Genomic DNA, 57671 nt, shown 5'->3' on the forward strand with positions numbered 1-57671 from the left:
ATATCAATAAATCACCAATAGCCCCTATAGTATGTCCATAGATTAGCCCAAGCTAAGACACGCTTTAAGCGCTTAAATTTATCAAGGAGACATCATGTCTAACGCATTTACTGATTTAATGAAAAAACGTAGAACAATTTATCATTTAGGTAATCAACTTCCAATTAGCGAAGACAGAGTCACGGCGATTATCAAAGAAGCGGTTAAAGAGAGTCCAACTGCATTTAACTCACAAACATCTCGTGTGGTTGTTCTGTTTGGTGAACAACATCAAAAACTGTGGGATATCGTTAAAAATACCCTGAAAAAATTAGTACCCGCAGAAGCATTCAGTGCAACTGAAGCAAAAATTAATAGCTTCGCCGCAGGTGCTGGTTCGATTTTGTATTTCGAAGATACTGATATCGTAAAAGGTCTGCAAGAGCAGTTCCCACTGTATGCTGAGAACTTCCCTGTATGGTCAGAGCAAGCAAGTGGTATGGCACAACTTTCTGTTTGGACAGCATTAGCAGCAGAGAACGTAGGTGCTTCATTACAACACTACAACCCAATTATTGATGACGAAGTCCATGCAACTTGGGATCTGCCAAAAACATGGAAATTAAGAGCTCAAATGGTCTTTGGTTCAATTGAACAAGAGGCTGGTGAGAAGAATTATATGGAAGATGATTCACGCTTTAAAATCTTCAAATAAGTGTTAGAACAGACATCTGACAAAAGACCCTAAATAATGCCCTCTTTTTTTACTTTCATTCCTTGCCCACAGCCACTGTGGGCTTTTTTTTATTATATGCCCACAAAGCAAGAATGGCAGCCTTATACCATCACTCTAAAAATTCCATAAAAAAAGAGCAAAGTGCGCAATGAATACAAAGGTAGGGATGGACCCTTTGTGTTCAACACTTTGCTCTCTTTATTTATTTACGCACCCCTTACCAAAGTAAAAGGTGCGATTTTCACAAGGCGTATGAAAATACGTTATTTACGTGTGATGTTATTCGCTTTTGGTTGAGCAATTGGAGACTGCTCAGCAAAGTATTTCACGACTGCATCAACATCTGGCACGCTGTAAACTGGATCTTTACCTTCTTTCAGTACAGAGAAGTTACTACCACCTGTTGCTAAGTATTCGTTAGCCACAACACGGTAAGATGCTTTCATATCCACTGGTTTACCGTCAATTTTCATTGATTCAACAATAACACGGTTACCATTAGATGCTTTGCTATCCCATGTGTACTGGAAGTTACCTGAAATCGCTAACACTTGTGGACGTGAACGATCCCACTGTTGTTCTAACAGGCGTTTGATTTGCTCACCCGTTAATGTTTGAGTTAACAGTACGTTAGAGAATGGCTGTACAGTGTAGATTGCGTTATAAGAAACATCACCACCGGTCATATCAGCACGAATACCACCGCTATTCATAAACGCGATTTGTGCGCCACCCATATCTTTTGGTTTAGCTGTATATAAATGTGCATCAGCAATCACTTGACCCAGTGCAGATTCACCCGCATCGTTAGTTTGCTTAGTTAAATTGCCTTCTAACTTACCGATAATGCGGTTAGCTAATGGGGTAGCAATTTTTTCGTAAGCTTCTAACAGTTTAGTGACTGCTGGATCTTTTTCGTATTTACGGTTATCAACCCAAATGTTACGAGCTTCGATATCAACAACATCTTTCGTTGTTTTATCTAATTTCAGGTCGATACGCGTTAACATTGCACCATTAGACTGTGCCGATGTCACTGATTTACCGTTGATAGTACAGTTGTAAGCTTGGTGAGTATGACCAGTAACAACGAAGTCGATAGCTGGATCTAATTGCTCAACAACACCCAGAACTTTACCTGTAATACCATTACATGCGTTGATATTAACTGGACCACCATCACGACGCTGTGCAGCACCTTCGTGGATCAGAACACCAATTGCTTGAACGCCTTTTGCTTTTAACTGAGGCACTAATGCGTTAATTGTTTTTGCTTCATTGTGGAAGCTTAAACCTTCGGTTCCTTTAGGTGTTACGATAGCCGCAGTACCTTCTAAAGTTAAACCGATGAATGCAACAGGAATACCGTTGAATTCTTTAATAACGTATTCTGGGAATAATGTTTTGCCAGTTTCGTTAACAATAACGTTAGCTGCTAAGTATTGGAAATCTGCGCCTTTAAACTCAGTTGGGCCTTGGCACCCCGTTACTGGGTGGCAACCACCGTTTTGTTTACGCAGTAATTCGCCCATGCCTTTATCAAATTCATGGTTACCCACAGAAGTTGCTTCTAAGCCTGCTAATGATAATGCTTCAATTGAAGGCTCATCATGGAACATTGAAGATAACAGTGGGCTTGCACCAACCATATCACCCGCCGCAACAACGATGTTGTTCGGGTTATCTTTCTTCATTTCTTTAATTAACGTAGCCATATGCTCAATGCCACCAGGTTTGTTTGGACCTGGCGCTTTTAGCGCACCGTGGAAGTCGTTCATTGCGATAACACGCACATCAACAACATTAGCTTCGTCGTAGTTCTTTGCACAACCTGCTAATAAGACTGAGCTTACAGCAAGTGCAACGAGTTTATATTTATGGTTCATTTAAAATTTATCCCTAAGATCAAAATTCACGTTTCGGACAATCAATTACTTCGAAATCTTTGCTATAACAGATATAGAATTCATCTCGATTAATTTGAATTTCTTTATCCTTCAGTGATGGATTGTGTTCTTTTAAGAACTTAATCAATGCACTATTTGAAGGACGGCCTTCTGGTAATACTAACGCTTCATACAACTCTTTTTGTTTACCAAAGAATGCATCTGGTGTATCAAACGCACAAACACCATGTTTTTCCCATTCGCCTTGTAACAGATCGATACCCGGAGAATCACACAGATAAGGTTTGATAGCAGAGTATTCTAAAGGTGGTAAATCGCCTTTACATAAACGAGGATGCTTGCGTATGTCTTTCCAATCACGGCAGTCTTCCCATGATTTACCATCACAGGTTTCAGCCCACAGCCCATGAACAATCCAACCAAATTTATTATCTGAGAAGCATTGGATTTCAAATTTATCGTACTCACGTTTTGCACGATCTTTTTCATTATCGTTATTTAAACGTTTAATATTATTACTTTTATAATCACAAAAAGCCGGTGAGTAGTTAATCGCTAACTTAAAGTAATCTGTTGATGCTGTGCTGTTTTGACCATAGCGATCATTAGAAGCAATGTAGTCGTAAGGTGCCGTTGGAGCATCAGGTAAAATACAAGATACGCCTTCAACTAATTTAGCTTGAGGTTTTAATGGTTCTGTAATTTCAGGTGCTTGCGTTGCACATCCTGCTAACACTAACGCAAAAGCAGCAGGCAATAGCTTCATAAAGCGCATAAAATCCCCTTAAAGAGTCATAACACCACTCTTTTGGTTCAAAAAGGTAAGAAAAAACCTGCCCTGAACGGGCAGGTTTAATTACTTATTTCTTCTCAGTTAAATCGATTTTGTAAATTGCAAAACCAATTTCATCATTTTCCACGAAGGTCATTGGATATTGAGCGAAATCTTTAATAAATGCAGCAGCTTTTTCACTTGGTGAAGTTTCAAAACGGACATCTAACGCTTTATCAGTCTTAATAGGTAAGAATGACCAGTTGTTAGCGGCTTTAGTCGCAACTTCACCTTTTTCTTTAGTTTGTTTAGCAATGTAAGAAGCTAAGATTGCACGGTTTTCATCTGGAGATGCAAACGCAATATTCGCTTCACCTGTACCAGCGAACTTACCGCCGTATCCACGGTAGTTATTTGTTGCGATCAGGAATGTTGCTTTAGGATCGATTGGTTTGCCTTCGTAAGTCACTTCTTTGATACGATTCGCATCTTTATTAACGACTTGGCAATCAACGTCATATTTAGCTGGTTGAGTTAAGTCAACTTTATAGTTCACACCACTAATGGTGTCGAAGTTATAAGTACGGAAACCATCCCAGTTGATCAGTTCTTGTGGTTTAGTTGAGTTAGGATCAACTTGGTTCCACATACCCGCTGAACATTCTAACCATTCAACAACATCCGCACCGGTCGCTTTAACAACCACTAATGTGTTTGGATACAGATATAAGTCTGCAGCGTTACGGAATGTTAAGTCACCTTTTTCAACTTCTACGAAGTCTGCTGGTGCATTTTTACGACCACCCGCTTTAAATGGTGCTGCTGCACCTAATACTGGTAAACCGTCTAAGTTCGGATCACCTTGAATAAAGTGTTTGGTGTAATCAACTTGTGCATCATTAACGATTTGTACAGTTGGATCGCTTTGTACTAATGCTAAGAAGCTGTACATGTTGGCAGAAGCTTTACCAATGTGTTTACCCACAAAGTCACGGGTACCTTGGTGTGCTTTTTCAATGATTTGAGCTAATTCAGCATCACGTTCAACTAATGCTTTTTTGTTTGCTTTATCAAAGATAGGACGCGCTTCACCTGTTGCTTCAGTCATCACCCATTTACCGCTGTCGTTATTGATAACCATATCAACAACACCTAAGTGATCACCCCATTGGCCAGGCATAACAGCAGGAACACCGTTTACAGTACCTTTCGCTGTATCTACGCCTTTAATACCTTCAAATTCTTTGCTTGGGAATACGCCATGAGCGTGACCAAACATGATTGCATTGATGCCTTCAACTTCACTTAAATAATAAACAGAGTTTTCAGCCATTGCTTTGTACGGCTCTGACGCAAAACCAGAGTGAGGAATAGCCACAATCAGGTCAGCACCCTCTTTTTTCATTTGAGGGACGAATTTTTTCGCTGTTTCTGTAATATCATTTACAACGACCTTACCATCCAGATTGGCTTTATCCCAGATTAAGATCTGTGGTGGTACGAAGCCGATATAACCAATCTTGATAGTGTGTTCTTTACCATCACGATCTTTTACTGGTGTATCAACAATGATATAAGGTGTGAAATAGTTTTTGCCTGTTTTCGCATCCATCACGTTGGCGTTGATGTAAGGGAATTTAGCACCAGCAATGGCTTTTTTCAGGTAATCTAAACCATAGTTAAATTCATGGTTACCAAAGTTACCGACTGTGTAGCCCATGGTGTTCATCAGCTGGTGAGCTGGATGAGATTCGCCTTTTTCTAAGCCTTTAGCTGCTTGGTAATCAGCCAGTGGGCTACCTTGGATCAAGTCGCCGTTATCAACTAAAATCGCATTGGTTGCTTCAGCTTTTGCTGCTTTAATTAAATTAGCAGTACGGACATAACCAAACTGTTCTGTTGGTTTGTCTTTGAAGTAGTCAAAGTCGATTAAGTTACTGTGAACATCAGACGTCTCCATAATACGAAGATCGACTGTCGCAGCATTCACGTTGAATGCGACAAACATTGCTAATGTTGAAATTTTCAACACATTCTTAACCATTACACACCCCTTATATATTGGTTAACAGGAGAGCAAAATGGCTCTCCTTTCGTTACTTCTGTCAAACAGTCTCTTTGAAAGGACTAGAAGTACAGACGCATACCTGTTTCGAAGATATATTGTTTTTTATCTTCATACTTCACGTTATCGCTACGAGCATCATCGTATGCCATTTCAGCGAATAAACGTAAGTTGTTATATTTAGATACTGCAAAACGTTTATCTACACCCACAGTATAGGTTTCTTTTTTGTAGTTGAACGTGTTTGCATCACCATCACGCAGGTAGTAACCCGCATACATACCACTTTCGATACGATCCCAGTGCCATTTCACACCAACACCGTATAAGTCAGCTTTCCAGTCGCCTTTAACTGAGTTCCAACCACGTGGGCTGTTATATTGATTTTCATAAAGCGCTAAGCCTGGGTTTTTACCACGAGATTGACCGTAGTCTAAACCAATAGAAAATTCACGACCTGGGAAGAAGTATTCCGCACCAAAAGCTAAAATACTGTTTTCTGGTGTTTTGTCCTTATTTGGACCTGAATTGTTTGCCTCACCTTTAGCTGCAGAATAACCCGCATCAAATTCTAAGCCGAAGGTTGATTTATAGAAACCAACTAATGAATAAGCTCGTGTAATATCACCTGCAACACGGCGACCATCATCACCAGTTTTACCTGTCACTGTACCCGCTAATTTGAAACCTTCGTAACGATTAGTTTCAATGAAGATAGTTTGAGGTAAACGGGTCATGAAGTTGTTTTTACCAACACCGTTAGTATTTACATATTTACCATTAACGCTCGTTTCACCACCAGAATAACCCACTGAACGACCTAATACATCGCTGAAGTAGAATACACCAGTGTTACCATAGCCGTAGCTTGATTTTTTCACCCAGTCGATCGGAATATAAGTACGACCAAACTGAATTTGACCATAATCACGATGAGAGAAACCGACATAACCTACACGGTTGTACATTTCAAAGTTTGATTTAGGGTTGTCACTGTTAGTTTTTTGAGTGTCTGAACCCCACTCTAATTTACCAAATACTTTGATATCGTTAGTCAGTTCGTGTGAACCAAAGAAACCAATACGGCTACCATCATCCGTCATTTTCATTTCATGATTTTGGCTAGTCACTTGTGTTTTTAAACGGAACTGACCGTTTACATCAAAACGTGTACCTTTATCGTTATACACGTTTACTGCGTTTGCAGATCCAGAAAGAACCAACAAACCAACCAGTGCTGCTAGAGGCTTCAAGCTTTTCATGATTAAAATACCCATCTATTTTCTATAGTTTTATGATTTCCTTTAAGGTCAAAAATAATACCGCCGTATATAGTTGACCTGAGATTCAGACAAAAGATCTCTGCCACGAATTTCGAAAAAGAAAATCGCTCTCACAATTGATAATTTTTATAGCTACTAATTATGACTCTACAAAATTTTCTTAAAGGTTTTAATTTCCTTGACACAGACGTAATCACCAATAAGACACAAAAATAATATCCTCATTATATTTAAATAAGGGCATTGCTTTTATTTCTGTTAGGAAAAGAAATAGGTCGTTGAGTTTTCGTTGGCATGTTACTCAAAAAAAAGCCCTTCTTTCGTGATGTAGCCCACAATTACACCAACATGCAATTTCACGGTTACATACCTAAGTGATAGGTATCACAATTAAAGGTAAAGATACGTGTTTTTTGAACTAAATCAACTTTTTTAAAATAACATTTTTTGATTTTTCTTTTAGATTTCATTTTGTTACAAGACTATTTTTTTTGCTAATAAAAAATTTATCCCCCTATTTAATATATTTAAAAGGAAGTATTAATTTTAACCACTAAATAAATAACACTAAAGATTTAAATATTGTTATCCCTAATTAATAATTTTTTATCTTTATATTTATTTCTTATTTAAATAAAAGCAAAATCACATTTAAATACAATTTAACTGGTGGTAACGAGTAACACTCACTCAAAAAAAGAATAATTAACTACAAATATTAAAAAGAGAAGCACAAGAATACCATTCAATCACAATATCTAATCAATACGTACAAGTAACAAAGAAACACAAGAAAACATTACAAATTCTAAACTATAACCATGGTTAATATAAAAAGCCCAATTGTGCTATTTTGACAATATTTAAAAAACAAATATTCAATTTTGTGATGTAGATCACCTAGATGTTTGTGAAAAATCACTCTTTATATTTTCCTGTTTTTGTGACAATTATCACATGAGTTCGTCAGGAAGATTTTTGTTTTGTAAATTAATGCAGGGATAAATCTGAAAATGATTTCATATTGTAAACAAAAAATGGCTAAAAAATAAAATTATGTGATTATTGTCACATAAGAGCTTGTACTAAAAATCTCGTTATTTCAGTATTAATATTCTTCGTTAATTCAATATAAATAAGAATAAAACTCATTATCATAGAGTAGATTTACTAATTATTCGTTTCAGCTTTTTTTTCTTTTTTATTAAATAACATTATGGATATTTTCTTTTAAGGGATATTACCTTTTAGATACCCTAAACATTCAGTATCATAATGCGGTAAATAATGATTAAGGGGAATGTCAGATGCTGTGGTTTAAAAATATTTTGGTCTATCGCTTAAATAAAGAGATAGCACTGTCAATGGATGAGTTAGAACAACAGCTTGCTTCATTGGCATTCACACCTTGCAGTAGCCAAGATATGACCAGAACAGGTTGGGTTTCGCCTATGGGCGATCGTGGTGAAGCACTTATTCATGTTGCTGGTAAGCAAGTGATGATATGTGCACGAAAAGAAGACAAAATCTTACCTGCAACAGTGATTAAAAACGCCTTACAAGACAAAGTTGAAAAACTTGAAGGTGAACAAGGGCGCAAACTGAAAAAAACAGAAAAAGCGACCCTAAAAGATGAAGTAGTTCACACATTACTTCCTCGTGCTTTTAGCAAATTCTCACAAACTTTTATTTGGTTAGATTTAGAAAAACAATTAGTCATTGTTGATTCAGGTAGTGCAAAACGAGCTGAAGATAACTTAGCTTTGTTACGCAAAACCTTAGGTTCATTACCTGTTGTTCCTCTGAACTTTAATGAATCTGTTGAATTAAAAATGACTGAGTGGGTACGCTCTGGAGAACTTCCAGCCGGTTTTACCTTAATGGATGAAGCAGAGCTAAAAGCCGTACTAGAAGAAGGCGGTGTTATTCGTTGTAAGAAACAAGAATTAGTCTCTGATGAAATTGCGACACATATTGAAGCAGGCAAATTTGTCACCAAACTTTCTGTAGATTGGGAAGATCGCCTTCAATTTATGCTATGTGATGATGGCTCTATCAAACGCATTAAATTCAGTGAGACTTTACGTGAGCAAAATGATGATATCGATAAAGCCGATTTTGCCCAACGTTTTGATGCCGACTTTGTTTTAATGACCGGTGAATTAAGCGCCCTAATTGAACGCGTCACCGAAGTCCTCGGCGGCGAAGCAGAGTAACCTACGAATAAAACGCAACAAGCAGATCAGCCATCCCGCTGATCTGCCCGCAATACTCTTCTACTCATTCATTGACTCTTTTACTCTTTTACTCTTTTACTCTTTTACTCTTTTACTCTTTTACTCTTTATATCCTATTGAATACTCTAAATAATTCAAGATGTAGCTAGGCGACAAATGAACGAGTCGCTAGGAGCATACAATAGTATGTGACTAGTGCGAGTGAATGCCGTCAACAACGCTACAACTTGAAGTATGACGAGTATTGTTTGTGACTAGTGCGAATGAACACAGTCAACAACGCTACAACTTGAAGTATGACGAGTATTTATTACCAAGGCAATGCGCCCTTCTCCCCATTCGCATGCTCACCGTAATACAATGACGGCAAGAAACGAGAAAGATAAGTAAACTCGTTATAACAGTGCTGCAATAACCCAAAAGCTATCTCATCCGATAATTCCACTGCTGGATTTTCTAATGAGTGACCTAAATAAAAACGGCTTCTTAATACACATCCCCAATCCGTATCTCGCGTTAAATGCACCATTTTACCGTCGGTAGGATCACTATTTTCATCAATTTTCACATCAGAGCCAAAACCAATAGTGGCACATACAGCACCTGATAATGCCCCTGTTTTATAGGCTTCTTCTAATAATGTGTTATCAAAAAAATCTTTCGCATCATGGAATTTAAGTTGTGCTCCAACAGGTGGAATATCCCCCAAGGATTCAACTGCCTTAATTGATGCACCGATATAACTCTTTCCTTTTATCCATTTATCATCCCAACCATTGTGAGCAACATGATCATGAGGATGCCACCAGCGAATATGTTGTGATGTTTCAAAAAAGGTAAACCACCACTCTAGCATCTTACCTTTACAACCATGCAAATCGGTACGTACTACGACTGTTAAATGCCCTACTTCATCCCTTTCAATTCCCATTTCTAAGCGTAATGGTGCGGGTGATAAAAGCTCGTTAATGTCATTTAAAGCCCAAGGTAAATATAATGTTTGTTTTTTCATTTTTTCAACTCCGATAAATTAGGAAACAGGATTAGTTTCCTAATTGTTTTATCCCTATAGAGTGATAAAATCAACTAAAAAAGAGGCTAAAAAATGACAGATAGCAAAATTAATCAAAAACGAGGACGCCCTGCCCGCCCTCAAGAAGAGATCCGCCAAGAAATATATGAAGCGACCATAAGTTTGCTTTTGGAGCAGGGTTACAACGCAACAACCATTGATGCAATTGCAAAACAAGCAAGCATTGCCAAAAAAACGATTTATCGTTTTACCAAAGATAAAGAAGATTTAGTGGAACAAATTGTGTTGTCATGGACAGACAGTTTCGTCGCTATTTTTCATGATAAGGCCACTGATTTTGATGAATTTATCCTGTTGTTATCACAACATTTAAACAGCATTGTTCAAACGGTACTTAATCATAAAGCCGTCGGTTTATATAAGTTATTACAAGAGGATTTTCCTAGCCGTGAAGTGCTTATGGAAAAATATCAACGCAGTGGGATATTAAGAGGACGCAGTTTACTCACGCAGTGGTTACAGCAACAAGAAAAAAACGGAATAATCAGATCTTACGACTACGCTACATTAAGTGATCTTTTATTAGCCATGGTGATCGCAGAGCCTTTACGACAAATTGCATTAGGGATCGTTCCACCGACACCAAAATCAAATTTTGATCTACGGATTCAGCAAGCGATACAACTCATTACACCAGTGTTAAAACCTTAGAAATAAAAACAGCAAGCCACCTTTTATTGATGCACTTGCTGCTTCTATTGCTAGTCTTTCAACAAAATAATCTGAAATTATTTTTGAATTAAATAACGGATCGTCGGACCATCTTGTTGAATATCTAATACGGTATATCCGTAATTTTTAGCATCAAGCGGAATATTGTTGATTGATTGAGGGCAATCACTCACCACTTCTAATATTTCGCCTTTTTTCAGTGATGGCATGGCTTCAAGTGTTGCCACCGCAGGATAAGGACAAGGTTCACCGACCATATCTAGACGATAATCAGGAATAATAGTGTCTTTCTGGCTCATGCGATTTCCTTATTAATCTGCGTTGAAATAGATTGTGCTTGTTGGGCTTTTTTACGGAAAAAATGTTTTTCCCACCAAAGTAATAACACAAATGACACACCAAGCATTAGATACGTCACACCTAATCCCCCCACAGGGCCAAAGGTATCAAGTAAATTAATCTTGTCATAATCCGTTGCGATCACTGAGGCAAAATCATCCCAGTAGTAAGCTAATAATGTAGAACCGATAACGTTACCCAATCCAACCCACCAAAAGTGAATTTGACCTTCCACTGCACGATACATCCAGCCAGTTTCACATCCACCAGCAAGTACAATACCGAAACCAAAGAGTAAGCCACCAATGACAGCATTCGGCCCTGCCCACATAATTTTAGGCGCAGCACCTAATTGGACATAGCTGAAGATCCCAATCGCGCTCACTGCCATACCAATAATAATCGCTTTTGCCATATGGGTTCTGCCCGTTATCCATAAATCACGGAAAGCAGAAGTAAAACAGATTTGCGCTCGTTCGATTAAAATACCAAAACCAATACCGCCTAACATAGCAAAGCCTAGTTTTGGTGAATCAAAAAGAATAATTAAAGACCACGCAATCATGGCAAAAAAGATAACCATTCCCAATCTAAAGCGACGTTTTGCACGTTGTTTATCTTGAGTAATCGGTGAAGCTTGACTGACCTTTTGTAGTTTTACGGGAATACGAAACAGTGGCATCAATGAAAGCTTGGCACCAAAATAAGAACCGATTGCCGTTGCAACCGCAAAAAACCAAGCATGTAAAGAGAACTGAGGAATACCCGTAAAGAAAGCCGCAAGGTTACATCCCATTGCTAGACGAGCACCAAAACCAGCAATGATCCCGCCAAGCACAGCTTGAAGAATACGAATTTTATGTTGAGGATGGCGAAGTTTGACGTTGTTGGCCCAAAGAGCAGCCATAATACAACCTCCAAACATCCCGATAATCATCACACCATCAATACGCGTTAATGGCGTACCTTCAAGGCCGATAATTTTAAAATAACCCCATTCTTCAGGATGAGCACCAAACCATTGCATTACGTGGCCGCCCCAACGAGTAAATTCCCCCGTGACAGCCCAAAAAGTGCCGGTTAAACCAAAGTAGTAAGTTGATAAGATACCTGCCGCAATAACAGCTGGAAGAGGCTTCCAAAAACGGATCAGGTATTGAGATTTAAATTCTGACCAAGACATGTTTTTTCCTAGAGCTTACCTCTACGAGAGACCCTCTCCACGCAGTAGGACTGGCCGAACATGTTACTCCAATAATTTTTTTATCAAAGAGTCAGTATTCAGATAAATGAAGGAAATTTGCGTTATAACAAAGTTTTTGTAACAGATAGATAACTTATCCCACTTATAAATTCAGCCATAATTTTTATTTATAAGTGGGGGAAGAAGTGCTTAGCAAATACGAGGCAAAGGCTCGTTATAAGGTAAATCAAGAATGCGACTCGTACCGAAAATCCCAGTTAAACGAATATAGTTATCCGTTGTCACTTCACCGATAGTACAAGCGTCTTTACCTAAAGTATGTTGATGTAACGCTTCAAGTACTTGAGCTTCAGCTTCTGGTGATACTACTAAAACAATTTTACCTTCGTTAGCAAAATTAAGCGCTTCTAGGCCTAATAATTCACACACACCACGAACGGCTTGTTTCATTGGCAATTTGCTTTCATGTACATTCATGCCACAACCACTGGCTTGGGCAAATTCATGCAAAATAGCCGTTACTCCACCTCGAGTTGCATCACGTAATGCCCGAATACCTTCAATTTGGCGTAAAGGTGCAATCATTGGTTCAAGCACAGCGCAGTCACTTTGTAGATCCGCTTCTAATCCTAAATTTTCACGAAGATTAAGGATTGTTGCACCATGATCACCAATTGTACCACTCACTAAGATCTTATCGCCGGCTTTGATATTACTTGCGGCCCAATTAATTTGTGTTGGAATAACGCCAATGCCCGCAGTATTGATAAAGATCTTATCTGCGGCACCACGAGGAACCACTTTGGTATCCCCTGTGACAATTTGTATTCCTGCTTGTGAAGCAGCTTTTGCCATCGCTAATACAAGCACTTCAAGGGTTTCAAATGGCAACCCTTCTTCAAGAATAAAACCACATGATAGATAACGAGGTACAGCACCACCGACGGAGAGATCGTTAGCTGTACCGCAAACAGATAATTTACCGATATTTCCACCAGGAAAAATTATCGGATCAATCACATAGCTGTCGGTACTAAAAGCAAGACGATCGCCAAGAGCCGTTAACTCATTTAACGCGATCCGCGCTTGATCTTCTTTTTCATTTAATAACGGATTATCGAACGCTTTTAAAAACAGGCCTTCGATCAGTTGTTGCATACCTTGCCCACCATTACCTTGGGCTAAGGTGATTTCATCAGGTTGTTTCATATATTACCTTCACGGCGATACTGATAATAAGCCGCACATGCCCCTTCTGATGACACCATCAAAGCACCTAATGCGGTTTCTGGTGTACAGCTTTTGCCAAATAGAGGGCAATCCGAAGGTTTGCATCGTCCTGTTAATACATCACCGCAGCGAGATTGTGGATTATCTGCCACTTTTTGTGGTGCGGGTGTAAAACGTAACTCCGCATCAAACTCAGAATAAGCTGGTGTTAATTGAATACCTGACATTGGGATCTCACCCAACCCACGCCATTCACTAGTTTCTTTTAACATAAATACATCTTTCAGCGCTTTTTGAGCCAGCTTATTACCTTCATTTGGTACAATGCGACTATATTGGTTTTCAATACTTAAAACATAATCTGCATTTTCTGCTTTTGCTTTAAGTTGTTTAATGACCATCAGTATAGCTTGCAATAAGTCTAATGGTTCAAATCCTGTCACCACAAAAGGCTTTTCAAATTCATCACATAGCGGTTGATATGGTGTACATCCAATCACCATACTCACATGTCCCGGTGCAATAAAGCCATCAATGCGAACATCGTCTTGCTCTAGTAAACAACGCAAGGTAGGTACGATAGTAATGTGCTGACAAAATAGAGAAAAGTTTTTAAGTCCACGCAATTTTGCTTGTTGTAGCGTCATTGCAGTACTTGGCATAGTTGTTTCAAAACCTAAACCAAAGAAAACAACTTGCTTATCTGGGTTATCTTGTGCAATTTTCAGTGAATCAAGCGGTGAGTAAACAATACGAATATCGCTGCCTCGACGACGCGCATCCAGCATTGAACCATTACGACCCGGCACACGCATTGCATCACCAAACGTGCAAAAAATCACGTCAGGACGTGCTGCAATTTCTAAACATGCATCAATTCGTCCCATCGGTAATACACAAACGGGACAACCCGGCCCGTGAACAAATTCAATTTCTTCTGGTAATAAGCGATCTAAACCAAATTTAAAAATGGCATGAGTATGCCCACCGCACACTTCCATTATTTGTAATGGACGTTTAATAGGGTGAGGCCATTGTGAAATAGTTTCACGAATTTGGGCTAGTAAGGCTTTCGCAAGTTCGGGATCACGAAATTCATCAACGTACTGCATCATCAGCCTCTTCGAGGGTCACACCATAGACATGCTGTAATGCATCAAGAGTATCTTGTGCTTCTTGCTCATCAAGAATACTCATGGCAAATCCCACATGAATAAGTACCCATTTGCCTAATAATTCACTAGGTTCGCCTTCACATACCATTGAAATATTAACAGCACGTTTGACGCCACTGACTTCGGCATAAGCGAGTTGGTGGACGTCTTCGCCCACCTCAACAATCTTAGCTGGAACACCTAAGCACATAAACGACTCTCCAACCAAGCTAACCACTCTTCCATGCCTTCGCCTGTTGTTGCTGATAACGCGATAATTTCAATATTTGGATTAACACGGCGAGCTGATTCAATGCAAGCTTGAACGTCGATATTCAGATGTGGAACTAAATCAATTTTGTTGATAATCATTAAATCAGCCGCAGCAAACATATGCGGATATTTCAGAGGCTTATCTTCACCCTCAGTGACAGAGAGAATAGCCACTTTATGCTTTTCACCCAGATCAAAACTGGCTGGGCACACTAAGTTACCCACATTTTCAATAAAGAGAACGCTGTTATCTTGTAAGCCTAATTGGTGTGTCGCATCATGCACCATTTGTGCATCAAGATGACAACCTTTGCCTGTATTCACTTGGATCGCAGGTACACCTGTTTCACGGATACGATCAGCATCATTGGTGGTTTGTTGATCGCCTTCGATCACGGCACAAGGGACGCGTTGCGCTAACTGTTTTAACGTTTGTGTTAACAGTGTGGTTTTACCTGAACCGGGGCTTGAAACTAAATTCAATGCCAACACATTTTGTTGTTCAAAATGTTCACGGTTATGAACAGCAATTCGGTTATTTTTATCTAACACATCCATTTCAATTTTCAGCATACGCTTTTGGCTAATACCGGGAGCATGTGTTCCTGCTTCACCTTGGCCATAATGCATATTCTGATTTTCAATCACTGGGCTAAATTGCTCTTCGTGCTCATGTTCATGATCGTGGTCATGCGCATGATCGTGATCGTGGCTGTGAGAATGGTGATGAGAATGTTCATGGCTATGATCATGAGCATGGTCGTGATCATGACTGTGAGAATGGTCATGACTATGAGAATGATCGTGTTCATGATGATCGTCATGTCCATGATGATGCTCATGGAAAACAGGAGTTTCATTTAGCTGTGTATCGTTATGAAAATGAAGATGAACATCACCACTGTTATGATAATAGTGGTGATGAACGATGATAGGCTGACCATTGGTTTCGTAGTTATGCTTATGCTTTTGTTCAGACTTATCAATATATTTATGAACAGTATTCGCTGGAGTAGCCTTGTGTTCATGATGGTGATCATGCCCATGATGGTCGTGATCATGATGATGACCGTGGTCGTGATGATCATGGTCGTGAGAGTGATGATGGTGGTGCTCATGTGAATGAGGCTCTACGCCTTCAATTCTGACATTGCCTTCGCCACAACCGCAAGTGCTACACATATTCTGACTCCTGTACTATTCAATAAGAAGAATGTGACTCTGTGTCGCGTAAAATTTCTACACTATGATCTTAACTGACCACGGAAGAGAGAACGACGACTTAAATCAACTTCTGCTACGGATTGTGTCTGAACAGGAAGAGAAAGTGCCATTTTTACACTATTTTCAACCAACTCAACAGCATGTTCACCTGTTAGGTGTCTATCAAGTGGTGACATTAATGAACAAGCAAGATATTGCATACCACCCGCAAGCTCACCCACAACAAACTTAATCTGTCCACAAGGTAATTCTAACCCGATACGATCACCCACTTTTCGATGTGGCCATTCTTGTGAAGGTCCCGGAAAGACGACAAGCTCTAACATCCAAGGAGTAAGAACAGCTCCAATCCACTGATTTTCAAATAAAGTAAAACCCCCTGCTTTTACAGGAATACCTTCGCGATAAAAAGGAAGCCCTCTCATCTCTTTTTCAGCAATTTCACTAAAACGTGTTTCAAGTTGCTCAACAGGTGGCTCGTCATATCCTAGGATATCCCAGCTTAATTCACTCATGCTGTTACCTCTTTAGGTGTGACAGGAATACCGTATTCACGCAAAATATTAACCACATGCTCTAATGCAATTTCCATTGATTTTTCACCAATGTCAGACAATGACATGCTTGGCTCTAATGATGCAGGTTCAATACCCACTAAAATAAGCTTACGAGGAAATTCATCCGTCATACGTAAAGCCATTAATACATCAGATAAACCTAATTGATGAGGAGAAATTTTCTGCGTAAAAAGTGCCGGAACATCATCATCATGTAAGATAAAAATACTACCCGGTTCATGATTACTTCTTACCGCATCGGCAACAATCAGGAGGTCTCTTGCTGCAATATCTTGCAAAATTTCCATACCTGATGTGCCACCATCAATAACATCGACGTTCTCTGGTAAAGAGAAGCGCTCTTCGAGCGCCTCTACTATACGAACACCAATGCCTTCATCGCTTAGTAATAAATTACCAATCCCTAAGACGAGAGTTCGCATTATAATACCTTCACCTTACTTAGCTCTTTACCTGTTAAATCAACCATATGCACAGCACATGCCATACATGGGTCAAAGGAGTGGATCGTTCTTACCACTTCTAACGGTTTTTTCGGATCAGCAACAGGTGTACCCACTAGTGATAACTCATAAGGGCCTGGTTCATCATTAAAGTTACGAGGACCCGCATTCCATGTTGATGGAACTACTGCCTGATAGTTAGTGATTTTTCCGTCTTTAAACACAATCCAGTGAGATAACATACCACGAGAGGCTTCTTCGAAACCGACACCACGATACTCTTTACCTGGTTCAAACTCTGGTTTAATAAAGGCAGCTGTATCACCACGGCCGATATTATCAACCAGTGATTGCCATAAAGAAGCCAGTGATTCTTGTAACACACACGCATGGACGGTACGCCCAATAATGCGTCCCCAAGTCGATTCTAGTTGCTCTGTTACCAGTGTTTCATTGGTTAATTGAGTATAGATCTTGTTGATGTCGTTGTAGTTTCTAACCGTTCCTTCGTGCTTACCTGCTAAACCACACACTAACCATGCTAACGTACCGACTTCTACAGGCTTGCCATAGAATGTTGGTGATTTAACCCATGAGTATTTGTTGTTCTCATCCCAACCTGTGTATTTAGGACGAGTTAAACCTTCCCATGGTTTTAATGGTTCATCATCTTCATACCATGCGTGTTTACCACTTTCTTCGATACCGTCTTTCAGGTTCTGATCTTTCCAGTCTTTAATTGGGCGATAAGTAGAGAAATCAATCCCTTCCATATAACCACCAGACAGTAAGAACTCCGTGTTATTACCATTAATTGGTAATTCAGGTACAGACAGATAGTAGTTTGCACCTTTACCGATTTTTAACCATTCAGGGTAATAAGCGGCGAAAATAGCAGTATCCACTTTATAAACTTGGTTAACGAAATCACCCAGCTTATCGATAAAGCTTTTCACGTACATTAAACGTTCTAGATTGAGAACATTTGGTGCATCAAGGTTAATCGGGTTAGCCACACCACCCACGGCCAAGTTTTGGATATGAGGTGTTTTACCGCCCAAAATAGCCACAATACGGTTTGCATCACGTTGGCACTCAAGTGCTTGCAGGTAGTGAGCAACCGCAATTAGGTTAACTTCTGGTGGCAATTTCATGGCTGAATGACCCCAGTAGCCATTAGCAAAAATACCTAACTGGCCGCTGTCCACTAAACCTTGGATTTTTTTCTGTACTTTTCTGAATTCTTCAGCAGAGTTCAGATGCCATTCAGAAACCCCTTTTAACATCGCTGATGCTTTTTCAGGATCAGCTTGTAATGCAGATGTGATATCAACCCAGTCCATCGCAGAAAGCTGATAGAAGTGAACGATATGGTCATGGATGATATGTGAACCTAAAATCAAGTTACGGATATACTGCGCATTCACAGGAATATCCATACCTAAAGCATCTTCTACAGCACGTACTGAGGCAATTGCGTGAACTGTCGTACAAACACCACAAATACGTTGCACGATAATCCATGCATCACGAGGATCGCTTCCTTTTAGGATCTCCTCCATTCCGCGCCACATGGTACCGGAAGACCAAGCCTTAACAACTTTTCCGTTATCAATTTCACAATCGACGCGTAAATGCCCTTCAATACGGGTAATAGGATCAATAGTAATGCGTTGGCTCATGATTTAACCTCAGCCTTTTTTAATTGTATATTTGAGTCTGTTTGTGCAGGTAAAACCGGCAGTAAACGGATAATAAGAATGTAAGCTGTTACTTCAAATGCAACGAAACCAATAGAAATCAGCAATTCACTTGCTGTTGGGAAATAGTGGTAACCATTGCCTGGATTGTAAGCAACTAAAGAGTAGTTCATACGCCACATTGCTGCGCCGATTAAGATAAAGACAGCACAGACAAACAGCATTCTTGGACTACGGCGGTTATTATTTAAATGCATCAAAATAAGAGGAAGTAATAACAATGCACTTTCAGCAATAAATAACCATGAGAACATATCCCCATTTCCGATATAACTCAGTTTACCGTTCCAAATAACTTCACCCCAGCGACAGACCAAGAACGCAATCAGTAATACTTCGATTACGCGTGTTAACTTGGTAAATAACGGTGTTTCATCATCATTCATGGTACGGCTTGCTTTTAGCAAAGAGCCTTCAAAAATAACGATAGTGAAACCAAGGAGGAAAGCCGTTAACAGAGAAAACAGCGGTAACATCTCATAAGATTGCCACAGTGGATGTACTTTCCAACCCGCTGAAATCATTAATGATCCCATTGAAGATTGGTGCATGGTTGGCAGTAAAGCACCAAGACCAATAATAAAGAACATCGCTTTGTTAAGACGTTTCAACGACACTTTCCAGCCTAAACGCTCTAATAACGCAGGTAAGAATTCTAATGCCATCACCATAATATAGATGGTCATACAGGTCGCTGTTTCAAACAACACTGAGTTAACGTTAAAGTATTGCGGCATAAAAAAGTGAGGCATGTTCCAATAACGACCGATATCAATAGCAATGGATAAACCACCTAATGAATAGCCGAACAAGCTCGCTAATAATGCAGGACGCACTAATGGGTGAAACTCGCCTTTATTAAAGACATAAACAGCCCATGCAAGTGCCCAACCGCCACATGCAAAGCCAGTTCCTATCAATAAGTCAAAAGCAATCCAAATACCCCAAGGATATCCCCCATTCAGGTCAGAGACATCACCCAGACCTAATACCAAACGCTTACCAATAAGAATAAAACCGAGCACAGCAAGCGGTAAAAACACTCTTACAGCGAGAGTAAATAACTTACCGCCAAGTGGACGAGGATCATGACTCGACATCGTTATCCTCCTTGTGGTGTTCTTGCTCTTGTTTTTTACTATTACGGTTAACCAAATAGGTGATCCCTGCTAGGGCCGCTATTGGTAATACCATGCCTTTATAAAGCGTGTGTTGAATATGTTCAGAACGCGCACCTGTAGATAATGGTGCTACTTCTGGCATACCTAAATTGTCAAAAGGTACCGCTGAAAGTACCATAACTTGCGTACCGCCACCTTCAAACTCGCCATAGATATGATCTTGATATTCAGGAATTTTATGCAGATAAGTATCGCCACCACTAATGGTTTGACGTGGGTAATGGTATTCCTCACCCGCTTTTTTCGCTAAACGACGTTTTGCTTCTTCAAGCAATTCTTCTCGTGTACCGAAAATAACCGCACCTGTTGGGCATACTTCAACACAACCTGGTAATAAGCCTTTGTCTAAACGCTCAACACCTTTTTGGTTACAAAGCTCACATTTATAGAGCTTACCAAATGGATCGTCATAGTCGTATTTTGGAATGTTATAAGGGCATCCCACCATACAGTAACGACAACCTGTACAGATATCTGCGTGATAATGGACAATACCCGTTTTTGGATCTTTGGTTAACGCAGAAACAGGACAAACAGAAACGCAGTTTGCATCAACACAATGCATACATTGTTTCTTAATAAAGGCATAACCGTTTTCCAGTTGGTCTTTATTTTCACCAGTACCATCACGCCAAATTTGAATAATGTTATTTGTGTAAGGACTTAATTTGTCATTGTTTGACCAAATCGGATCACCATTGGCGTAAGTATCACCACGCTCCATTGGCTCCGGGTGATTGATTTCCTGACATTTTGTGACACATGCTTGACAGCCTACACATAATGTAGAGTCATAGAGCATACCGAGAGACCCAGGAATTGGGGGACGGTTCTGCGCCGCAGCATGACTCGCAGTGGGAGCCATTCCCGCAAGGAGAACCCCACCTGATGCCAGCTTAAAGAAATGACGCCTATTCACCGTTTATCCTCCTGTGAGGCTCCTGTGGCATTCTTGTCACGGCCTAATTGACGCACAGCCATCACACTGACACCGGCGACAGCACCTACGACAGCACCGAGCAAGCCCGCAGCACCATAAGACACACCACCACCTTCTTTCGCATTAACATCAGGTACTTGCGCTTTTGGTGTTGGCTGATAAACATTCGCTAATTGGAAAATACCTTTAGTAAAGCCAATCCCTTCTTCGTTACATCCGTAACAAGGGTGACCGATACCCACAGGCCAAATTCCACCGCCGACATCACAGAATTCCAATGTTGGGCAGTTACCATAGGTTTCAGGACCTTTACAGCCTAAATGGTATAAACACCAACCTTGACGATGACCTTCATCACCAAATTCTTTAGCAAAACGACCCGCATCAAAATGAGGGCGACGTTCACAGTTTTCGTGAATTAAACGCTCATAAGCAAAAAGCGGTCTGTTTTTGCTATCTAACTTAGGCAATTTGTTGAAAGTAATAATATGTGCAACAGTTGCTAAGAAGTTATGTGGATTTGGTGGACATCCTGGAATATTAATAACAGTTTTACCCGGTAAAATTGCTTCCAATGATTTAGCACCTGTTGGGTTACCCCCAGTTGCTGGCACACCACCCCATGCAGAACATGAACCAATTGCAATAATCGCAGCAGCCCCTTCAGCGGCTTCTTTGATATGCTCAAGAATAGGTTTTCCTGCAACCATACAGTAAACACCGCCATCTTTGTCTGGGATTGAACCATCGACAACGAGAACGTACTTACCTTTATATTTCTCCATCGCATTGTGTTTATTTTCTTCAGCTTGATCACCAAAAGCTGAAGAAAGCACTTCATGATATTCAAGTGCGATAACATCAAGCACTAGGTTTTCCAGAGTCGGGTGAGTTGCACGTAATAAAGACTCCGTACACCCTGTACACTCCTGAGCACCAATCCAGATAACGGGTGGGCGTTCAGATGACGCCATTGCTTCTGACATTTCTGCGGCTGCTTTGCCGCTTAATCCCATGGTAGCTGACAACGCAGCACACAATTTCATAAAATCGCGTCGGTTAATACCATGATGGGAAAAAACATTATTCCCCAAGGCCATATATCTCTCCTGATATGATGATTTTTAATTGGAATAATTTTAAAACACCGCCTTTTTAACACTCCGACACAATAATGACTTGATCATTATCAAGCGATAATTCATTAAAAAATAAATTATTCTTTTATGTGAGTAAAAACGTTTCAGCAATATAAGGTTCAATGTCTATTTTTTATATATTTCGTCATTTTAAAATTATTAAAATTCTATTTAATAATGATAATTTAAGTAGAAATAATTCTCATTATCTCAATAATTATGGTGGTGTAAAATTATTAATTATTATAAATCAGTAAGATACAAATCTATTAAAAAACACCCAATTTATAAGACAATATATTTAAAATAATACAAAATTAATAATTAATATTTTCCATTTTCTGGAAAGTTTTATTAAAAATAAGTTTTAATATATTTTTTAATTATAATGATGACTCTTGTTTTCATATTATCAACCTTTATATTACATCATAAATAATGTTAAAAATTGCATTTCATAAACAAGAAATCATTACATTAATATATTTAATTTCAGCCTATTTTAATTACTAATTTATCCAATCTTCATTTGTTATTATTTTTTAATCATTATTACTCTGTTTACTTTTCAATCAAAAATTAACCTATTTTTCTTATCATTTTTCATATAGTTATATGTATATTCGTTTTTGGAATAAGCTAATACCCTAGCGCAAAATCGCTATAAAATTAAATACATATCGATATACAGTTACATTCAAAAGATAAGATCATTAATAATTACTAATTAGTAATCCTTCGGGATAATTACATTGAGTTATTTTATAACATATCGAGTTTATAATGAAATTAACCTAAATAAATTTTCATGTTAAATCCATGTTGTTATTGTGGATAAAAAAAGCACAAATTATCGATAAAAAATCCCCAAATAAAGCATATTTCGTTTTTTTGTGAGAATAGATAAAAAAAGTGGTCATAAATCTAAAAAATAGAAAAGCTCTTTGTTAACTGTTTGTAGTTTTCAATCAGACAAAGATCTTATAAAGAATAGGAGATAAACCAAAAGAAAAAGATAAAAGCAAAGCACATCCCCTATTTAGGAACGATAAGAACGATAGGAACGGATAGGAACGGATAGGAACGATAGGAACGGATAGGAACGATAGGAACGGATAGGAACGGATAGGAACGATAGGAATGATAGGAACGGATAGGAACGGATAGGAACGATAGGAACGATAGGAACGATAGGAATAATGATAACAGCCGAATCAGTCAATAAAATAAAAAGCCATAACACCGAAATGTTATGGCCTTTAAATTTATTAAAATAATAAAATGCTATGTGTAGTTCTCTGCCTTTCACGTTTTATTTTACTCACCGCTTATCAAAAATAAGAAGTGGTTTGAATAAGTAAATAAAATCTACTTACCAGAAATTGGAATGACTGAAAACAACGGTCTACCTGGTGCAATAAAAAAATAAGTATCCAAATACGGATAACTTAGATAATAAACAAATTAGGCGTTCTTGCACGTTACAAAATGTTTCAATTTGTAACGTGGGTGCATTATATCCAATAAGATTTTTTGCGCAAGCATTTTTACACTTAAATCAAATTCACATAAAAACATTACCAATCATATGGTTATAGGAAAATTTAACTTAAAAAACAAAATATCAACAAATCAAAAAGTGAAAAAAAATGAAGAGTTAATGAATATTAATGTAAGGTAAGTTGAAATAATAATATCTACTTAGCATTAATTGATTCAGCACGGTATTACCAAGTAAACTTAATTAATTATTTATTCTTAAAGTTAACCTACCTATTATTAATATTATTTAAGACTAAAGCTAAATTTTATTCTAACTCAATTTTATTAATTATCTCATTAATAACAAAAAACAATAAAAAAATATAAGTATGATTTTTTTTCACAATAAAAAAGCACCTTATTCATCATTTTACAACGACAAATAAAGTGCTTTTAAAATAGCGTAATAATACTTAGTTGAATAGCGTATTTCTAAACTTTAACCGCCTGTAGAGACTGTTTCCATCCCTACTAATCCAACTTTGAGATACCCTGCCTTTCTTAACGAATCCATTGCAGCCATTAACGTTTCATAATCAACGCTTTTATCTGCTTGGAAAAAGATGGTGGTCTCTTTATTTGCTTGTGTCATCGTATCTAACACATTAGCCATCGTTTCATGCGTGACCATTTCTTCACCAATGAAAATTTGCTTATCAGACTTAATGGTCAAATAAACAGGCTTTTCAGGACGTGGCTGTGGTTTTGCACTTGAAGCGGGTAAATTTACTTTTATATCAACGGTAGCTAAAGGCGCGGCTACCATAAAGATAATGAGCAGAACCAACATGACATCAATAAAAGGCGTCACATTGATATCATGTAATTCATTATCATCACCTGAATCATCACCAAGACGCATTGCCATAATTCATTACCTTGCTTTGCTGTTTTCGATATCTAAGTCACGGCTAACTAATGTCACCACACCTGTTGCAATATCACCAATTTCACCACGATAACCTGCGATCATACGAGCAAAAATATTATAAATGATAACTGCTGGGATAGCGGCAATCAGACCAATCGCAGTCGCTAATAAGGCTTCTGCAATCCCCGGAGCAACAACCGCTAAGTTAGTCGTTTGAGAATGTGCAATACCAATAAAGCTGTTCATAATTCCCCAAACCGTACCAAAAAGACCGATAAATGGAGAAATTGCACCGATAGTGGCTAAGTAGCCATTACCACGGCCTAATTCACGAACAATGGCAGCAACTCGACGTTCCATACGCATTTCAACACGTTCTTTAATGCCTGATGCTACTTTACTTTCTTGAGAGTAAGTACGCTCTAATTCAGCATCATTAAAGAAATCAGCAGTCGCGCTCTTATTACCAAATTTTTTGCTAATGGTTAAAGCATCATTAAGTGATTTAGCATCAACTAATTGCGCTGTTTCATTTCTTAATCGACGACGTAATGAGAGTAAATAGCTTCCTTTGGCGAAAAATAACGCCCACGTCACAATAGAAGCTAACAGTAAGCCAATCATGACACTTTTAACGACTAAATCGGCATTACGATACATGCCCATTACAGATAAATCTTCTGCAAATCCACCACCAGCAACCATTTCTGGCTCTACTGCTGGTGATGTACTTTCTGTCGCAGACGGGGTATTTTCCGTATTTTCTGCGTTTTCAACCGTTGCAGGTAAAGTATTTTCACCCTCAGGCTTAGCAGGTTCAGAACCTGGTACTTTAGTCTCATTGCTGGTATTCGCAGATGAGCCTGTTGTTGGTGTTGCGGTTGTAGCAGTTCCCTGTGTAGAAGCTGTTGAAGAAACGGCAGCAGTAGTTGGCTGTTCAGTTGGTGTGGCAGGAGTCGTATCCGCAAAAGCAGAGCCTGTCAGACCGATTGCCAATAGAATAGAAGCTGTCAAATTACGCATCAGTTGGCCTTTTACTCTCTTTTTTATCTATTTATTTATTCAGCAATGACGTTTTCCGTCACTACTTACCCAAAATCGTTCGCTTACAATCATCCTGTTTGCCATCAGGAAAGAGAAAACGCTCAAATGATATCAAACATGAAGCATTTTGATAGTAATTATCATTACTATTTGGCTATTTTTTTTTCATTTGTCGATTTTTAAGACAAATTATCGTTATTTCACGTAACGTGAAATTTTATCAACTACATCGATCACCTTTTGTACTTATCCAAAAAATGAATTAACGTGAAGCAAACACACCATCAATTAAAAGAAGGTATTAAGGATGACGCTAAAAAAACAAGAAACCTCACTCCTCCTTTCTGGACGAGCTAAAAAATATTCCCTCGGCGCAGTAAATCCAATTATACAACGTGCTTCATCTGTTATTTTTGATTCAGTTGCACAAAAACGTGAAGCAACTAAAAAACGTACTGAGGGTACACTTTTTTATGGGCGTCGAGGTACTACCACTCATTTTGCCTTACAAGAAGCCCTAACTGAATTAGAACAAGGTGCAGGTTGTGCACTTTTTCCTTCAGGTGCAGCAGCTATTACGCAGTCTATACTCGCGTTTGTTGAGCAAGACTCTCATATTCTTGTGACTGGATCAGCTTACGATCCAACGCAAAACTTTTGTGATCACCTCTTACGTAAGTTTTCAGTCACAACAACCTATTTTGATCCATTAATAGGTAAAAACATCAGTCAACTACTGCGACCTGAAACAAAAATTGTTTTTCTTGAATCCCCCGGTTCAATTACGATGGAAATTCAAGATCTACAAGGAATAGTCAGCTCCGTTCGCCAATATAATCCTGAAATCATTATTATGATTGATAACACTTGGGCGGCAGGATTGCTGCTTAAACCACTTACTTTTGGTGTCGATATTTCAATCCAATCTGCCACAAAATATATTAATGGCCACTCTGATGGCATGTTAGGCTTTGCTGTAGCGAATGAACGTTGTTGGGAACAGTTACGAGAAAATGCCTATCTATTAGGTCAATGTGTTGATCCTGATACTGCTTATATGGCAGCAAGAGGATTAAGAACATTACCAGTGAGAATGAAGCAACATGAACAAAGTGCATTGGAAGTTGCTCGTTGGCTAAAACAACATCCATTAGTTGATAACGTTTATCACCCTGCGCTAGCCTCTTGTCCAGGACATGAATATTTCCAGCGTGATTTCACAGGTAGTAACGGATTATTCTCTTTTAGTTTGAAGAAAGCTCTCTCACCTGAAGAATTTGCGATTTTTTTAGATAATTTTTCATTATTTAAAATGGCTTTCTCATGGGGAGGATTTGAATCTTTAATTTTAGGCTATCAACCTAATGACATTAAAGCGATGCGCCAATATGAAACACAACCTACATTTACTGGCACATTATTCCGTGTTCATATTGGATTAGAAAATGTAGATGATTTAATTGAAGATCTTGAACACGCATTTTTACGTATTTCTTAATTAATCATTAAATTTTTATAAAAAAAAATCTATCCCTGTGGTTCCACAGGGATTAAATCAAACTGTTGTCTTTATTTTGCGTTAGAATAACGAACATAAAGTTCTTTTTAATGCGAGTTCGCTAATGGGTACATTAAAAGAGATAATTCACGCATTAATGCAACACGATTATATGGTGTTGGCTAATCCTAATGTGTTATGGGTTATCTATATTGTTCTTTTTGTTATTATTATGCTGGAAAATGGGGTATTACCCGCAGCATTTTTACCAGGAGATACACTGCTTATTCTTTGTGGTGCCTTAATTGCAAAAGACGTTTTACACTTCTTTCCGACAATCATTATCTTAGGTACTGCCGCCAGTATTGGGAGTTGGCTTGGATTTTTACAAGGCCGCTGGTTAAGTGACACAAAAATCGTTAAACGTTGGATGGCTCAATTACCTGAGCAATATCACCATAAGGCAAATGATCTTTTCCATCGCCAAGGTTTGTATGCACTATTAATTGGTCGCTTTATTGGTTTTGTACGAACATTATTACCAACGTTAGCAGGCTTATCTGAATTACAACAACGTCGCTTTCAAATATTTAACTGGTTAAGTGGCTTTTTGTGGGTAGGTATTATTGTGTCACTAGGTTATGTATTGAATTTAATTCCCTTTATTCAAAAGCATGAAACACTAGTGATGAATATTTTGATGACATTGCCTGTATTGCTCTTAAGCGCAGGTTTAATTGGCTCTATCGTAATGTATATTCGCCATCGTAAAAATAGCACCAGTAATAAGTAATTCAAAAAAAACGCCATTATTTTAAACATCATAATGGCGTTTTTAATCATCTAAGACTTCAAAAGTTCAGTTGTTCATTGTTTTATCTCCTAATCTATTAATATCTGACTAAAAATCCATTTATATTAATTACAATCATGGTCTTTTTACTCTATTTATCTTTAAAGCTTAATCGCTTTTGAAGCAAGGAATGTAGGAATATAGCTATCAACGAGAAAACGAGCATGAGGAGCAAAATCTTCAACAAAATCTTGTAATAGAAAACCTGCCGCTAATTGTCCACCAATAAGATCAGTTAAAGAATGACCAAATACAAGCCCATCACCTTTTGCCACTTTTTCTTGCAGAATATCTGAAGGTAATGAACCTTGATCACTATACGGTAAGCGGTAAGTGGGTCTCATTAATCCCTGAGAGCGTAATTGCGGATCTCTATCATCAACAAATACAACTGGGTTATAAAAACTCGCCATCAATACACCGCCTTTCTTCAAAACACGGTAGCATTCTTGCCAAACAGGATTTACATCTGGTACATATAAATTGGAAATAGGATGAAAAATAATATCAAAACTTTCATCAGCAAATGCAGTTAGATCTGCCATATCACCTTGAACTGTCACCAAATCTAACTGATGCTTTTGCGCCAATTGGCTATCTTTACTTAATTGCCCTTCTGATAAATCAAATACTGTCACAATGCCACCAGCAGCCGCTAAAATAGGCGCTTGTTGCCCACCTGCAGACGCTAAACAGAGTATTTTTTTACCTTTAATATCTGTTAGCCACTCACTCTTAACTGGGTTAGGCGTTAAATGGACTTTCCAGTCGCCTTGCTTTGCAGCAATAATTTCTTCATCGCTTACAGGCTTAGACCACTGATTTTCCATCGCAGCTTGTTTATCCCAATGTTCTTGGTTTAATGTTAAATAATGACTTTTCATATTACTCCTTATAAATTAACTACAATATGAACTGTTGTTGTTATTAAGAAATTTAATTCAACGCTCATTTTTACAACCTTACAGTTATAGTTATGTCATGCAATTTCGTCTAGATACAGTGAAAAAAACTTTCCTGATTAATTGTCATACTGCAGAACATTAAATTATGGTGGAAACAAAATGCAAAACTTTACTTATTACTCACCGACTCGTCTTCATTTTGGTCAAGGCCAAATAGAAAAATTACGTTCTGAAATAGGCAAAAATGAACGTATCTTATTAACTTATGGCGGCGGTAGTATTAAACGCAATGGCGTATTAGACGAAATTTATACTGCACTTCCCGGCCATCAAATTCATGAATTTGGTGGTATTGAACCCAATCCTTCTTATGAAACATTGATGAAAGCTGTCTCTTATGCAAGATATCACGGTATCACGCATTTATTAGCCGTAGGGGGCGGGTCGGTTATTGATGGGACAAAATTTATTGCAGCTGCTGTACCCTATCAAGGTGAGCCATGGGAAATTGTCACTAGTCGCGGTAAAGTCATTGAAAAAGCACTACCTTTAAGTTGCGTATTAACGCTTCCAGCAACTGGCACAGAAACAAATAGTTTTTCAGTTATCAGTAAAAAACAGACAAAGGATAAACAAAGTTTTGCCAGCCCTCATGTCTATCCTCATTGCGCTATTTTAGATCCAACAACTACCTATTCTTTACCCCCAAGACAAACGGCTAATGGAGTTGTAGATGCTTTTATTCATATATTAGAGCAATATCTCACTTATCCAGTGAATGCTCGTGTACAAGATGAATATGCAGAAGGCCTTTTACGTATTTTGATTGATCAAGGGCCAAAAGCGCTGACATCACCTACAGACTATGATATCCGTGCTAATATAATGTGGACAGCATCACAAGCCCTTAATGGCATCCTTGGTGTTGGTGTTCCTCAAGATTGGGCTACGCATGCATTAGGTCACGAACTCACGGCTTTACACGGGCTTGATCATGCACAAACTCTCGCCATCGTTTTACCTGCCTTATTAAATGAAAAACGACAGGCTAAATACGAGAAATTAATCCAATATGCACAAAAAGTCTGGGGTATAAACCAAGGTTCTGACGCTTTTAAAATTGAAACTGCGATTAATGAAACTCGAAAATTCTTTGAATTAATGGGACTTAGAACTCGACTGGCTGATTTCAAAATTACTGAAGAAGATATACCTGCTTTAGTGCGTAAATTGGAAGAACATGGACAAACCGCACTAGGCGAGCATCAAGATATCACATTAGAAGTCAGCCAACGTATTTATACAGCGGCACTCTAAGTTCTTTAATGCGACTTTGGAGACAGAAATGGATAAACCTAAACTGATCAAGCTATCTGATGGAAATGCTATCCCACAACTTGGGCTTGGTGTTTGGCAAGCAGATAATCATCAAGTTGTTAACGCAATTCATCACGCTCTTGATACAGGCTATCGCCTTTTTGATACCGCAGCGATTTACCACAATGAAGAAGGTGTCGGTAAAGCGCTAAAACAGACCACGGTTCCTCGTGATGAACTCTTTATCACTACAAAATTATGGAATAACGATCAGACCCATGCCCGTGGTGCCGTATTAGAAAGCCTCCAGCGTTTGCAACTTGATTATATTGATCTCTATTTAATGCATTGGCCTGTACCTTCACGCGAACTTTATGTTGAAGCGTGGAAGCAAATGATTATTCTGCAAAAAGAAGGGTTAGTAAAAAGCATTGGTGTCTGTAATTTCAAAGAAGAGCATCTTGAACGTATCATTACTGAAACGGGTGTTACCCCTGTTATTAATCAGATTGAAATTCATCCATTAATGCAACAAGCACCATTAAGAGCATGGAACACGACTCACAATATTGTGACTGAATCTTGGAGCCCATTAGCCCAAGGTGGAGAAGGCGTATTTGATCAACCAATTATTCAAAAACTGGCTGAAAAATACCATAAAACACCCGCTCAAATTGTATTACGTTGGCATTTAGATAGTGGACTGGTGGTTATTCCAAAATCTGTCACTCCTTCTCGTATCGAAGAAAACTTTCACATTTTTGATTTTAAATTAGAAAAAGAGGAAGTTGCGGAGATAACAACACTCGACAAGAAAAAACGTTTAGGGCCTGATCCTGATATTTTTGTTGATATCTAATTTCTTCATATTTATCCTAAAGCCAATATAAATGAACATATTGGCTTTTTACTTATCAATTAAAACACTTAAAATCCCCCTCTTTTTTATAAAACAACCTGTCATTTTTTCAATTACCTTATTTTTATATATTTATGTTTCCTTTTTGATATCGAAAGTTTATATAAATCAGAAAATCTCATTACTATTTATTGCAATGAGTTTTAAAAATGAAAACACAAAAACGGGATTTCACCCTCCCCATATCTTCTATTACAAAAAAAGTAACTTGGATAAATATTTTTATTCAAATAGCTTTCCCTGTATCAGCTACACTTCCTTATTCTGCTTTTGCACAAGATAATCAAACCAAAAATCAAATTAACAGTTCTAATAATGGGCACTTTCTCCCTATAACAGAAGAACATTCAAAATTAGCGCAACTTATTGTAAATAACAAAGATTTATTAAATAAAGAAACCAATGCTACACAATATGCTGTCAATCAAGTTACCAATAAAGCCAGCACTGAAATAGAGCAATGGTTAAATCAATTCGGAAATGCACGTATCTCTCTTGCAACGGATAATAAATTCACATTAGAAAATAGTGCTGCTGATTTTTTAATCCCTTTATACGAATACAATCAGAATATTATTTTTTCTCAAACCAGTTATCACCGTAAAGATTCACGTAGCCAGATAAATCAAGGCTTAGGATATCGTTACTTTACAGATAGATTTATGCTCGGTATTAATGCTTTTTATGATCATGATTTAACTCGTCATCATCGCCGCATTGGTATTGGTGCTGAACTATGGCGTGATTATTTGAAATTCAGTGCAAATCATTATTATCGGATATCAAATTGGCGTACTTCAAAGAGTTTAGAAAATTATGATGAGCGCCCTGCAAATGGCTGGGATTTAAGAGCTGAAGGATATCTTCCAGCTTATCCTCAACTCGGTGCAAAACTCATTTTTGAACAATATTATGGTAAAGAGGTTGGGCTATTTAATGCAGATAGTCGACAAGAAAACCCCCATGCCTATACTGCAGGATTAACCTATACCCCAATTCCTTTAATAACGTTAAGTGCAGATCGTCGAATGGGTTTACACGATAATAGTGATAATACATTCGGTGTTAATTTTCAATACCGTTTAGGTGAATCACTCGCTTCACAATTTGATCCTGATAACGTACGTGCTATGCGTTTATTGTCAGGAAATCGTTATGATTTTGTCGATAGAAATAACGATATTGTTTTAGAATATAAGAAAAAAGCAACTATTTCATTTTCCTTTTCGCCCAATATCACTGGCTCTTCAAAAGAAGAAAAAGCACTTGATATTAAAATTAACTCAACTTATCCCATTAAAAATATAGAATGGTCTGCAAGTACATTTTTATCAAATGGCGGTAAAATAAATCATAAACAAGGTTTAAATTATTCGCTCACATTGCCAACGTATATATCAGGTACACCACAACAAAACACATATGTTATTAATGCTATTGCGATTGATGAAAAAGGCAATCGCTCTGAGTCTATCCAAGGAGAAGTTATTGTTAATCAAAGTGGAATTAACATAAAAAATAGTCAATTTGGATCTGATAGACAAATATTGATAGCGAATGGTCACTCTACTCAAGAGCTAATTTTAACAATACGAGATAATGATAACTTACCTTTTGATGTTGAACCTGAAAAAATATTATTAGAAAAAAAATCAAATAATAAAGTAAGCTCAAGTCAATTAACCTCATTTTCTCGACTAGAAAAAGGAAAATATAAAGCAATAATAACCGCAGGAATATCCCCTGAAATTGTGAGTATTACTCCTAGTTACCAAAATAATAAATTTAATCCTATTGATATTCAATTTATTGCTACTACTGATAATGCCACTATTTTAAAGGGTAATTTGTCAGTAATAAAAAATAATGCATTAGCTGATGGTAAAGATAAAAACCAATTAAAACTGATTGTAACTGATAAAGAAAATCATCCCATTAATAATTTTATTGTTAATTTTACAGCTGACAATGGCGCTTTCATTCAACCTACGGGTTATACTTCATTCACAGGTGAAATCATTGTCCCTATTACCAATACACATCCAGGAAATACTACCATTAAGGTAAAAGTAAAAGAGGTGGAATATCCTATTTCTGTTAATTTCACACCTGTTATTGATAAAGATAGCGCTCATATTCCACGTTCCTATTTAACCATTACCCCTGAAATTTCACCGGCAGATAATGTCACAGAAAAAACCATCAATTTGACTGTGGTTGACAAGAGCCTACTCCCGATCCCTAACGTAGAAGTTATTTTAAGGACTTTAGATCAGGCCACCTTTAAAAACGCAATTCTGACTACAGATAAAGATGGTAAAGCCAGTACAACAATGATCAGCAATGTTGCGGGTAAAGTCGTTGTAAAAGCAGAGGTGACTTCCACACATAACGTCACAGAAGGATCAACATTCTTTGCAAAGACCAAGGCAGATGGGAATATTACTTCAATTATTCCAGCTCAATCACTTTACATTGCAGATGGACAAACTCGTGTTCTTTTTACCGCTGTTGTTGAAGATCAAAACCATAATCCACTTCCAAATGTAGAGGTAAATTGGTTTACCAATCAAGACAAAAACATCGTCAATATTGATAATGAAATATCAATAACTAATGATAAAGGTATTGCAGTTACCTCTATCTCAAGCACAGAACCTCTTGATGTTATTGTCACTGCAGCTATAGATAATGATTCTTTGTCAGCTCAACCTATTACATTTGAATCAAAAATAGCCAGTGAAGCACTCTCTCAAATTACTTTATCTCCAACAGATATCGATTCGGATGGTATAGATAAAGCTTTTTTATCATTAGAACTTAAAGATCAATGGGGAAATCCATTGCCTAACCAAAAAGTCATAGCCGTTTCTGATAAAGCGATCGTTAAATTTAGTGAAACAAAACAAGTTGCTCCAGGCCATTATGTTATTGAAGTAACAAGTACCACTTCAGGTAGGGTAAATTTATCTCTTAGCGTTAATGGTAAGAATTTTAAAATTCAAAAAGCATTACATATTAGTAATAATTCAGTTATCCAACCCGAAGTAGATTAAGCTCTATTTAGTTTTAATAAAACCTATAGCCCAAAAATACCCTTGTATCTTTGGGCTATAACTTAAAATACCTTACATTTTTCCTGATAACGGACATTAGCAATAGTCACTAACAATGCACCTAATGCAATGACAGCGGCTAGCCCAAAGCCACCACTGTATCCAATAACGCTCGTTAAACTCACTAACATCATGGCACACGCCATTTCTCCTATATCGCGCATACTTTGTACAGCCGTCATATCTGTACCAGCTTGATTATCCGTTGACGCAAAATGCATACCTGCGGTCATAATAGCTACAGAAGTGATCCCTGATGATAAAGAGCCTAATACAATACATACAGCAACTATTGAAAGACTGATAGAGCCTGTTGATTGTGAAAGCCATAATAATGAGGAACCTAAAGCACACAGCAATCCTGCAGAAAAAGCACGCCACACACCAATTTTATTAATCAACCAAGCACCACCTCCACAGCCAAAGAAAAGGGTTACCATGCCACCCATCATGCCCATTTTCCCGATCTCTGCTAAAGACCAACCGCTGTCACTTAAAAAGAGTTTTGCTAAACCAAAGCCCGAAACTGCGGTTACTGCTGAAAGCAATGTCAGTGTTAATAGTCTTACCGCACCTTTTCTACGTACCGTTTTTAATAGGCTTGCATTAGGTGAATCACCATTTTCACCCTCATCATATTTTGCTTTTTGACGAAATAACGTAATAAAAAATAAACTGATAGCGGGCACTGAGGCAAATAACAGTAATGCGGTATGTTGACCTAATTTATCAGTGAGGATCATCATACCTGCTCCTCCTAAGAAAAAGCCCCCCATCACACCTGCAATTTGAACAGCATTTATTTTCGATAATAACGTGCCACTCGCATGTTCAGCGGCCATACCATCTGTTGCAATATCCTGTGTAGCACTGGCTAATGAAGCGATAGCTAATAAAGTGACGCCCCATTTTGCCGTTTCGATAGAAATACCAATGATTGCTAATAATAATAAACAGAACGTCACTATAACTTGCATGGGAATAATCCAGCTACGGCGACGACCTAAAGATTTAAACCAATAATTATCAACCACTGGCGCCCATAAAAATTTTAATACCCATGGCAATCCGACTAATGGAATAAATGCGATTGCACTTAAAGCTGAACCTTCTTGGCGTAATAATGTAGGCAATGCATCCATCGCAATTCCCATCGGAATACCTTGTGCTAAATAAAGTAAACCTAGCGTTACCACTAATTGCCGATGTTTTAATAATTCTTGCATAACAGACTCCAATTACTGTCTTTTAAGTAGAAAAAGACCCATCAAAAAATAGAAAACGGCACTGATCAACAAGGCACAACTTACCCACCACAAAGCAGCATGAGTTATAAATAAGTGACTAAAGACACTGATAAATAAAACCACACTACTTATGGTTAAAATAAGAAAAGTAAGTTTGATCACTTGCGGATAAAACAAATAAAAAAGAAGCGTTATCAACCAAACACTAAAAAAAGGCAGTATCGGTGATAACGCGGAGAAAATAGCGATAGGAAGTAAACATATACTGGCAAAAATTAAACCAGAACAACTTCCTAACACTAAACGGGAACTGATATTAATGGGCTTTTTTAATACCCAAATTATTAATCCACTAAAGGTTAATACACAGGCCATCATTCCCATTAGGCAATGAAGTACCGATAAACTAAAGTTTGCTGAACCTGTCCATAAATATTGGCCATAATGCAAAGGTTGAATGGCAATAAAAGCACGCGTCCAAAATTGCTGAGACACAGCACTTTTTTCTGCAATCCAATGATTATCTAAGCCAGAAAAAAATAACTGCTCAAAATTAGCGGTGCTGGGTAAATACAAATTAATACCACTCACCGTAATTTGCTGTTCAGCATTACCTCTATTTTTCCAATTAATAGTTTCAGGAATAAAGTCTGCTTTTTCTTGTGAAAGTTGAATTAACAATGAGCTGGGAGAAGAGGCAATAAACTCAGATGAAACGGGTGTTGATTGTCCCATTAATTTCATCATGACTTGTGCTGGTGCTTCTGGCTCCACATATTTTGCGAGCATTAATGTACCAAATGCCCCTAATCCTGATAATGCCCCCGTTAATGCAAACATTACGAGCCACGGATAACTCCATAATCCAATGACATTATGTAAATCAAAGAAAAACAGCCTACGCCCTTGATTAAAACGGAGTCGAAATAATTGATAGACTTTACGGTGATGAATAACAATGCCAGTTATTAGTAATAGCGCAAAAACAAAACCAAATAAGCTAATAAATAATCGTCCAGAAAACCCCATAAATAGATTTTTATGTAAATTAACAATAGGAGAGATAACTTCTCTTACTGTAATTTCTTCACCCGTTTGTGCATTTAATTGCAGTGAACAATCGCCCATTCCTTGGCAAAAAGTGATAATTGGATGATCTATAGAGGGTAATTTCACACTATTAAAGCCATTTTCACCTAAGAAGTATTCACCTTTGGCTAATAACTGATCTAATGGCAATAATTCTTTATTTAAAGGCTTAAATTGAACCCATATATTTAAATTTTCATGCGCTAGTGACCATGTTCCCGTCAATAGAATAATAAATAATAGAATGCCAAATAAAGAACCTACTTGGCGATGAAGTTGTAAAAATTGGCGCTTTAATATTGCTTTCATAGAATAAATTCCAACAATATTAAAGGTAATGGCCACCAGCTCCATGCTCGCCAAAATACCTGTTTTCCATTCAGTGAGAATAAGCTAAAACAGAGCAATCCACATAAACAGATAACAGGTAAAAAGACGGCTGCATACAGGCAATTAAGAGGATCAGTGCTGGGATAAAATGTTGCTATCAGTAGTGACAGCGTAATACTTCCTATTACGCTGCCTAAAACTGCACAACTGATCAGCAATGCCTTTTGCATTAGAAATCAGCCTTGATATTCAACATAACGTTACGAGGTTCGCCATAACGGTTATTCCATTGAGGTGAGAAAAGGCTTGAGTAATAACGTTTATCAAAGACGTTATTAATATTTAATGCCGCAGACCAATGTTCATTAATTTGGTAACCTAAACGCGAATTAAATACCGCATAGCCACCTTGACGTAACGTAACTTCACCGTTTGTTTTGCTATATTCACTTTGCGCTTGAATACCACCGCCCACACTCCACTTACGCGCATCCCAAGGTAACTGATAATTTGTCCACACTCTTACCATGTGGCGAGGAACTAATGAGTTAAAGCTATTACCTTTATTCAGTGTGTCTTCTTTATATTCCGTATCGGTATAGGTATAACCGACAGAGAGATCCCAAAATGGCGATAAGTACCCCATTCCTTCAATATCAAAACCTTGACTAACAACTTTGCCACCACTAATAAGATAGGTATTAAATCCCCCTCCAGGATGGGCTGGATCTTCTTGTGGATTATTTTTCATATCAATACGGAAAACAGCGGCGGAGACGTTAAGTCCACCATTCATCAAAGCGCCTTTGATCCCGGTTTCAACGGTTTGTCCTTCCACTGGTTTCAACATTTCACCACTCCAAGTTTTCCCTGTTTGTGGTTGATAAACCGTAGAATAACTGCTGTACCATGACCATTGAGGTGCAAAGTCCCAAATCAAACCACCATAAGGGGTGATTTTTCCATTTTCAGTGAACTTAGCTTGCGGTTTTGTCACTTCCCACCAGCTCGCTCTTGCGCCTGCAACCAACGTAACAGGCTCAATAAGCTTGATCCGGCTCATTCCATAAACGCCAGTTTGTTCCGTTTTTGTCGCACCTTGAGAGGAATAGCCCGTTACTTGTGGTTTCGGTACACTGTGAGGAACCCAGCGATAAATATTCACAGGTACATTGAGAGGATCTTTAAATTGCCCAGTGTGCTGTTCTTCACTGGCCTTTGAGTAACTCATTCCCACTATCACGTCATGTTGTAAGCCCCAACCATTAATTTTTCCTGTGACATTGGTATCAAGGCTGGTTTGATAGTTATGGAACTTGTATGCCCCTCCCATTAGCATGGCTCCATCACCAGTTTCAGGATCAATATTTCCCCATGCCCCTGCATACAATAAACGTGCTTTAGCATATTGATAATCGCCGTTGATTTTAAACAGCCAATCATCATTAATTTGATGTTCAATTCCGGTAAATAAACGAGTGGTATCCCATTTGAATTTATCCCAGTCAGCATCTAAATAGGTTTTACGAGAAAGGTGCAAATCGCTACCATCTTTTCCCATTGGCACACCTGCCATATTGGTGATGGAGTCTATTGTTTGATATTGAATACCTGTACGTAATAGTGTGTTAGCCGTTAAGTCCGCATCCACAGTGGCATAAATCAAGCGAGTCTTTTGATCTGAAATATCATAGAAAAAATCTTTATCTTCCCACGCCATTACGACTCGACCGCGTACACTCCCTTCTTGATTTAAACGTCCACCCACATCGACTTCACCGCGATAACGGTTCCAACTTCCAGCCGTAAATGTTGCTTTTAATTGATCGTCTAAAGGTGCGTGTTTACGTACCATATTGACGGTTGCTGCAGGATTTCCCATTCCATGCATTAATCCGTTAGAGCCTTTTAAGATCTCTACACGTTCATACACCGCCATATCTTGTGGCGAACTTGCCATATTTCCTATTAATGCGGGAACACCATCAAGTTCAAAGGAGTTAATTTGAAAACCACGTGCGTAATAAGCCGTTGTTAATAAAACAAAAGGCGCACTAGTAACCCCATTAGCACGAGTCATCACTTCATCAAGAGTATTTAGGTTTTGATTTTCTATCTGTTCTCTATCTATCACAGAGACAGTTTGTGGGATCTCTCTAGGCTTAAGCGCCATTTTACTTAATGTACTAACGCCTGGAGCAAGGTTATCGCGGTTTTGTGCTGCGCTTTCAGTCACAATCAAAACATCAACTGCTTTATTATTTTCTGTTGCTGTATTTGCGATAGCAGAAAGTGAAAATAAAGCGGTAGAACACAAAATAGCGCATTGTGTTAATGCCAATTTATTTTGTGTACGTTGATTTAATACTGGCGATAATTTCTGTGTTTTATCTAAGCCAGCTAAAGAAGAAATGTAAACCATACCCATCCCCAAACATTCAAATGATAATGGTTATCACTCTACCAATTTTAGGATTACGGTATTTTAGATTGCCAGATTATCTCTTTCGATTGCCAATCGATATTAATTGGCAATCAGGAAAGCTCTAACACTCACAATGAGTCACAAAAAGTCACAAACCATGTTGAAGTTGACAACAACATATTAGGTGAACCTTCAGCAATAACTTTTCCATTATCAAGCACAATCACATGATCAGCATGTTTAGCAATATCAGGATCATGCGTGATCACAACACGAGTAGAGGTTAGCCCTTCAAGATAACGTACCACTTTTTCACGACTGACTGTGTCAAGGCTCGCCGTTGGTTCATCTAAAAATAAGATCTTAGGATCGGCTAATAATGAACGCGCTAAACATAGTCGCTGTTTTTGTCCACCAGAATAACGATCTCCCTGATCGCCCACATCTTCATCTAAATCAGTTTGAGTCACCGATAAATTCAATCCATTAAGTAGATGTAAAATATCATTATCGCTGACAGTTGAGTTCTCATCTTGTAATAATGACCAACGCAATGAGCCCCTAATTAATTGGTTATGTTGAAATACGATTTGTCTTGTTTGCGCTAATACACTCTCAGATAAATCATTAACCCTTTTATCTCCATAATAAATCTGCCCTTTGTCAGCATCACTAAGACGCGCTAAAGCACGTAATAATGTTGTTTTACCCGCACCAGAACTGCCGACAATTGCCGTCATTTTTTTATCCGGGCATAGCGCTGTTATGTTAGAAAGGATCGGCGTACCTAAACTATTATTCACATCCAGTTTTTCACAACGAATGTCATTGCTTTTAGGAGTATCACTTTGTTTTGGACTTTGTAATGTGGGAGCATCCAACGCATTTTTTATTAAAGTAAGTGATTGTTTACTCTGTCTTAATGCCTGATCAATATGAGAAAGCTGAAATAACGGTTCAATAAAACGAGCAATTAATACTACGACCGCCAACCACTGCGTTAAAGTAAGAGTATTAGCATCAACATTCATTGCACCAATAACTAAAACGGCAATAAAAATAACCTGAATACAGAAAGAGAAAATCAGATGATAGGGTAAACTTCTTTGTAATAACTGCACTTGTTGGTGATGTTGTGCCAATAAATCTTGCTGTAACTGCTGCGAGAACAGCGTATTTTGTCCACTTTTTCGCAATAATGCCTGATGTTGTGCAAAATCAGCCAATGTTTTAGCCGCCACAGCCTCTGCTGTTTGCAGTGTCACTTCTTGTCTATACAGCCCTTTGGCACTGATCCGCATCACTACAACAAGTAATAATGCAGCCACGATAAAAATAAAAGCAAAAGTGGCGTTATAAAATAAAAGGCCAATAATTACAGTTAATGGTGTCACTACAACACTGATAACAGGAGCCAGTAAATGAGCAGGAATGCTCATTGCACTCATTGCAGCACCTGAGCATAACGTTTGTGCTTGAGGCGGTGGTGTTAAACTACGCGGTAAATGACGGATCAACTCTTGAACTAAGATCCTCATCACCGTTGTACCAGCCAGAAAACCTTTTAATGTTGCAATATACTGAAAAACCAGCGTAACAAGTGTTAATCCTGCCAATATCCATAAATATTGGCTAGCATCCTGATCCCAATAGATAATAATAGGCAATAATAATAAACCACATAACCCTTCTAAAATGGCACTCAAGACCATAAAACTAAGGGGATATTTTAAAGATAAGAGTAATGAAACAAAGGGATTAGCCTTCATTTTGCTCTCCTTGTTTCTGAACAAAATCACTATAGCGCTCACAATTGAGTAGCAAATCATCATGATTTCCCATTGCGACTAACCTTCCATCAACCATAAATATCACTCTGTTAGCTTGTTGTGCCAAAACCAGTGAATGTGTGACGACTATCCGTGTCATGGTTTTATTTTTTAGCGCATTAAAAATATGTTGCGCATTATCAGGATCAAGCGCTGAAGAAGGTTCATCAGCCAATAACAAAGGACTATTGGCAATGAATGCACGGGCTATCGCCAAACGTTGAGCTTCACCACCAGAAAGTGGTGTTTCATCATTGATAATCGTTGATAAACCTTGAGGTAGAAGCCCAATAACTTCAGCAAAATGCGTTTCATTAATTGCAGATTGTAGTTGTTCTTCATTACAATCTGGATTAAATAACAATAGGTTATCTTTAATCGAATAAGGTAATGGTTGACTATTTTGCATTACCACTGTGGTAATTTGGTTTAATGCATGGCGTGAATATGCTTGTAAACGCTTATTCTCAATTAAGATCTCACCTGATGTTGCATCCATAAATCGAGCAATCAGTTGTAATAACGAGCTTTTACCTGCGCCAGAAGGCCCGACGATGGCAATAAACTCTCCTTTTTTAATTTCAAAATTAATATTATTGAGGATCTTTTTATCACCATACGAAAGGCAAACAGAATCTGCCGTTAACGCAACAGCATGAGATATCGTATTTGTCGATAAATCACCATATTGCATTTCAGGTTGATTTAATAATTGTTGGATCCGCTGCGCTGATTTTTTCGCTCCACGTAAGGCGTCACCACCATGCCCCATAGCCATGACAGGCTCTGCAATACGTCTTAATAATAAAATAAACAGGAGTAAATCGGCCAATGGTAACGCTTGTTCAAAAATAGTAGCACCCAGTAATAGCCATCCCGTTAATAATGTTGCACTCAATAATAACTGGGTAAGTGATCCTAATAATCCGACTCGTTTAACCCAATTTTGAAAATGATAAACAAAATTAAATAGTGCTTTCTCTGTTCTATCAACAATACCTTTATGCGGAAATTGACGTGCTACAAGTGGGTTTTCAGCAAGAAGTTGATAATCTTCAAAGAGCGTTTTCATCGCACTATCACGCTGTTCACAATAAGTTTGATAACGTGAAGATTGAGTTTGTTTAAAACAAAAATAAGCGATGACAAGAGGAATAAGAGCAAAAAGTAGTAAAAAAAGATTTACGGTTGATAACACAATAATGGCAATAATAGGAACAACCATTAATTGCACGATATCAGCAGGCGCATGAGCAATTAATTGATGTAGAGCTTTAATATCGCGCTGAACATATTGGTTAACACCGTTTTTCCCTTGGCTAATAAACCAATTCAACGGTAATTTTTGCATTTTTTCTGATAATGCTAACCGTAATTGATAAGTTAATTTAGCATCCATTAAATGCGTTAAATGAAAGGCAATTGTCTGTGAAATAAGCCATACAACGCCACCAATAACCGCAATGGTTAACCAAAACGTATTAGCTGAAGGGAAAGAAATAATAAGTTGATAGAGTGCCAGCCAAGGTACTAAAGAGCTAAAACCAGCAACAGTTTGTAGTAACAGCGCACTTATTAATAAAGTGCGATAAGGACGCAACAACGTCCATAATTCATTATGCATAATAATCTCCACAACATCTTGTGGCACTATAGCGAAAAGGGTATTTACCCTCTAGCAACAAGACTTTAGATTGCGTGACTATTACTTTCGATTTAGATGCATTTTGCTTATTTATTAAGCAAGGTGGGAAAGATAGAATTAATTAAGTGTTTAATAGATGGTAAATCAAGCGAAGAAGATAATAAATATACCGATAAACCTAATAAAATCAATTAAGGCGTAAAATGCCCTTTGCGCACATCACCCGGTAATATACCAAAACGTTTGCGAAATGCGACGGAAAAATGAGCCGGTGTATACCCAACATAATAGGCAACACTTGAGATAGATTCCCCTTCGTTTAGCAACATATTATATGCGGTTTGTAAGCGATATTCTTGTAGCCAACCATAAACAGAATTACCAAATAATTGACGAAATCCTTGGGTGAGTTTTCGTGTATTTAATCCCACGCGTACCGCTAATATTTCAAGTTTCGGTGGTGTTTCCATTTCAGCAATTAAAATATCTTTCGCCTGTTTTAAGCTGTTTTTTTCACGCTGGCTTAATGGTCGATTAGCAGGCTCTTGCGCATGACATAAATATTGTAAACTTAATGAAGCAAATTCGCAGGCTTTACCAGAGTAATAAAGTGGTTTTAAAGAATCGTGAACTGGGTTTTGAAATAACTGCATGGTTAACGCCAAAAAAGTGTTATCCATAGTCAGATGATGCAGCATGAGTGATTGGTTTTGTTGCAATATAGGGGGCAACAAAATATGTTGTTGCTCAAGCCACTGAGATGATAATTGCAATAATGTGTATCTTAGGGGATCGCCAGATTTAAATTGATTCAATAAAGAATAGCGTTCAACACTATTAGCAATAAAAATACTCGGTGTCGCTATCTCTATTTTCTGCCCATTGACACTTTCACTAATCACACTTCCACTATGAACAGCCACTAAATTAAAGCCGGCTTGATAAGTCTCTTCAATTTGCAGATCTTCCTTGGTTTCTAATACACCTTGGCGCAATAGAATTTGGTCTTGAAAGCGATATTCTTCAACCTGCTGATGCTTAGGTTGATAACCAATGTATGAATAGAATGAAGAGTGTTGAGACATAATAGAAAGATATCAGCAGAGTAAATAATCACCTATGTTGTCAGCTATATTGTCAAACATTCAACGAAATAGCAATCATTATCATTTATATAGAATAGCCTATTTTAAAGACAGGGTGCTTGTACCACAAATCTAACAACTTGAAGAAAAATTGGGGGGAGAAAACCTCCCCCACCAAACTATTTATTGCACATCAAAATAGCTTGAACAACTGTGCTTCCATCACTAATGTTAAGAGAACATAATCGTTCACCAACAATCATAGTGAAAGAAAGAACGGTCGCACAAATAACAGTAATTCCAAATAAGGTTATTTTAGTCAATTTTATTGACTCCTTTGTGAAAAGGAGACAGAATCAAGTTGTTCAGGTTTGAGTCTGTCCCCGGATTTTATGAGAATAAAATTCGGGGCTTTTCTCTTTCTGGCTCTTGCAAAATGCTTGAACCAAAATGATCCAAGCACCTACCAGTATAGTAACAGAAATTTCTCTATCCCCTCTACCTTACCAGTGGTAAATTAAAAATTTAATTTAATTAAAACAAGATGTTAATTGATTACGTAAAACAATTCACTATTGACTCAAACGCCAAAAAAAGACAAAATAAATTCGCTAAAACAAAGAAATTAACTTGTTTTATTTTCTTGACTCTTTACTTAAAAAAAAGATCCGCACCCACCTCTTTGTTTTGCCGTCGCCCCAAATAAATTTATTTGGGACTTTCTTTTTTCTGCAAAATTTTCTTTTTTTAAATAGTGATAGAAAAACAAAAAATCCCGAATACAAGTTTCCTCATATTCGGGATCATTATTACGACAACAAATAAACTTAAGATTTACTTATCTTTTTATGCATTTCTTGAACTGAAATAACACTCGCCGTCGTATCCGCAGTTAATGACAGTGTTGTTGCAAATCCGCCATTTAACGTCGTGTCATAATGGACTTTATATCTTAATGCACTGCGACGAATAATTTTAGAATCTTCAATGGCTTGACGACCAGATGTGGTATTAACGATATAGTCATATTCACCATTTTTAATTCTATCTTCAATATGCGGTCGCCCTTCATGCACTTTATTGACTAAACGTGGATTTATTCCTGCTTCACCTAATACAATGGCTGTACCATGTGTAGCATCTAATTCAAATCCACTTTTTAGTAATTTTGTCGCCAAATCAACAACACGCTTTTTATCACCTTCACGCACAGAAAGAAGGGCTCTACCTTTTTTCTTCATAGTAGAACTGCTGCCTAACATCGCTTTAGCAAAAGCTTGTGCAAAGGTTGCACCAACGCCCATCACTTCACCTGTTGAACGCATTTCTGGCCCTAAAATTGGATCAACTCCTGCAAACTTATTGAAAGGTAAAACCACTTCTTTTACAGAGTAATAAGGCGGAATAATTTCTTTTGTTACGCCCTGCTCTTCAAGACTTTGACCAATCATGACACGCGCAGCAACTTTGGCTAATGGTACGCCTGTGGCTTTTGACACAAAAGGGACGGTACGAGCAGCACGAGGATTAACTTCAATAAGATAAACATCATCACCTTTCACCGCGAATTGTGCATTCATCAACCCTTTTACACCTAATTCAAAAGCGAGCTCACGGACTTGTTTACGCATCACATCTTGAATTTCTTTGCTTAGGGTGTAAGCAGGTAATGAGCAAGCCGAATCACCAGAGTGAACACCCGCTTGTTCGATATGCTCCATAATGCCACCAATCACGACTTGTTTACCGTCACAAATCGCATCAATATCGACTTCAATTGCATCATCAAGAAAACGATCTAATAATACAGGTGCATCATTTGACACACTGACAGCGGTTTGGAAATAACGACGTAAATCAACTTCGTCATAAACAATTTCCATTGCTCGTCCACCAAGGACATAAGAAGGACGAACCACCAGCGGATACCCTATCTGTTGGGCTTTTTTTACCGCTTCTTCTAACGCCGTTACAGTGGCATTTTCAGGCTGTTTAAGCCCTAATTTATCAACCGCTTTTTGGAAACGTTCACGATCTTCAGCTTTATCAATAGCATCTGGCGTTGTCCCAATGACTGGCACACCTTCAGCTTCTAGCGCTCTGGCTAATTTTAATGGTGTCTGTCCACCATATTGCACGATCACCCCTGTCGGTTTTTCGATACGTACAATTTCAAGCACATCTTCTAACGTAACAGGTTCAAAATAGAGTCTGTCAGAAGTGTCATAATCTGTTGAAACCGTTTCAGGGTTACAGTTCACCATGATGGTTTCATAACCGTCCTCACGTAACGCAAGAGCCGCATGAACACAGCAATAATCAAATTCAATCCCTTGGCCTATACGATTGGGCCCACCACCTAAAATCATTACTTTAGGTTTGTTTTGATGTGGATTTGCCTCACACTCTTCTTCATAAGTCGAGTACATGTAAGCCGTATCAGTAGCAAACTCTGCCGCACAAGTATCAACACGTTTATAGACTGGATGTAGCTGATATTGCTCTCTTAATTGGCGAATAGCGTGCTCTTTAATGTTAAGTATTTTAGCTAAACGCGCATCAGCAAAGCCTTTACGTTTTAACTGATGTAAGAAATCAGCACTCAACCCATTGATACCTATTTCACCGACTTTTTCTTCAAGACGAACAATTTCTTCAATTTGAACTAGGAACCAACGATCAATATTAGTGAGATTAAAGACGCCATCAATGGATAATCCAGCGCGAAAAGCATCTGCGATATACCAAATTCGGTCTGAACCAGCTTCTTTTAGTTCACGGCGAATTTTAGTTAATGCTTCGGGATCATCTAAATCAACTTTAGGATCAAAACCAGTCGCTCCAACTTCAAGGCCTCGTAACGCTTTTTGCATAGATTCTTGTAGCGTTCTACCAATTGCCATCACTTCACCAACAGATTTCATTTGCGTAGTTAATCTGTCATTTGTTCCTGCAAATTTTTCAAAGTTAAAGCGAGGAATTTTTGTCACAACATAATCAATAGAAGGCTCGAAAGAAGCTGGTGTTCTTCCTCCTGTGATGTCATTCATCAGCTCATCAAGGGTATAACCTACCGCTAATTTTGCGGCAACTTTAGCAATTGGAAAACCTGTTGCTTTGGATGCCAAGGCGGAAGAGCGAGACACACGAGGATTCATTTCAATAACAATCAAACGCCCTGTTTTAGGATCAACCGCAAACTGAACGTTAGAGCCACCCGTTTCAACACCTATTTCACGCAATACCGCCATCGAGGCGTTACGCATAATTTGATATTCTTTGTCGGTAAGTGTTTGTGCTGGCGCAACAGTAATGGAATCCCCCGTATGAATTCCCATTGCATCAAAGTTTTCGATAGAACAGACGATAATACAGTTGTCGTTTTTATCGCGCACAACTTCCATTTCGTACTCTTTCCAACCAATCAGTGATTCATCAATTAATAGTTCATTGGTTGGTGATAAATCTAAACCGCGAATACAGATTTCTTCAAACTCTTCACGATTATAAGCAATACCACCACCGGTTCCCCCCATCGTGAATGAAGGGCGAATAATACAAGGAAAACCAACTTGTTCAGCAACAGCAAAAGCTTCATCAAGGTTATGTGCAATACCTGAACGAGCTGTATCTAAGCCGATTTTTTTCATCGCTTTATCAAAGCGTTGTCTATCTTCTGCTTTATCAATTGCATCAGCTGTAGCACCAATCATGGTGACACCAAACTCAGCTAAAACACCTTGGCGCTCCAATTCTAAAGCGCAGTTCAGTGCTGTCTGCCCGCCCATTGTCGGTAATACTGCATCAGGGCGCTCTTTTTCAATAATCTTTCTCACAACTTGCCAGTGAATAGGCTCAATGTACGTTGCATCAGCCATTTCAGGATCGGTCATAATGGTTGCAGGATTTGAATTTACCAAAACAACTCGATATCCCTCTTCACGTAGAGCTTTACATGCTTGAGCGCCTGAATAATCAAATTCACACGCTTGTCCGATTACGATCGGCCCTGCACCTAAAATCAGGATTGTTTTGATATCTGTTCTTTTAGCCATTTTCTTTCGCTCCTGATTTATTTTGTTGTCACTGATTGCAGGTTTTGACGATATTGCGCGATAAGTTCGATAAAGTGATCAAAAAGAGGTGCCGCATCATGTGGCCCTGGGCTGGCTTCTGGATGGCCTTGGAAACTGAACGCTGGTTTATCTGTACGATGAATACCTTGCAAAGAGCCATCAAATAGAGATTTATGTGTCACACGTAAATTGGCAGGAAGTGAAGTTTCATCAACGGCAAATCCATGATTCTGTGCTGTGATCATCACAGTATTTTTATCTAAATCTTTTACAGGATGGTTACCACCATGATGCCCAAATTTCATTTTGATGGTTTTTGCACCGCTGGCTAACGCTAAAAGCTGATGACCTAAACAGATACCAAAGAGAGGAATATCGGTTGTTAAAAACATTTGAATGGCGTTAATGGCGTAATCACAGGGCTCTGGGTCCCCGGGGCCATTTGAAAGAAAAATACCATCAGGTGAAAGTGCTAAAACATCTTGCGCTGGTGTTTGTGCTGGTACAATGGTAACTCGACACCCTCTATCTACCAGCATACGTAAAATATTACGTTTCACACCAAAATCATATGCCACAATATGCAATGGCAATTCATTCGCTGATTTAGCTTTAGGTAATTCACTCTCTAGTGTCCAACTTCCTTGAGTCCACTGATAAGGTTGTTTAACGGTTACTGTTTTGGCTAAATCCATTCCTTTTAAACCCGGAAAAGATTTAGCCTTTTCGAGCGCAACATGGGTATCTAGGCGCTCCCCTGCAATAATACAGCCATTTTGTGCGCCTTTTTCTCTCAATAAACGCGTTAGCTTGCGTGTATCAATATCTGCAATTGCAACGATATTATGACGTTTAAGATAATCAGATAATGTTTCTTGTGCACGATAGTTGCTCATCACTAATGGCAAGTCGCGAATAATTAAACCTTGAGCATGGATGGTTTCTGATTCTTCGTCTGAACGATTAACGCCGGTATTGCCAATGTGGGGATAAGTGAGAGTAACTATTTGTTGGGAGTAAGAAGGGTCGGTTAGTATTTCTTGATAACCGGTCATTGAAGTATTAAAAACGACTTCACCGATGGCGGCGCCTTCTGCGCCAATCGACTTGCCGTGGAATTCGGTCCCATCTTCTAGAACCAGTATAGCTGATTTAATCAAAACGCCCTCCAGAGAATAATAAATCACATTTCATGCATATTAATTCAGATTTAAGACTCTAAATCAATGCCAAAAACATAAAATTGGGCAAATTTTTGGCAAATTGGGCGCATTCTAAAGATCGAATAGGCAGATGTCTAGAAAAAACACCTTTTTAATTAAAAAAATATCAATCATTAGCAATTTAATTAACCAAGTGACAATTAACACAACAAATCTTACATATTTAACCGTTTGCTTACCAAGATAACTTAAAATTTAGATTTCAAGAGGAAATAAAACAGAATTCCGTTCATATTTAGAAAAAAAACAGAAAAAATAAGAGATAAACAATACAAATAAAAGGAAGGAGAATTAAAATAAAAAATAAAATAAAAAACTCACAATTAAATAAATAATTATGAGTTTTCAAATAATTATAAATAACGATTTATCACAATTCTTCTAAAGAAAGCACATCTTTCATATTATATAGACCTGACTTTTTAGACCTTAGCCAAATAGCTGCCTTTACCGCACCATTTGCAAATGTCATTCGACTGGAAGCCTTGTGGCTTATCTCTACCCTCTCGCCAATATCGGCAAAAATCGCAGTATGTTCACCCACAATATCCCCTGCACGAATAGTAGCAAAACCAATACTTTGAGGGTCACGCTCTCCCGTATGCCCTACTCGCTCATAAACCGCACACTCTTTAAGATCACGACCTAATGCATCTGCAATAGATTCCCCCATTGCTAATGCAGTACCTGATGGTGCATCAACCTTATGACGATGATGCGCTTCTACAATTTCAATATCACTGTAAGATCCCATCACTTTAGCGGCTTTTTCGAGTAACTTAAGCACCAAATTAACACCAACACTAAAGTTGGCTGCAAACACAATAGGGATGATTTTTGCTGCATCATCTATGGCTTTTTTGCCTTCATCATCAAAGCCTGTCGTGCCAATAATCATGCCTTTTTGTTGTTCCACACAAAATTCAATATGTGAAAGCGTGCCTTCTGGGCGTGTAAAATCAATTAATACATCAAATGCATTAGCTTGTGCTAATAAGTTATCAGTTACCGTGACACCGATATGACCAATGCCAGCCAACTCGCCCGCATCTGAGCCAATTAATGAAGAATTTGTACGTTCAAAAGCAGCACCTAGCACAGTTCCTTCTTGTTGAGAAATTGCCTGAATTAATTGGCGTCCCATGCGTCCACCCGCACCAACAACAGCAAGACGAAGTTCTTTTGCAGACATAACTAAATTTCTCCTTAACAATGCTTATGATCTCTATTTATTGTTTACAGATTAGCGATGTCATCCGTTTGATGCCAGCATTTAACGTTCTAGATAAGAAAAACACACCAAACAGAGCTAATTATCAGTAAAAGAGATGAACAGCATGATTATTCATTTAATTTTAGGTATAAAAAAAGCAGAGATTTAAACTCTGCTTTTAAAAATCACGCTTTCTAGATGCCTTATTCGATAACTTTATAATCAAGTCGAAGTTCTTTTGGCACTTCAAAAACAATATTTTCTTCACGCCCAGATAGTTCGATCACTTCATCAGCACCAAAGCTTTTTAGACGCTCTAACACCTGTTGTACTAAAATATCAGGGGCTGAAGCACCTGCAGTCACTCCGACAATATTGACATTAGTCACCCATGACTCATCAATATCTTCAAAGCTATCGATAAGATAAGAAGGTTTTCCTGCACGCTGTGCCAATTCTGCTAAGCGGTTTGAATTTGATGAATTCTTAGAACCAACAACAAAAACAACATCTGCTTTTTCAGCAAGCTCTCTCGCTGCTTCTTGGCGATTGGTTGTTGCATAACAAATATCGTCTTTACGGGGTCCAATAATTTTTGGAAAACGTGCATTTAAAGCATCAATAACTTCAGATGTATCATCAACAGAAAGTGTTGTTTGAGTCATAAAGCAAAGATTGTCTTCATCTTTGACTTTTAGTTTCCAGACATCCGCAGGTGACTCTACTAAATACATTCCCCCTTCAGGGTTGTTGTATTGCCCCATTGTACCTTCAACTTCAGGATGTCCTGCATGACCGATTAGAATCGCCTCTTTACCTTTACGGCTAGCTCTAGCCACTTCCATATGAACTTTAGTCACTAATGGGCAAGTCGCATCATAAAGCATCGTTAAATTACGTGAACGAGCTTCTTGACGAATAGCTTGAGAAACACCATGAGCCGAAAAAATTAAAATCGCGTTATCGGGTACTTCTGAAATTTCTTCAATAAAGATAGCGCCACGTTCGCGTAAGTCGTTAACTACATAACGGTTATGAACCACTTCGTGACGAACATAAATAGGTGCGCCATAGATTTCCAGAGCGCGGTCAACAATGCTGATAGCTCGGTCAACACCCGCACAAAAGCCTCGTGGGTTAGCCAGCAGTATTTGCATGTGTTGTTTCCTCCTCAGGATTGATGCTGACAACTTCAATATCAAATGTCACTTCTTCTGACGCTAATGGGTGATTAAAATCAACCGTAACAGAATCTTCAGTGACATTTTTTACAATACCTGGCATTTCACTGCCATTCATTGCTGTAAATAGCATGATAGTACCGGCTTCTGGCACTCCAGACTCAGCAAAGTCAGAAGGCATAAAGTATTGGATCAAGTCAGGGTTATATTTACCAAAAAGATGTTCGCCCGCAAGCGTAAAAGTTTTTTTATCTCCCGTTGATAACCCCAATAATTCAGCTTCTAAGGCTGGCGATAAACTTTCATCACCTAAACGAAAAAGGGCGGGTTTACCATGTGCTTGCGTAGATTCAGCAACAGAGCCATCGGCTAACTTTAAAGTGAAATTCAACAATACCGCGCTGTTGTTGAGTACCTGCATAACCATACTAATACCTTCTATTAAGCGTAACCCCCGCCATAAGGCAGGGGTTATTTTAGTTAACTCATTGTCTGATTACTTTTGCTTTTTTGTATCTTGCGGACTGGCATTTTTATCAGGGAAAAAGCTTTCAATGATAATTAGCCCAGCACCAATACAAATACCCATATCAGCAATATTAAAAGTGGGCCAATGCCAATCTCCAACATAAACATCAAGAAAATCGATAACAAACCCGTGGATCAGACGATCAGAAAGATTACCCAATGCTCCGCCAATAATAAGCGCATAAGCGATGTTACTTAGTTTGGCATTCGCTTTATTTTTATACATCATTACTAATAAAGTAATGCAGATTGCTAATGCAATCAGTGCAAAAAACCAACGTTGCCATCCCCCTTTATCCGCTAAAAAGCTAAAGGCAGCACCATAGTTATGTGCGTAAGTGAAATTGAAAAAAGGCATCACAGCAACAGATTCATACAGACGAAATGTCTGCATGAAATACTGTTTTGTTCCTAAATCCAACACCACTACAGCAATTGCTAACCACAACCAGCGTAAACCTGTAGAGCAAAGTGTTTTCTTCATTAATTAAGCAAACTTACGTTCTTCACCGTTACCGGCTACGTTAGTAACACAGCGTCCGCATAATTCAGCGTGTTCCGCTACTTGACCGATATCTGTCGCATAATGCCAGCAACGAGGACATTTTTCGCCATCTGCTTTATTAAAGGCGATTTTTAAACCCGCCATATCAGAGGCTAATGCTGTTTCTGGTGCTTCATTAATATCTGCAACTGTCGCTTGAGATGTTAATAAAACAAAACGCAGTTCATTACCTAATGCATTTAATTTATCGGCTAAAGCGTTATCTGCATACAGTGTGACTGATGCTTCTAAAGAGCCACGTAATTGTTTATCTGTACGTGCTTGCTCCAACACCTTATTGACTTCACCACGAACAGCCAGTAATTCAGCCCAGTAATCATCATTTAAGGTTTCTGATGCATCTAAACCAAATAAATCGGTATACCACTCTTCAGTTAAGACATATTTTGCTCGCTCACCTGGCAGTTCATTCCAAATCTCATCAGCAGTGAATGACATAACTGGCGCCATCCAACGAACTAATGCTTCACTGATGTGGAATAATGCTGTTTGGCAACTACGGCGAGCAACGCTATCACTTTTCGCGGTATATTGTCTGTCCTTGATGATATCTAGGTAGAAAGAACCCATTTCCACTGAACAGAACTGCATTAAGCGCTGAATAACATTATGGAAATCGTAGTTTTCATAGTGTTTTAGGATATCCGCTTGTGCTGCTTTCGCACGGCCTACAGCCCAGCGATCAAGTGTCACCATCTCTTCTGGCTTAACTTGATGTTTTGCAGGATCAAAACCGTTCAAGTTTGCTAAGAAGAAGCGCGCTGTATTACGAATACGACGATAAGTGTCCGCAGAACGTTTTAAGATCTCATCAGATACAGCGATTTCACCTGTATAATCGGTTGAAGCAACCCATAAACGTAAGATATCAGCACCCAGTTTATCCATCACATCTTGTGGACTTACTGTGTTACCGATAGATTTAGACATTTTACGGCCTTGTCCATCTACGGTAAAACCATGTGTTAATACTTGACGGTAAGGTGCTTTACCTTTGATTGCCGTTGAGATCATCAACGAAGACATAAACCAACCACGATGTTGGTCAGAGCCTTCTAAATACATATCAGCTGAATTGCCATGGTATTCTGGGCGAGCATCAACGACTGTTGAGTGTGTTGATCCTGAATCAAACCATACGTCCAGTGTATCAGGCGTTTTCATGTAATCGTCAGCTTCATCACCCAATACTTCACGAATATCTAAATCCCACCATGCTTGGATGCCGCTAACTTCAACACGTTTTGCAACTTCTTCCATCAACTCTAAAGTGCGAGGATGTGGCTCTTGTGTCTCTTTATGAACAAACAGAGACATTGGAGTACCCCAAGTGCGTTGACGAGAAATACACCAGTCAGGGCGGTTTTCAACCATTGACTCAATTCGTGCTTGACCCCAATCAGGTATCCATTTAACACCTTTGATCTCTTTTAATGATTGTTGACGTAATCCGTTTTTATCCATGCCAATAAACCATTGTGGTGTTGCGCGGAAAATAACGGGGGTTTTATGTCTCCAACAGCAAGGATAACTGTGCTGCAACGCTTCGTGATGTAACAGAGCGCCTTTTTCTTTCAGCAATTCAACGATGACATCATTCGCTTTAAAAACAAAAACGCCATCTAATGTTGGATAAGTGCCAGGTAAATAACAGCCATTTGGCCCAACTGGGTTTGCAACTTCTAAACCGTATTTTTGGCCGACCACAAAGTCATCAGGACCATGGCCTGGTGCAGTATGTACCGCACCTGTACCCGCATCTAAAGTAACGTGATCACCTAAAATAGCAGGAACATCAAAACCCATAAATGGATGATTAAAGCGCAGCAACTCTAGATCTGTACCTTTACATTCACCTAAAACAGTCCAGCCAGTTACGCCAATACGTTGCATCACGTACTCAACAAGATCTGCCGCTAAAATCACACACTCATCATTAAATGAGACTAAGGCATAATTAAATTCTGCATTTAAGGCGATCGCACGGTTAGCAGGTAATGTCCAAGGCGTTGTTGTCCAGATAACCAAAGAAATTGGTTTATCTGTTGCTGAACCAAATTTAGCAGCAACAGCTTTTGAATCTACGGCAGTGAAACGCACATCGATAGAAGGGGATGTTTTATCGTAGTATTCAACTTCAGCTTCGGCCAGTGATGAACCACACGCAGTACACCAGTGAACAGGCTTAGCCCCTTTTAACAGGTGACCATTTGCGATAATACGCGCTAATGCACGGATAGTATTCGCTTCTGTTTTATAGTCCATTGTAAGATAAGGTTTTTCCCAATCTCCTAGAACACCTAAACGAATAAAATCTTTTTTCTGTGCTTCGATTTGCTCGTAAGCGTATTTACGACATTCCTCGCGGAATTGTGCTGCCGATATTTTCTCTCCTGGTTTACCTACGATTTGTTCAACTTTTAGTTCGATAGGTAATCCGTGACAATCCCATCCTGGAATGTACGGAGAGTCAAAGCCTGACAGCCCTTTGGATTTAATAATAATATCTTTGAGAATTTTGTTTACTGAGTGACCAATATGAATATTGCCGTTGGCGTATGGAGGGCCATCATGCAAAATAAATGTTTTTTTACCACTTTTAGCCTGACGAATAGCTTGATACAAACCTTCTTTGTACCAACGTGATAACATCTCTGGCTCGCGCTTTGCTAAATCCCCGCGCATAGGGAACCCTGTTTCTGGTAAGTTCAGGGTATTTTTATAGTCACTCATTCGATTCTCAGTTCCAATTTTCCGCTAGTTTATGACTCCGACCGCTGCGATAAAAAATCCCTAGCAGTAGCCACATCATCTGCGATTTGCTGCTTCAATGCATCCAATGATGCAAATCGCTGTTCATTACGTAATTTCTTTCGTAACACAACATCAATACGACGTCCATATAAATCCATATTAACGTCGATTAAATGAACTTCTAATTGTACGCCCTTTCCTTGTACGGTAGGACGACTTCCGATATTTGCCACACCAGGTAAAGGTGATTGATTATCTGACAAATAGACATCAACGGCATAAACGCCTTTAACGGGTGCAACTAAGCGCTTCATTGGAATATTGGCTGTCGGAAAACCAATAGTTCTACCCAATTCATTACCATGAACAACTCGTCCACAAACACTGTAAGGGTGTCCAAGGAGTGATTCAGCAAGAACTAAATCATCATTGAGTAACGCTTCTCGTACTGCGGTGCTACTGATACGTAATCCTTTATCGCAATAACTTTCTGTATTTGCGACATCAAATCCATATCGAACACCTGCTTGTTGTAAAAAGTGGAAATCACCTTCACGATTTTTGCCAAAGCGAAAATCATCACCAATAGCAAGAAATTTCACCCCTAATTTATCGACCAGTAGGGATGAAACAAACTCTTCAGGTGTTTGTGCCGCAAATTGTTTATCAAATTTGACACACAAAAGGTAGTCAATACCGCATTCAGCCAAATACTTTATCTTATCTCGTAAACGAGTCAGACGTGCTGGTGCTTTTTCTGGTAAAAAAAACTCAAGCGGCTGAGGCTCAAATGTCATCACAACCGTGGGTAACCCTCGCTGTGAGGCTTCTTGCTTCAAGTGTTTCAATAATGCCTGATGGCCTCGATGGACACCATCAAAATTCCCAATTGTCAGAACGCAACCATGATGTAGCGCTCTAATATTCTGTATACCGCGAATTAGCTCCATAACTGGCTCAATACCGTGGAAATTATTGGATTATACCTTGTCAAAGGCTTGAGAGTAACCCAATATATCAATGTTTATTGATGAGTAATATCTCGACAAGTCGATTCACTATTATTCTTAAATGTGACTACTCACATTAAACAAAAATGGACTATCACTCACTTCTTGGTTATAAAATCGCATAAAATCAACCGTAGATCCTATTAGAATCTATTATTTATTACTCATATACACGATTTTGATGATTTTTTCACTCAAAAGACTGTATTCTACCCGTCTTAACTGATAAAATCTTGCGCCATCACAACGAAACAAGTGTCGCGTACAACGACGCTAATTTTGTATAAATCCATTGACAAACTTAGGTTGAAAAGGCATATTCCTTCACCTTTGTATTTGTCCTCGCTAGAATATATTTGGGAGTTGGAACTTGGCTAATATCAAATCAGCTAAGAAACGTGCGGTTCAGTCTGAAAAGCGTCGTCAGCACAACGCAAGCCGTCGTTCTATGATGCGTACTTACATTAAAAAAGTATACGCAGCAGTTGCTTCAGGTGATAAAGAAGCAGCACAAAAAGCATTTAATGACATGCAACCAATTGTTGACCGTCAGGCAACTAAAGGCTTAATTCACAAGAATAAAGCTGCACGTCATAAAGCTAATCTGCAAGCACAAATCAAAGCAATGTAATATTGCTTTCTTGTGTTATAAAAAACCGGCTTATGCCGGTTTTTTGTTTTCTGCTTTTTAAGCATAACTCACTTATGGATTTACAATACTCTTCTTATTCCCATTAAAAAGCTCTGAAAAATCAGTATTACAAACGCGCTGAACTGCTGGATGTTGGATCATTCGCTCTGCAAAAATCGCGTAATACTCTTCTTTTACAGTATCAAGCATCCCTATTTCTTCGATATTACTATGAGCAAAAGTTTCATCAGTATACAGTGAAGGTGCTACAAAAATGGCATTATAATTTAATCCAAATGCTTTCATTAATGCTGCATCATCAAACTCTCCCAAAATTTCCACTTGCAGATTTTTATTACGTATCCACGTTAACAAATGGCGACCTAACATATATCGACGACCAGGAATGAGTAACTTCCGTTCTTCTAAACATTCAGGGAACGGTTTTTCAGGAAGTGGATGGCTGCAAAAGAAACTCATATTACATTCACCGAGTTTTACAGAAAACAGGCCTTCTTGTTGTGAAGAATCCACAGGGCAATCCGATAAAATCATATCCAGCTTAT

Annotated in this window: 46 protein-coding genes (1 of these 46 cut by a window edge); 9 read left to right on the forward strand and 37 right to left on the reverse strand. The window is 38.4% G+C overall.

Annotation, left to right across the window (positions count from 1 at the left end; all coding sequences use genetic code 11):
- Positions 1 to 94 precede the first annotated feature (94 nt).
- A complete protein-coding gene (locus DK866_RS05370; protein WP_109408025.1) occupies positions 95 to 694 on the forward strand; it encodes a nitroreductase family protein in 600 nt (199 codons plus the stop codon).
- 284 nt (positions 695 to 978) lie between these two features.
- Here DK866_RS05370 and DK866_RS05375 read toward each other — a convergent pair whose 3' ends face one another.
- The 4 genes from DK866_RS05375 to DK866_RS05390 form a co-directional block, all read right to left on the reverse strand.
- A complete protein-coding gene (locus tag DK866_RS05375; protein WP_109408026.1) occupies positions 979 to 2601 on the reverse strand; it encodes a bifunctional metallophosphatase/5'-nucleotidase in 1623 nt (540 codons plus the stop codon).
- A 19-nt stretch (positions 2602 to 2620) separates the two neighbouring features.
- Entirely contained in the window at positions 2621 to 3397 is a 777-nt protein-coding gene (locus DK866_RS05380) for a ribonuclease T2 family protein (RefSeq protein ID WP_109408027.1), read from the reverse strand.
- A gap of 85 nt (positions 3398 to 3482) precedes the next feature.
- Positions 3483 to 5438 (reverse strand): bifunctional 2',3'-cyclic-nucleotide 2'-phosphodiesterase/3'-nucleotidase, encoded by a 1956-nt coding sequence (locus DK866_RS05385; RefSeq protein WP_098941137.1) that lies wholly within the window; start codon positions 5436 to 5438, stop codon positions 3483 to 3485.
- 83 nt (positions 5439 to 5521) lie between these two features.
- On the reverse strand, positions 5522 to 6721 hold the full coding sequence (locus tag DK866_RS05390; protein ID WP_244179652.1) for a porin: 1200 nt from the start codon (positions 6719 to 6721) through the stop codon (positions 5522 to 5524).
- A gap of 1328 nt (positions 6722 to 8049) precedes the next feature.
- On the opposite strand from DK866_RS05390, the gene rdgC reads away from it, so the two are divergent.
- Complete coding sequence (gene rdgC / locus DK866_RS05395) at positions 8050 to 8958, forward strand: recombination-associated protein RdgC (protein ID WP_109408029.1); 909 nt, start codon at positions 8050 to 8052, stop codon at positions 8956 to 8958.
- Positions 8959 to 9289: 331 nt separating this feature from the next.
- Here rdgC and DK866_RS05400 read toward each other — a convergent pair whose 3' ends face one another.
- Positions 9290 to 9991 (reverse strand): DAPG hydrolase family protein, encoded by a 702-nt coding sequence (locus tag DK866_RS05400; protein WP_109408030.1) that lies wholly within the window; start codon positions 9989 to 9991, stop codon positions 9290 to 9292.
- A gap of 93 nt (positions 9992 to 10084) precedes the next feature.
- Between DK866_RS05400 and DK866_RS05405 the strand changes: the two genes are divergently transcribed.
- Entirely contained in the window at positions 10085 to 10723 is a 639-nt protein-coding gene (locus tag DK866_RS05405; RefSeq protein WP_109408031.1) for a TetR/AcrR family transcriptional regulator, read from the forward strand.
- Positions 10724 to 10800: 77 nt separating this feature from the next.
- Here DK866_RS05405 and yedF read toward each other — a convergent pair whose 3' ends face one another.
- The 14 genes from yedF to exbB all read right to left on the reverse strand — a co-directional run bounded on the left by yedF (position 10801) and on the right by exbB (position 25645).
- Positions 10801 to 11043: a sulfurtransferase-like selenium metabolism protein YedF gene (gene yedF, locus DK866_RS05410; RefSeq protein ID WP_006535172.1), complete on the reverse strand. Its 243-nt coding sequence runs from the start codon at positions 11041 to 11043 to the stop codon at positions 10801 to 10803.
- Positions 11040 to 12266 carry a selenium metabolism membrane protein YedE/FdhT gene (gene yedE, locus DK866_RS05415; RefSeq protein WP_075674241.1) on the reverse strand — a complete coding sequence of 409 codons (1227 nt, stop codon included), beginning with the start codon at positions 12264 to 12266 and terminating at the stop codon, positions 11040 to 11042. The genes yedF and yedE overlap by 4 nt, the downstream gene beginning before the upstream one ends.
- Positions 12267 to 12476: 210 nt before the next feature.
- The gene (gene hypE, locus DK866_RS05420) at positions 12477 to 13496 is read right to left on the reverse strand and encodes a hydrogenase expression/formation protein HypE (protein ID WP_109408032.1); all 1020 of its coding nucleotides are present in this window, start codon (positions 13494 to 13496) and stop codon (positions 12477 to 12479) included.
- Complete coding sequence (hypD, locus tag DK866_RS05425) at positions 13493 to 14629, reverse strand: hydrogenase formation protein HypD (protein WP_109408033.1); 1137 nt, start codon at positions 14627 to 14629, stop codon at positions 13493 to 13495. Before hypD ends, hypE begins: the two co-directional genes overlap by 4 nt.
- A complete protein-coding gene (gene hybG / locus DK866_RS05430) occupies positions 14616 to 14882 on the reverse strand; it encodes a hydrogenase maturation factor HybG (RefSeq protein WP_006535180.1) in 267 nt (88 codons plus the stop codon). Before hybG ends, hypD begins: the two co-directional genes overlap by 14 nt.
- On the reverse strand, positions 14873 to 16126 hold the full coding sequence (gene hypB / locus DK866_RS05435; protein ID WP_109408034.1) for a hydrogenase nickel incorporation protein HypB: 1254 nt from the start codon (positions 16124 to 16126) through the stop codon (positions 14873 to 14875). The genes hybG and hypB overlap by 10 nt, the downstream gene beginning before the upstream one ends.
- Positions 16127 to 16188: 62 nt before the next feature.
- Complete coding sequence (hybE, locus tag DK866_RS05440) at positions 16189 to 16683, reverse strand: hydrogenase-2 assembly chaperone (protein ID WP_109408035.1); 495 nt, start codon at positions 16681 to 16683, stop codon at positions 16189 to 16191.
- A complete protein-coding gene (locus tag DK866_RS05445) occupies positions 16680 to 17168 on the reverse strand; it encodes a HyaD/HybD family hydrogenase maturation endopeptidase (RefSeq protein WP_109408036.1) in 489 nt (162 codons plus the stop codon). The genes hybE and DK866_RS05445 overlap by 4 nt, the downstream gene beginning before the upstream one ends.
- Positions 17168 to 18871, reverse strand: coding sequence for a hydrogenase 2 large subunit (gene hybC / locus DK866_RS05450; protein ID WP_109408037.1), 1704 nt, complete (start codon positions 18869 to 18871; stop codon positions 17168 to 17170). Before hybC ends, DK866_RS05445 begins: the two co-directional genes overlap by 1 nt.
- Entirely contained in the window at positions 18868 to 20049 is a 1182-nt protein-coding gene (gene hybB / locus DK866_RS05455; protein ID WP_109408038.1) for a Ni/Fe-hydrogenase cytochrome b subunit, read from the reverse strand. The genes hybC and hybB overlap by 4 nt, the downstream gene beginning before the upstream one ends.
- Complete coding sequence (gene hybA / locus DK866_RS05460) at positions 20036 to 21049, reverse strand: hydrogenase 2 operon protein HybA (protein ID WP_036911746.1); 1014 nt, start codon at positions 21047 to 21049, stop codon at positions 20036 to 20038. Before hybA ends, hybB begins: the two co-directional genes overlap by 14 nt.
- Positions 21046 to 22170 carry a hydrogenase 2 small subunit gene (gene hybO / locus DK866_RS05465; protein ID WP_072069443.1) on the reverse strand — a complete coding sequence of 375 codons (1125 nt, stop codon included), beginning with the start codon at positions 22168 to 22170 and terminating at the stop codon, positions 21046 to 21048. The genes hybA and hybO overlap by 4 nt, the downstream gene beginning before the upstream one ends.
- Positions 22171 to 24190: 2020 nt before the next feature.
- Entirely contained in the window at positions 24191 to 24619 is a 429-nt protein-coding gene (gene exbD / locus DK866_RS05470; protein ID WP_072069444.1) for a TonB system transport protein ExbD, read from the reverse strand.
- Positions 24620 to 24625: 6 nt separating this feature from the next.
- Positions 24626 to 25645, reverse strand: a complete 1020-nt coding sequence (gene exbB, locus DK866_RS05475; protein ID WP_109408039.1) for a tonB-system energizer ExbB — start codon at positions 25643 to 25645, stop codon at positions 24626 to 24628.
- 328 nt (positions 25646 to 25973) lie between these two features.
- On the opposite strand from exbB, the gene metC reads away from it, so the two are divergent.
- Both metC and DK866_RS05485 read left to right on the forward strand, forming a co-directional pair.
- Positions 25974 to 27164, forward strand: coding sequence for a cystathionine beta-lyase (gene metC / locus DK866_RS05480; protein ID WP_109408040.1), 1191 nt, complete (start codon positions 25974 to 25976; stop codon positions 27162 to 27164).
- Between the two features lie 124 nt (positions 27165 to 27288).
- On the forward strand, positions 27289 to 27957 hold the full coding sequence (locus tag DK866_RS05485; RefSeq protein ID WP_109408041.1) for a DedA family protein: 669 nt from the start codon (positions 27289 to 27291) through the stop codon (positions 27955 to 27957).
- Positions 27958 to 28118: 161 nt separating this feature from the next.
- Here DK866_RS05485 and DK866_RS05490 read toward each other — a convergent pair whose 3' ends face one another.
- The gene (locus DK866_RS05490) at positions 28119 to 28901 is read right to left on the reverse strand and encodes a class I SAM-dependent methyltransferase (RefSeq protein WP_109408042.1); all 783 of its coding nucleotides are present in this window, start codon (positions 28899 to 28901) and stop codon (positions 28119 to 28121) included.
- Between the two features lie 180 nt (positions 28902 to 29081).
- Between DK866_RS05490 and DK866_RS05495 the strand changes: the two genes are divergently transcribed.
- The 3 genes from DK866_RS05495 (at position 29082) to DK866_RS05505 (ending at position 34214) form a co-directional block, all read left to right on the forward strand.
- A complete protein-coding gene (locus DK866_RS05495) occupies positions 29082 to 30239 on the forward strand; it encodes an iron-containing alcohol dehydrogenase (RefSeq protein WP_109408043.1) in 1158 nt (385 codons plus the stop codon).
- Positions 30240 to 30267: 28 nt separating this feature from the next.
- Positions 30268 to 31098: a 2,5-didehydrogluconate reductase DkgA gene (gene dkgA, locus DK866_RS05500; RefSeq protein ID WP_109408044.1), complete on the forward strand. Its 831-nt coding sequence runs from the start codon at positions 30268 to 30270 to the stop codon at positions 31096 to 31098.
- A 209-nt stretch (positions 31099 to 31307) separates the two neighbouring features.
- A complete protein-coding gene (locus DK866_RS05505) occupies positions 31308 to 34214 on the forward strand; it encodes an inverse autotransporter beta domain-containing protein (protein ID WP_109408045.1) in 2907 nt (968 codons plus the stop codon).
- A 62-nt stretch (positions 34215 to 34276) separates the two neighbouring features.
- Here DK866_RS05505 and DK866_RS05510 read toward each other — a convergent pair whose 3' ends face one another.
- From DK866_RS05510 to ribF, 16 genes are all read right to left on the reverse strand, one after another.
- A complete protein-coding gene (locus DK866_RS05510) occupies positions 34277 to 35500 on the reverse strand; it encodes a RhtX/FptX family siderophore transporter (protein ID WP_109408046.1) in 1224 nt (407 codons plus the stop codon).
- 12 nt (positions 35501 to 35512) lie between these two features.
- A complete protein-coding gene (locus DK866_RS05515; protein ID WP_162556976.1) occupies positions 35513 to 36919 on the reverse strand; it encodes a PepSY-associated TM helix domain-containing protein in 1407 nt (468 codons plus the stop codon).
- The gene (locus tag DK866_RS05520; RefSeq protein WP_109408048.1) at positions 36916 to 37170 is read right to left on the reverse strand and encodes a hypothetical protein; all 255 of its coding nucleotides are present in this window, start codon (positions 37168 to 37170) and stop codon (positions 36916 to 36918) included. The genes DK866_RS05515 and DK866_RS05520 overlap by 4 nt, the downstream gene beginning before the upstream one ends.
- Positions 37170 to 39362 (reverse strand): TonB-dependent siderophore receptor, encoded by a 2193-nt coding sequence (locus DK866_RS05525; protein WP_109408049.1) that lies wholly within the window; start codon positions 39360 to 39362, stop codon positions 37170 to 37172. The genes DK866_RS05520 and DK866_RS05525 overlap by 1 nt, the downstream gene beginning before the upstream one ends.
- Positions 39363 to 39493: 131 nt before the next feature.
- Entirely contained in the window at positions 39494 to 41134 is a 1641-nt protein-coding gene (locus DK866_RS05530; protein WP_162556977.1) for an ATP-binding cassette domain-containing protein, read from the reverse strand.
- Positions 41124 to 42818 carry an ABC transporter ATP-binding protein gene (locus tag DK866_RS05535; protein ID WP_109408051.1) on the reverse strand — a complete coding sequence of 565 codons (1695 nt, stop codon included), beginning with the start codon at positions 42816 to 42818 and terminating at the stop codon, positions 41124 to 41126. The genes DK866_RS05530 and DK866_RS05535 overlap by 11 nt, the downstream gene beginning before the upstream one ends.
- A 212-nt stretch (positions 42819 to 43030) precedes the next feature.
- Positions 43031 to 43924 (reverse strand): AraC family transcriptional regulator, encoded by an 894-nt coding sequence (locus DK866_RS05540; protein ID WP_109408052.1) that lies wholly within the window; start codon positions 43922 to 43924, stop codon positions 43031 to 43033.
- A 179-nt stretch (positions 43925 to 44103) separates the two neighbouring features.
- On the reverse strand, positions 44104 to 44247 hold the full coding sequence (locus DK866_RS05545; protein WP_088493748.1) for a Hok/Gef family protein: 144 nt from the start codon (positions 44245 to 44247) through the stop codon (positions 44104 to 44106).
- 504 nt (positions 44248 to 44751) lie between these two features.
- Positions 44752 to 47979, reverse strand: coding sequence for a carbamoyl-phosphate synthase large subunit (gene carB / locus DK866_RS05550; protein WP_109408053.1), 3228 nt, complete (start codon positions 47977 to 47979; stop codon positions 44752 to 44754).
- A 17-nt stretch (positions 47980 to 47996) separates the two neighbouring features.
- A complete protein-coding gene (carA, locus tag DK866_RS05555) occupies positions 47997 to 49160 on the reverse strand; it encodes a glutamine-hydrolyzing carbamoyl-phosphate synthase small subunit (RefSeq protein WP_109408054.1) in 1164 nt (387 codons plus the stop codon).
- Positions 49161 to 49593: 433 nt separating this feature from the next.
- Complete coding sequence (dapB, locus tag DK866_RS05560; protein WP_109408055.1) at positions 49594 to 50415, reverse strand: 4-hydroxy-tetrahydrodipicolinate reductase; 822 nt, start codon at positions 50413 to 50415, stop codon at positions 49594 to 49596.
- A gap of 224 nt (positions 50416 to 50639) precedes the next feature.
- Positions 50640 to 51593, reverse strand: coding sequence for a 4-hydroxy-3-methylbut-2-enyl diphosphate reductase (gene ispH, locus DK866_RS05565; RefSeq protein WP_109408056.1), 954 nt, complete (start codon positions 51591 to 51593; stop codon positions 50640 to 50642).
- Complete coding sequence (gene fkpB / locus DK866_RS05570) at positions 51574 to 52044, reverse strand: FKBP-type peptidyl-prolyl cis-trans isomerase (RefSeq protein ID WP_072069463.1); 471 nt, start codon at positions 52042 to 52044, stop codon at positions 51574 to 51576. Before fkpB ends, ispH begins: the two co-directional genes overlap by 20 nt.
- Before the next feature lie 69 nt (positions 52045 to 52113).
- Positions 52114 to 52629 carry a signal peptidase II gene (gene lspA / locus DK866_RS05575; protein ID WP_072069464.1) on the reverse strand — a complete coding sequence of 172 codons (516 nt, stop codon included), beginning with the start codon at positions 52627 to 52629 and terminating at the stop codon, positions 52114 to 52116.
- A gap of 3 nt (positions 52630 to 52632) precedes the next feature.
- Positions 52633 to 55443, reverse strand: a complete 2811-nt coding sequence (gene ileS / locus DK866_RS05580; protein ID WP_109408057.1) for an isoleucine--tRNA ligase — start codon at positions 55441 to 55443, stop codon at positions 52633 to 52635.
- Positions 55444 to 55472: 29 nt separating this feature from the next.
- Positions 55473 to 56414: a bifunctional riboflavin kinase/FAD synthetase gene (ribF, locus tag DK866_RS05585; protein WP_109408058.1), complete on the reverse strand. Its 942-nt coding sequence runs from the start codon at positions 56412 to 56414 to the stop codon at positions 55473 to 55475.
- Between the two features lie 430 nt (positions 56415 to 56844).
- Between ribF and rpsT the strand changes: the two genes are divergently transcribed.
- The gene (rpsT, locus tag DK866_RS05595) at positions 56845 to 57105 is read left to right on the forward strand and encodes a 30S ribosomal protein S20 (protein WP_004248964.1); all 261 of its coding nucleotides are present in this window, start codon (positions 56845 to 56847) and stop codon (positions 57103 to 57105) included.
- A 72-nt stretch (positions 57106 to 57177) separates the two neighbouring features.
- Here rpsT and nhaR read toward each other — a convergent pair whose 3' ends face one another.
- Positions 57178 to 57671: the 3' portion of a transcriptional activator NhaR gene (gene nhaR / locus DK866_RS05600; RefSeq protein WP_109408059.1), read on the reverse strand. It continues 427 nt past the right edge of the window; 494 of the gene's 921 nt are visible here — the last part of the coding sequence; its start codon lies beyond the right edge, outside the window — the gene reads right to left on this strand; the stop codon is at positions 57178 to 57180.

Origin of the sequence: Proteus genomosp. 4 str. ATCC 51469 (assembly GCF_003144375.1) — a bacterium.
Taxonomy (GTDB): domain Bacteria; phylum Pseudomonadota; class Gammaproteobacteria; order Enterobacterales; family Enterobacteriaceae; genus Proteus.

What these genes read in the sequence shown, in the direction of transcription:
- DK866_RS05370 (WP_109408025.1), top strand. Translation starts at nt 95, where the DNA reads ATGTCTAACGCATTTACTGATTTAATGAAAAAACGTAGAACAATTTAT.
- DK866_RS05375 (WP_109408026.1), bottom strand. Translation starts at nt 2,601, where the DNA reads ATGAACCATAAATATAAACTCGTTGCACTTGCTGTAAGCTCAGTCTTA.
- DK866_RS05380 (WP_109408027.1), bottom strand. Translation starts at nt 3,397, where the DNA reads ATGCGCTTTATGAAGCTATTGCCTGCTGCTTTTGCGTTAGTGTTAGCA.
- DK866_RS05385 (WP_098941137.1), bottom strand. Translation starts at nt 5,438, where the DNA reads ATGGTTAAGAATGTGTTGAAAATTTCAACATTAGCAATGTTTGTCGCA.
- DK866_RS05390 (WP_244179652.1), bottom strand. Translation starts at nt 6,721, where the DNA reads ATGAAAAGCTTGAAGCCTCTAGCAGCACTGGTTGGTTTGTTGGTTCTT.
- rdgC (WP_109408029.1), top strand. Translation starts at nt 8,050, where the DNA reads ATGCTGTGGTTTAAAAATATTTTGGTCTATCGCTTAAATAAAGAGATA.
- DK866_RS05400 (WP_109408030.1), bottom strand. Translation starts at nt 9,991, where the DNA reads ATGAAAAAACAAACATTATATTTACCTTGGGCTTTAAATGACATTAAC.
- DK866_RS05405 (WP_109408031.1), top strand. Translation starts at nt 10,085, where the DNA reads ATGACAGATAGCAAAATTAATCAAAAACGAGGACGCCCTGCCCGCCCT.
- yedF (WP_006535172.1), bottom strand. Translation starts at nt 11,043, where the DNA reads ATGAGCCAGAAAGACACTATTATTCCTGATTATCGTCTAGATATGGTC.
- yedE (WP_075674241.1), bottom strand. Translation starts at nt 12,266, where the DNA reads ATGTCTTGGTCAGAATTTAAATCTCAATACCTGATCCGTTTTTGGAAG.
- hypE (WP_109408032.1), bottom strand. Translation starts at nt 13,496, where the DNA reads ATGAAACAACCTGATGAAATCACCTTAGCCCAAGGTAATGGTGGGCAA.
- hypD (WP_109408033.1), bottom strand. Translation starts at nt 14,629, where the DNA reads ATGCAGTACGTTGATGAATTTCGTGATCCCGAACTTGCGAAAGCCTTA.
- hybG (WP_006535180.1), bottom strand. Translation starts at nt 14,882, where the DNA reads ATGTGCTTAGGTGTTCCAGCTAAGATTGTTGAGGTGGGCGAAGACGTC.
- hypB (WP_109408034.1), bottom strand. Translation starts at nt 16,126, where the DNA reads ATGTGTAGCACTTGCGGTTGTGGCGAAGGCAATGTCAGAATTGAAGGC.
- hybE (WP_109408035.1), bottom strand. Translation starts at nt 16,683, where the DNA reads ATGAGTGAATTAAGCTGGGATATCCTAGGATATGACGAGCCACCTGTT.
- DK866_RS05445 (WP_109408036.1), bottom strand. Translation starts at nt 17,168, where the DNA reads ATGCGAACTCTCGTCTTAGGGATTGGTAATTTATTACTAAGCGATGAA.
- hybC (WP_109408037.1), bottom strand. Translation starts at nt 18,871, where the DNA reads ATGAGCCAACGCATTACTATTGATCCTATTACCCGTATTGAAGGGCAT.
- hybB (WP_109408038.1), bottom strand. Translation starts at nt 20,049, where the DNA reads ATGTCGAGTCATGATCCTCGTCCACTTGGCGGTAAGTTATTTACTCTC.
- hybO (WP_072069443.1), bottom strand. Translation starts at nt 22,170, where the DNA reads ATGGCCTTGGGGAATAATGTTTTTTCCCATCATGGTATTAACCGACGC.
- exbD (WP_072069444.1), bottom strand. Translation starts at nt 24,619, where the DNA reads ATGGCAATGCGTCTTGGTGATGATTCAGGTGATGATAATGAATTACAT.
- exbB (WP_109408039.1), bottom strand. Translation starts at nt 25,645, where the DNA reads ATGCGTAATTTGACAGCTTCTATTCTATTGGCAATCGGTCTGACAGGC.
- metC (WP_109408040.1), top strand. Translation starts at nt 25,974, where the DNA reads ATGACGCTAAAAAAACAAGAAACCTCACTCCTCCTTTCTGGACGAGCT.
- DK866_RS05485 (WP_109408041.1), top strand. Translation starts at nt 27,289, where the DNA reads ATGGGTACATTAAAAGAGATAATTCACGCATTAATGCAACACGATTAT.
- DK866_RS05490 (WP_109408042.1), bottom strand. Translation starts at nt 28,901, where the DNA reads ATGAAAAGTCATTATTTAACATTAAACCAAGAACATTGGGATAAACAA.
- DK866_RS05495 (WP_109408043.1), top strand. Translation starts at nt 29,082, where the DNA reads ATGCAAAACTTTACTTATTACTCACCGACTCGTCTTCATTTTGGTCAA.
- dkgA (WP_109408044.1), top strand. Translation starts at nt 30,268, where the DNA reads ATGGATAAACCTAAACTGATCAAGCTATCTGATGGAAATGCTATCCCA.
- DK866_RS05505 (WP_109408045.1), top strand. Translation starts at nt 31,308, where the DNA reads ATGAAAACACAAAAACGGGATTTCACCCTCCCCATATCTTCTATTACA.
- DK866_RS05510 (WP_109408046.1), bottom strand. Translation starts at nt 35,500, where the DNA reads ATGCAAGAATTATTAAAACATCGGCAATTAGTGGTAACGCTAGGTTTA.
- DK866_RS05515 (WP_162556976.1), bottom strand. Translation starts at nt 36,919, where the DNA reads ATGAAAGCAATATTAAAGCGCCAATTTTTACAACTTCATCGCCAAGTA.
- DK866_RS05520 (WP_109408048.1), bottom strand. Translation starts at nt 37,170, where the DNA reads ATGCAAAAGGCATTGCTGATCAGTTGTGCAGTTTTAGGCAGCGTAATA.
- DK866_RS05525 (WP_109408049.1), bottom strand. Translation starts at nt 39,362, where the DNA reads ATGGTTTACATTTCTTCTTTAGCTGGCTTAGATAAAACACAGAAATTA.
- DK866_RS05530 (WP_162556977.1), bottom strand. Translation starts at nt 41,134, where the DNA reads ATGAAGGCTAATCCCTTTGTTTCATTACTCTTATCTTTAAAATATCCC.
- DK866_RS05535 (WP_109408051.1), bottom strand. Translation starts at nt 42,818, where the DNA reads ATGCATAATGAATTATGGACGTTGTTGCGTCCTTATCGCACTTTATTA.
- DK866_RS05540 (WP_109408052.1), bottom strand. Translation starts at nt 43,924, where the DNA reads ATGTCTCAACACTCTTCATTCTATTCATACATTGGTTATCAACCTAAG.
- carB (WP_109408053.1), bottom strand. Translation starts at nt 47,979, where the DNA reads ATGGCTAAAAGAACAGATATCAAAACAATCCTGATTTTAGGTGCAGGG.
- dapB (WP_109408055.1), bottom strand. Translation starts at nt 50,415, where the DNA reads ATGTCTGCAAAAGAACTTCGTCTTGCTGTTGTTGGTGCGGGTGGACGC.
- ispH (WP_109408056.1), bottom strand. Translation starts at nt 51,593, where the DNA reads ATGCAAATACTGCTGGCTAACCCACGAGGCTTTTGTGCGGGTGTTGAC.
- fkpB (WP_072069463.1), bottom strand. Translation starts at nt 52,044, where the DNA reads ATGGTTATGCAGGTACTCAACAACAGCGCGGTATTGTTGAATTTCACT.
- lspA (WP_072069464.1), bottom strand. Translation starts at nt 52,629, where the DNA reads ATGAAGAAAACACTTTGCTCTACAGGTTTACGCTGGTTGTGGTTAGCA.
- ileS (WP_109408057.1), bottom strand. Translation starts at nt 55,443, where the DNA reads ATGAGTGACTATAAAAATACCCTGAACTTACCAGAAACAGGGTTCCCT.
- ribF (WP_109408058.1), bottom strand. Translation starts at nt 56,414, where the DNA reads ATGGAGCTAATTCGCGGTATACAGAATATTAGAGCGCTACATCATGGT.